The following is a 57,671-nucleotide window of genomic DNA, read 5'->3' as shown; positions in this document are numbered from 1 at the left end:
TTCTGCGTTTAGTAACCCCCAGTTGTCAGTATCTAAGGAGGAATTTTGGAGCTTTTTGTTGAAAAAATATTCATAACTAAGTCCCCCTTCGGTATTCAAATTGCCGAGCGACCACCACTTGCGGGAGGTCAACCCCACTGAACGAACTTTATAGGCCGTAGAATCGGCTGAATACTGAAGCGTCCGCTCAGTACTTCGCTGGTAAAGTCCGACGTGAAAATTATCCGTACTGTCGGTGGCATTTTCATTACGCCGGTAAAGGTTAATCGCAAACAAATTGTTTACTTCTGCAGATTGCCCGCTGGACTGATTAGCTTGTGCCTGGAACCGATCAAAATTAAATGTTCTCAGGTCGCCCATCAGGTATCCAAAAGGGCGTCCTATATCCAGCTTATTATTTACATAGTTAACTTTTAACAGGTGCTGGGGATCCAAATGGTGGCTAACCTTGGCAAATATTTGCCGCCCTATGACTTCTGAATTAGGATACTCCCCTCCGGAACGGCGATCCCAGTAGCTGAGTTCCACATTGGTCTGTTGCGATAGATTATGGCTCACCTCAAATTCGAGATCACGATTCGTGAATTTACTCTCACTATATAAAAGCCTTGAAAGTGGTTTATTTAAATAATACTGCCGTAAATAGTAGGTTGTACGGTACTGAGTTCCCAAGTCCTGCCCAAAAACTCTGTCGATTTTGTGTTGGGGAATAAGCGACCAGTTAAGGTTTCCCGATACGGGATCATTAATATTTATGCCTTCCCAATAGAGTTGCTGGTGGCGTGGCTCATGAGCAAATCGCTGCACTGCATTCGACCGGAGACTTGTCCCCATTCGATAACTTATGATGCCCGGCTCCCTGTTCAGCTTGTAGGTCCAATCAGGCCAGTTTTGCCATCGCAGGGTACTGTCGGAAGCGGTAACATGAGCTCCCAGTGGTGCATGAAACATCCAGGGAACAACAGTAAACGACGGTTTCTCTGATTTTTGATCAGGAGCATCATAATCAATCGTCTGGACGGCACTGGTGTCAGCCAGCACTGTCGTATCAATCCGGACGGAATCTATAGTCGTATTGTCAATTTGCCCTACAGCCAGCATGGGTAGTCCCAAACATATTATGACGCCATATGTAAACAGTAGATATCTCAAGCCAGCTGTTTTTTGAGCCCATAGGGCATTTCGGAGATATCCAATAGAATACGGCGAACCATCTCCAAAGCAGTGGCTGTCGTTCGTTGCTTATTTATCAACCGATCGTTGGTAAATTGGGCACGAATTGCGAAATGCTGGTCCTCGCTCCAAAAGCCAATCCAAACCGTGCCCACCGGTTTTTTATCAGTGCCGCCTTCCGGGCCTGCGATGCCGGTAGTAGAAATACCAATATGTGCATTTAACTGTTGTGCTACCCCTTTAGCCATCTGTAATGCAACCGCTTTACTTACCGCTCCCTGCTGCTGCAGATCGTTTGCATTCACCTTTAGCTGGTTCACTTTTACCTCATTTTCATAAGCTATAATTCCACCCTTAAAATAATTACTACTCCCCGGAATATCCGTCAGTGAGTTGGCTACTGATCCACCGGTGCAACTCTCAGCTACCGCAATTTTCAGGCCAACCTCCTGCAAAGATTCACCAACTTTTTCTGCTAACCGTATTTGTTTGCCCTCTCCAACGATAAACCCATCTGCTTGTTTCTTTATGTGACCGATAAGAGTTTCCATCTGGTCCTTTAATTTTTGTTCTGTTGACGCCTGACCACGGATACGAATACGTGTACCTTCCGGACTGGGCAGATAGGCAAGACTTATATCATTACCATTCAAAAAGGGATTTAAATCCCCAATAATTTCATCACTTAGTGTACTTTCACCAATACCTGCTGTTAACATATAATGGGAAGCCCGATAGGTCTTGTTTCCTATTTTCTTCTTTAACCTTGGCAGGATGTGATGATTCATCAGATGCTTCATTTCATAAGGTACGCCCGGTAAAACAACTAACAGTGCTCCCTCGTGGTCAAACCACATTGCTGGTGCCGTTCCCTGTTCATTAAATAACACTTCGCATCCTTCTATAACCTCCGCCTGGTGATAGTTCGATTTACTAAATGGTATGTTGCGTTCTTTGAATATCTTTTTGATAAAATCGAGCGTGGGTTCATGCACAACAAGTTCAGAATCCAGCAATTCAGCAATGGCCTGTTTGGTCATATCATCGTGGGTAGGTCCTAATCCCCCGGTGGTAAAGACAACATCAGCAGAAGATAATGCCTCATTAACTATTTCCTTAATTCCCGCCAGATCATCTTTAATCGTATAAATTCGGTTTACTTCAACCCCAATTTCAGTAAGCTCCCGGGCCATCCAGCTGGCATTGGTGTTTACCGTATCACCAATCAGCAACTCATCACCAATACTTAAAATCTGACACTGCATACTGTTATTCTAATTCGTATTTTTAAAGAAATTTGAAGCCTAAAATATCAATCTTTGTCAGCTTTTCGAAGCATTATATCGTTTGGCTTCAAGAACAGATGACTTTTTACTAACGACAGGAATCCTAAAAACTTGCGCCGAATACCTAATATACTAAGTACTATCCGAATTATCTTGGCTCCTATCTTTTTGCTATTGTACGTACAGGATGAAGTCGTTTGGCGCGCACTTAGTATGGGGATTTTTGCGGTAGCCGTTGTCACCGATTTTTTTGATGGCTATATTGCCCGCTTGTATGAAGCTCAAACGCCTTATGGAGTCTTTTTAGATCCACTCGCTGATAAATTTTTAACCTTTGCAGGTTTTATCTGTTTACCCTTTATTGATGCCACCCAGTTTCCCTGGTGGGCTATAGCAGTTATTATGCTCCGAGATATTCTTATCACGACTATGCGGGTATTGGCAGATTGGCGGGACATTTCCATGAAAACCCGCCTGACCGCCAAAGTCAAAACCATGAGTCAGATGTTCTTTCTTTATCTCGTGCTTTTTGTAGGGGTCTTTATCAAAACAGATGTTTGGCTTAGCAGCTATTGCAGTGAACTTTTGCAATCAAGTATCCTGGGATGGATGATGATAGCAATTGTAGCACTCACGTTATATTCCGGAATCGAATACATTTACATCAACATAAATATTTTTATTGCTCAACATGATGCAAAAACTTAAACCAATATTAGGAAGTTTTTTCTACGCTGGCTTTTTACCCAATGCTCCGGGAACATGGGGCAGCTTTTTTGCTCTCTTTTTTATCTATTTTATCGGGCTCTACAGTCCATGGTATGGCATTGCCCTGTTCACTTTATTTTGCTCATGGCTAACCGTCTGGGTATCCGAAGAGTGTGAACGCGTATGGGGTGGAGACCCTTCGCCCCTGGTTATGGACGAATTTGCCGGGCAAGGTATGGCCTTTATTGGGATTAACTTAGTAAATCCGGGAATAAATATTTTTCTCCTGTTATTCCTGGGATTTGTCTTTTTCCGCTTTTTCGATATTAAGAAACCATTAGGAGTTAACGAATTACAGCAATTACCGGGCGGATTTGGTATATTAGTAGATGACCTATTGGCTGGCTTCTACGCCTTTTTATGTCTAAAAATCCTATTATATTTTATTTAGAACGGAAACTTAAAACAATCTTTTAATTTGTAGTACCGGTTAAAATACTTGACTGCAGAATAATTCTTCTTTTATATGATCATTGATTCATCCTTTTCAAAAGAAATTGCACTCGATCTACTCAACATCAATGCCGTCATTTTACGGCCCAACAATCCGTTTACCTGGTCTTCTGGATGGAATTCTCCCATCTACTGTGATAATAGGTTGACCCTCCGATATCCGACTATCCGAAAAAAGATTGCGAAACGGATTGTAGATTTTATTAGTGAAGAATATTCTGATATCGATGTCATTACCGGTACAGCTACTGCCGGCATCCCCCATGCTGCCTGGATTTCCGAAAGTCTCGACAAACCCATGTCCTATGTCCGTTCGAAGGCAAAGTCTTACGGGCTGGGCAACCAGATCGAAGGCGGTATCCAAAAGGGAGAATCAACCGTTATCATTGAAGATCTTATCTCAACGGGCGGATCTGCCATTTCTGTTCTTGAAGCCCTTAACTTTATCAGTGCTGATGTGAAGGCTGTTATCAGTATCTTTACTTATGGCTTTGACAAGGCTGTTCAGCGGTTTGAAGAGGAAGGCATTCCGCTTTATACCCTCACTGATTATACTACGCTGATCGAGGTGGCAAGCGAAAATGGATATGTGGATGAGAAAGACCTGCAGGCCCTTGCTGAATGGCGAGAAAGTCCTGAAACCTGGCCCAACTAAGAAGATTTTCAGTCATGATTTCGGGGGTAGACGGAAGCTGACAATCAATTTCTAACCTCCAGGCCCCAACTGATGATTCAACTGAAACGTGCGTACGATACTCCGGATCCGACGGATGGATACCGGATATTGGTTGACCGACTCTGGCCGCGAGGTGTCAGTAAAGAGCAGCTCAAGCTGGATCTGTGGCTCAAAGAAATCGCCCCTTCTGATGAGCTAAGGAGATGGTTTCAGCATGATCCCGAAAAATTCGAGGCTTTTAGCCAACGATACCGGCAGGAATTAGAGCACAATGAGGAGTTGGTACAACATCTATTAACCCATATTAAGGAGCAAGAAAGAACAACCTTTGTTTTTGCTGCCAAAGATCGCCAACATAATAATGCTGTTGTGCTAAAAGCTTTTGTCGAGGAAATAGTTAATTGACCGATCGGGAGCATCGCAAACATGCCCCCTCATCACCGGCATTATCCTCTTTCATAAAAACGGAATCTATTCTTATATTTAGCCGTTCACATTAAGCAAGTAAAAGTCCTATTCCCTTGGATCAACGTAACTTTTATATCGAAACATATGGCTGTCAGATGAACGTCTCTGACACCGAGATTGTCAATTCCATCTTAATGGAAGAAGGCATGGAACCGGTTAATGAGCCTGAAGATGCTGAAATCATTTTTGTCAACACCTGCTCTATTCGCGAAAATGCTGAAGAGCGAGTTTGGAACCGCCTTAAAGAGTTCCGGGCACTGAAAAGAGATAAGGATGGCAACCTGACGGTGGGTGTGCTGGGATGCATGGCCGAACGTATCCGTGACAAAATTATTGAAAAAGAACAACTTGTGGATCTTGTTGTTGGTCCAGATGCTTATCGTGACCTTCCTAAATTGCTTTCGGATGTAGATGACGGCCGCAAAGCTGTGAATACGATCCTGTCGCTGGAAGAAACTTATGCCGACATTAAACCCATTCGCACCAACGATAACGGGGTCAGCGCTTTTGTGACTATTATGCGGGGGTGCGATAACATGTGTGCCTTTTGTGTGGTGCCTTTTACCCGGGGCCGAGAGCGCAGTCGACCGGCAGAAAGCATTCTTGACGAACTTCAGCAGCTTAGTGATCAGGGGTATAGAGAAGTTACCCTGTTGGGACAAAATGTGAACTCTTATGACGATGGCGATCACTCTTTTGCGGATCTCATGTACAAAGCCAGCCAAGTTGATCCTGAAATGCGGATCCGCTTCTCTTCTCCCCATCCCAAAGACTTCCCGGAAGAACTGCTGGAAATTATTAGCGAGCAGCCCAACTTATGCAATTACATCCATATTCCTGCACAGTCAGGGAACAATGCTGTGCTCGAACGCATGCGCCGACCGTACACTCGCGAGCAGTATTTTGATCTCGTTGAGAAGATGCGGGATATTATTCCGGGGCTCACACTCTCTACGGATATCATCACTGGTTTTTGTGGGGAAACGGAGGAAGAACACGAAGATACCCTTACGTTAATGGCTAAAGTCAAGTACGATCTGGCCTACATGTTTGCCTATTCCGAGCGAGGGCGAACACTGGCCCAGCGTAAATATGAGGATGATGTGCCTGAAGATATTAAGAAACGACGCCTCTCTGAGATCATAAAACAGCAGATGGAGATCCAGGAAGAACTCAATAAGCAGGAAATTGGTCGAAGACACCTGGTGCTGGTTGAAGGTACCAGTAAACGATCCGATGAACAGCTCTGTGGTCGTACGGATACCAATAAGATGGTCGTCTTTGACCGCAAAGATTTCCAGAAGGGCGATTATGTGGAAGTTACTATCACCGATTGCACCTCTGCTACCCTGATGGGCGAACCCGTCCAGAAGAGTAGCATACAAGAATTTTCCAGGGAAACGGTAACGGCCTAAACCCAACTTGATTAAGCATTCCGGATCCCGCTTTTTTATGGATTATGCAGACTAAAAAAGACAAATTGAGGTTGTATAAGTAGTACCCAATCCCTTATATTCTGATTCACAAAATTTCCTTGATGCCTGAGTGGCGGAATTGGTAGACGCGCCGGATTCAAAATCCGGTAACCATTTCGGTTGTGGGGGTTCGAGTCCCCCCTCAGGTACTCCTTGCCTCCCAATGACTTACGATGATTACAACCTAACAGATAAGTCGTTCATTTAATCCTTATTTTTAGTTCGGGACAACATAGGGACAACACAGAATGTTTTACCTCCCCTCTAATTTCTCTCTCCAATAATCCGGATTCTGTGCGCATAGGGTAGTTATAGGGTGGCTATTCAAGTCAGTTAGACTATGGCTACCCTTAATCTAAGGAATGGCGGTTGGTTGGAATAAAACGTCCCGTACCTTTCACCGTGCTGGTTTCTGTGTGCGGTTTTGCTATTCTGTTAAATCCTACTAAATTGATGTTAAATTAATCATCATCAAAAGACGGGGTACTATGTATAGGCTTACTATATCAATTTTAATATTGGCTTTTATCTCAATTTCATGCAGTGGACCTAAAACAGTAGCACGTAGTGAAGTGGTCAACGTTACGGGTTATGACTTTTCAGAATATACTGCTCAAGGTTTTCTAATTACACCTGAACAGTATTTAGAAGAGTACCAATCTATTGGATTAATTACAGTTACCCAATGGCCAGCCGTTCGAAAAATGGAAAGGCGCATTCCAGATTCAGATAGTCAAAGCGGATATAGAACTGTAGAGGAATTTTATCCTGAAAGTATTAACGTTGAAAAAGCTATTGATGAAATTTATAAAGTTGCCAAAGATATGGGAGCAGATGCAATAACTCGGTTTGATGTTACTCCTACTTCTCGAATGAATGGAACTTTAAACGTTCAGGGTGTTGAAATTTCGGGGTTTGCTATTGATCGCAAATAAAAAAGCCCTCTTAAATAGACCAGATTCTGTGCGGTGTTTTGGGATTCTGATATATCCTTCTAACTTACTTTTCAATTTATCATCAAAGACGGGGTACTTATGAAAAAATTATGGCTAATATCGTTGATTGTATGTATAGCTATAACGGCTAATGCTCAAGATCAAGAATGGAAAACTATTGAAACATTTGAGGGTTCTGGTATATCAAATACAGCTCCTTTTACAGTTAATTCTGAAGAATGGAAAATTGAATATAGTTCAACAGCATCAAATCCCGTACTCAAAGGTAACGGCCATATCCTTCAAGTTTACTTACTAAAGCCTGGGCAAGAAACATTTGAAGGCGAGATTGTAGCCAACGAAGTAAATAAAGAGAATATAAGTGGCGAATCCTTTATTTATCAATCAGGAAGATTTTACTTAAAATCTAACTCTGCTAATGGAGATTGGGAAATAAAAGTAATGGTTTCAGAATAAGAGTTAGAAATAAAAATAGCCCTGCAAGCTATCAACCTACAAGGCCTACTATTCATCAAGAGAGTACTGGAATATAATTAATTCATTAGCGCATGTCTAAACTTGCTCTGTTTGGCTGGCCGGAGAACAACGCTGAACGTCTCCCCGCCTACCGGCTTTCCCTTCGCCTTATAACTCTCTACCGCTGCTTTAAACGCTTGCCGGGCGGCCTGTATGGGCGTTCTCCCGTGCTCTCGCAATGTGTTATAGCTTGCCACGTAAGGAGTAGGATCGGAAGTGCCCTTATCGTATCCCATCCAAGCGGATTTTCCTATTGGCAGGTTATGTGAGACAGGTTCAAACCGTTCTCCCCGGTGAGAGTCAATCTGCCAGATAACGGGCTGACTGCCGTCGTAGCCAATAATCAGAATGCAGATCCTTAGCGGGTTCTCTCCGTCCAGCTTTGCCAGTGCCTCCGGGGACATTCCGTCTTTGATGTAATCAGACGCTTTATGGGCCAATATTTCGGCGTTCATGGTCGGCCACTCGGTAGGGTTCAAATGTTCTACAAGCTCTTTGTCCGCGCTCTCGGTCGGATACCACCCCAGCCATGCCAGACCGGTGTCCCCGGATACCTTATGAACTTTGGGCTTGTCCATCCGTGTTACCTCTCTGGTAGCCTCGGAAGCTGACCGGCCGTCTGATAAAAGTATAATTTTCTTTCGTGTCGAAGTGATTGCTATACAACTCATTTTAATTCCTGTCCTGGTTAATGTGATAATTACCCGTTGCTAAAATGTAGGTTACTTCAAAGCGGCCGCCGTCCTGGAACTCCCGGTCAACATGGGCGGGTGTTATAACATTGGCCCCAGAAAGACTTGCGTTGCTCTGGTCGCGTACCGTCAAGTCTGTTCCTGAATCGTTGACAAGAGCAAAAGAGAACGACCGATCAGTATTCGGAGACGTGCCTATATCAATTCGGGCCAGTACTGCTCCTGAATTAACAGAGGTAAGCCGCACGATAGGCGCATCAATAGTTAACGAGTCCTCCCCGCTATTAGTCAGCGTGCGCGTCTCATCGCCCTGCTGCTGGAAGCGTTCGAAGTGGTTGTAGCCGTATAGATTATTTTCACCTACAGAACCAACACTGCGAAGGTTTATATTTCCACCCAGAGATCGAAGGGCAAGGTCTCCGCCGGACAAGTCCCGGGCTTCTAATATGATATCGCTCCCGTCTCCCCAGAAAGCACCTCGGGCATTACCAACGGTATAGGCGTTGCGCTCTAAAAAAGAGGCGTTTTCCGTTACGTTGAATCCCTCGTCTGTGATGGAATAGTCTGCTCCGGCGTTGCCGATCTCACCGCCGGTTCCCATCGTTAATTTACCTGCTATGTCTAACATAATGCTGTTATTTGGTTAATTGTAAAAATCGTTGTCTGTGGCCTCTAAACGGCTTCTGAGGATTCGTTCTAAGGCGTTTAAATACCTTCCGGCATACTATACCATTAGCTAAATACTATCATTTTCGGCAAAGTCTATTGGAACACCTCTCCCTAACTCTTCCCGGAAAAAATCATCAGGATGCCTCCTTCTTTCAGGGAATGTTAAGGGAATCCTCGTAAATGTTGTATCTGTTGGTTGCTGTTTCTTTGACTTATTCAAATACTCCTGCAACGCCGGTGAAAGCTCGCTTTGAGAACATGAGAAATTACTATTCACCACAACAAATGCAGTCGCCAGTAAGAACAAAGCTTTATAATTATTCATGATGTTGCCGTTTTTTTGCTTTTAAAGAATATCATTCAAATTGCATCATTGGGATTCTTAGTTCCCCTGTTTGGATTATACAAAGCATCTAAAGCCTTGCTCATTTCAGACTTGGGGTCATCTTCCGTAGCGTATAGATCCCCCAGATTATCCGGAGCATCAGGTCTGGTGTTCATAGTCTTATCTTCCAGCTTTTCTATCCTACGTTCGTGACTTTTCATAATTATTGTACCTCGTATGCTATATCATTACCGTTTTCAAGATGCTGCTGCTTAGTCATACCCTGCGGGTGACTATCATCAACGGGCTTCAATCCCATACCAAAGGGTGTGGGCACCTGTATGTATTTCTGCTTATCGGTCGCTATATCTTCGCGGATAATCGGTTCGTCTGCAATGGTCAACGCATCAAGCGATAAACCATGACAGCTGTTCTCTTCGATTTTGTCCAATCTGCGTTTATAACTCATTTTATCATGTATTGTGTTGTTCTTCCAATTTACTCAACCGCTCCTCGATTTCTTCCAATTCTAAGAGTTTGCGGTGCTTACTTGCCAGCTGGGAATAGGCATGAGCAGCCTTACATTTGAGCTGCATATCATCCCTATCGTAGTCTTTGCCCTCTTCACCTAAAAAAACGGGTTCAATCGCTTTTAAAGCGTCCTGGATACGAAGTTTCAATTTCTGAATATCCCAGCTTTTACGGCTCCTATTTCGTTTGTAACTGCTCATTATAACGGAGTTTAATTTGCTGTATAAGGCATTAAAATTAGTTCTACAGGCTTCAAATGGGTTTTTACTACCCCCTATAGCCTATAAGATATTTCGTTTGTTATGTGTGCTTTCCTGCCGATATTAAAGGGGCGGCCAGCGCACACACTACACCGGCCAGACCGATTTTCGGCCATACCCCTATTTCCGTTCATCAATTAACGTTTTATAATCCTGGTGCGAATGATCTTCCAGATAAGCCAGCTTCTGTTTTCGAGACCAATCGGTTGCTGGATTTCCCTTAGGGATATTGGATTGCTGCTCAACGTCCTGAACAATCTCGTTAAGTGGTTTGCCTTCCATCTTTTCCAAGAGTTTGGCTTCAGGCTCTGAAAAGTAACCGTCCTCAGTTCGTAGGTTGTCTAATTGCTCTTTTGTTACTGTCATATCGTTATACCTTTGTGGTTTTAGATTTCTTAGGTGTTACTGAAAATGCTTTCTTCGGATTCTTAGTTACCGATTTCTGTTTTTTTGGTGATTCCGTGAATTTGAATTTTGACATATTATTCTGATTTGAGATTATTCATTGTAATGAAATTCCGTGCATCTGCTCCCAACTTGCCTTTACTAATAACCGGCATTGAATCGTGGCCTATACCTTCAAAAAATGATCGGCTGGGGTTATGAAAACTATCCGCTTGTAACTCCTTACGGTAACCATTAAGGGTGTCAATCTCGGATTTTACCTGCTGCATCAGATCATGGATATTAGACAAGTGCTTACCGGCCTTATCATGCCATTTCTTACGTGCAGCCTGCTGAAAATCTGATTCTATTTCTGCCTTTTCATCTTCCAGCATCTCGATCGCTTTCTCGGATACTGCTATATCATCACGCACCTTCTCCAGTTCGGATTTCACGTTCGTATATTGCTTATCTGCGGCCTTCGATTTTTTATCCGATCCCCTGCCTACCTTAACCTTTGCACGTTCGTTTACGCGCTGCTCTTCAACCTCTTCGAGTTGTTCAAAGAGATTATCACGCTTCACTTCCAACTCGGATAGTTCGGCCTTATTCTCATTAATTGTTGATCTTATTGACTTCCTTTTTTTTGATAAACTTGTGTAACTCATATCGTTATTTATTGTTTGTTGTGATTAATTTTCATGTTTTAAAAGCCATTTCAGATACGGGCGCATATTCTCGTCAAGATTCCCGTTGCGTTTCTGTTTCCGTAATTCTTCCAATTTCTGTTTGTCTGCTTTCGTTAAGCTCATAGCGTTTGCAAGATTATCAGGATTAAGAGCCACAAAAAGAGCAAGTCAACATCATCAGCGAAAATTTCTTTGAGCTTATCTACCATGGGGTTGTTATTGGTCAAATGTTCATTCTCATTTCGTTCTAACATTAGTACTGGGGTTTGGGGGCTGGTACTGAGACAAGCCCTTTCTACTCTTTAGCTGTAGCAAATATTTAATTGTGTTAGCCTCTTGCAAGAAAAGCTTATCATCCTTATAACGGATACGATCAATTGCCGTAACCTTCTTATCTGCATATCCTAAAAGCTCTACCGGTAAATAATGTAAATCCTGCTTTTTAAGCTCTTTCAAGTCCTCAGGTGTCCAGTTGGTTATCTCGGTTAATGTTGGCTTATTACGGATATAATTGGCTTCATCAGCCATTTTACGTAACTTTTGAGCGTGGCGGGTTGAAACATCTAACACATCCGCTAACACTGATAGGGAAATTGGGCCAACGTCATGTTTGGAGCACCCCTTAACTTGCTCTCCACGTTGGCCCTTTCCCGTTTGGACAAGTGAAGCGCAAACCACACCTGCCATAAACGCTTGAATATTCTGTAAATCCTTACTCCGCATCATAGCAGCTCGGGCGAACTTCCAACCTTCAATTTGATGTACTTGGTCAATGCCTCGGAAGTAGTACCGGCCATAGCTATTCTTACCAAACCAGTTGCGACATATCAGCCATCTGAAATAACGATACACTGATTTGACTGGATAGCCTGTAGCTTCAGCCACAGCATGAACCGGCTTATCGCTACTATGGGCGTTGCCACTGTAGATAAAGTGTGATGCCGTATAACAGCCTACCTGCTTATATTTATGCTCACTACAGGCAAATACAGCCATTTCGCATGGTATTTTGAGGCGGGTTGATTCCTTACTCATCGCTGCCCCCGAACATATCCGTTTGTGGATCGTCAGGGAACAGATCCGGATTGGTGGTAAGGAACTCTGCAGGGTGGCGGGTAATCGGATCGATGCCTTTCCTTACAACGGCAACTTGATTTCGTTTACGAAAGTGTCGGATGTACCAACACACATTCGCGCGCCGTATACCGGTCTTTTGGGCAACTTGTAGTCTCGTCAAGGGTTCATCTCCATGTAGGGCCTGAAAGGTCTTTCTAATTTGATTTCGTTTTGTTTGATCGTCCATAGTGTCGCCTCATAGTTTTGTGCAATTAAGGAGCGCAACACGTATATTGGGGCGTGTCGTCTCCTGCCCTTCCGGTTACTGCCGGAGGGCTTTTTTATTGCACAGTGGGTTCAAGATTGGATTCTCTCTCTGCTTCGGCTTCAGGATCGGCATAGGGTCGGTTATCCAACCATTCTTCGATAGACTTTTCAGTCCAGCCAACGCAACGGCTACTAATTTTTTTTCGGGGTGGCAGCTCATTCCGTTTCTCCATTCTCCAAATGGTGACGGTAGAAACATTTAAAATTTCTGCCAGTTCAGACGGGCGTATAATCTGTAAGTTTTTCATACTGAATTGATTGATTTAATTTTCAAGACAATTCAGAATACTTACTTTGAAATCAGGGAAAAATTAACTTCTTAAATTCCTATAAGTCTTTGGTGGGCAAGGATGAATAATAATTTATTATTTCTTCATTTTTTTCATCGACTACTAAATATCATTCATACATTCGATAATTGTGCGTTCGGGATCTGCGTATGCATCAGAAATTCCAATATCTTCGTCTTTTTCCTCTAATATTTGTCTTGCAATCCAAGCCTGTATAGGATATCCGTCAGCATCCTCATTGTTATTCTCCAGCTGCTCTTTATTTGTCCTATAATATTGTTTTATTTTTTGTTTTACTTCAGCGCTAATGGGTTTTCGACCTCGTTTACCGTCTCCGCTTTTATCCGTAGAACCCTTACCACTTCTATAGATTGCATCTTCAGCTTTATCTATCTCTCTTCCCAATAGCTTAATTTTCCGATCAGCCCAGTTTTGGTCAACCTTACCATTAATTCTATGTCTTTTTAATAAAGAAAGGCCCGCTTGGAGTTTATCAATCCTCCTTTGAGGATCATCAATTTTCAATGCCTTCGCTATCTCAGAATTATATTGCTCCTGCAAAGCTGAGGCTTCTTCTTTTAGCTTTTCCTTTTTGGCCTGCAAGGCTTTATAATCTTTCTCCGTACTGCTTTCAATCTTTACTTTGAAAAATCCTTCTTCTTTACTCATAATACTATCCAATTTTAGTAATTTTGGTTTCCGTTCCTTCAATAATCTGCTGTAATTTGTGGCTCCATCGATTTAAGGCCGTTCGTTTTTCATCAACATACCCATGCCGGTCGTACCTCGCCGTAACCTGGGAATCACCAGCTAAGCCTTTATGATTTAGTACCTTGCCCAATATCGTCCGGTCTGTGCCTAACTCAGCCATGTAGGTAGCCGCTGTGCGCCTGAAATCATGGATACGGATATTATCAATTGATAAATCTTTTTGCAGACGGTTAAAACTACTGTGAACGCTACTTAGTGGCTCGTTATCCTTCATTGGAGACTGGAATACATACGGGCTATCATTCGATAGACTCTCTATAATTTCTAATGCTAAGGGCGGTAACGGCAAGTAGTGCGTCCGTTTAGCCTTTGTCAGCTCTTTGGGAATAGTCCAGATACCATCCTCGATATGCTCCCACTTCATCCGTCGCGTCTCCCCCAATCGCTGGCCTAACAGTAACAACATTCTAAACAAAGATCCGGTTGGCTGTTTTATTGTACCAAAGCCCTCCCATAGCTTCTTTATCTCATCTTCTTCCAGTACCCTGTCCCGTTTCTCTTCCTTGCCCAATGGCTTAATGGTCTTTACCGGATTATACTCTGCTATCTCTCGCTGCACACCGAAAGAGAACATACTTGAAAGAATAGCCCGAACCCTGTTGGATTGGTAGGGACTGCCACGGTCGAGTATATCCTCTAACAGCTCAATGATGACTCCCCTGCTGATATTTTTTACCGCCATACCCTTAAAGGCCGGAATCATCTCACCGTCTATTCGTTCGGTATAGGTTTTCTGTGTCGATTCTTTCAGGGTAGGCAGATGCTTCTTTTTAAACTGGTTAGCCAGGTATTCAAATTTTTTAGGCTGGGGCTTGCTCTTACGAGCCTTTTTTGCTTCCATTGGGTCTATGCCCTCGCTCACCTTCCGTTCAAGTTCTCCGGCACGTTCTCGGGCTTCTGCCAGTGATGTTTTCGGGAACCTTCCGATCGTAAACCGACGTACCTTATCATTAAACCTATAACGATATACAAACGACTTTGTGCCCTTTGCTGTTATTCGTACAGCCAATCCAGAAGTATGTTCATCATAAATTTCAGTCCTCTTATTCGGAGCTGGGTAATGCCTGATAAAAGGGTCTGTTAGCTTTAATTTTTCCATATCTAAATGTTAGCTGATATTTCCTATTTTTTTACTCTCGGGACAACATAGGGACAACAAATATTTTAATGCTATGAAATATCCTTCAATTCAAAGTAATGGTTAAATGTATGATATTCAATAGTTTGGGCAATATTTAGAAGGGATATGAAATACTAAGAAATGTTTACAAAAACGGATTCAAAATCCGGTAACCATTTCGGTTGTGGGGGTTCGAGTCCCCCCTCAGGTACTCCTTGCCTCCCAACGGATTACGGTTATTCGACCTTCCAATCTTGATCGCCTTTCCTGATACCAATATTTACTCTAGTAGCAGAAATAGAACTGTCCCCCCTCTAACTTTTCCTTTTTAGATAGGCTGGATTCTATACATGTATCTTAGGGATTTTTGAAAATCCGATAGAGTTAAAAGATTGTCCCTATTTACTATCATTTTCTAAAGCGACTGATTTCTTTTCTGCTCCCAAATATACTTTCAAGTTAGGGAGAGTTTCTTGTAAATCCTGGGCTCCTTCTTGGGTTACCTGTGTTCTCCAAACAAAAAGTTTGGTAAGATTGTCCAGTTTTTCTAACTGCTGGATGCCCGCATCAGTGACTGCTGTTCCGTAGAGGTTCAGGTATTCAAGATTGGCCAAGCCCGCAAGTTCAGAAAGTCCTTTATCGGTAATCCGCGTATTTTGTAAATGGAGACGGGTCAAATTAGGAAACTCTCTGATAGGTTGAAGGGCCTTATCTGTCGTCGTTGTTTCCCCAAGATCAAGCCAGGTGAGCTGGGGCGATACCTTTTTCAACATGACTAGTAACGAATCAACTGAATGCTCTTTTTTGATATCAGCCTGTAGCCAATGGCCACGATCTGATACTGGACGAAGATCTACCCCATGTTTCTGTAACTCTGTCTGCACCTTGCTTTCTACAGGATCGATATCCGAGGCTAATAACTTCTCAGCCGGGCTCATATTGGCCTGCGGGTCAACCAAAGTGTTTAAGGCTGATTGGATTTCTTTAGATCTTTTTAGCTCCGACACCCTTTTTTCAAAAGGTGCACCACTGTTGACCCACCATTCTAACAATTTTTTATACTCACTGGTCAAAGGACGCTTCCCTTCAGGGGGCATATGATCATCATGGGCCTCAGGAAGGTTGATTCGCTTTATCATTTCACTTTTATCAGCTTCACCTTCTACAATGATAGGCCCGCCCTCCCCTCCTTTCATCAGCAGCTGACGTGTATGCATCTGTAGTTCTCCCTTCTTTTTGTTCTGGTTGTGGCAGGAGGTACAGCGTGTTTCAAAAATGGGATCAATGATGTCGTTATAGACTGCTGCTTCCTCCAGATTGGTAATTTTTTTGAATCCCTTTTCCTCTTTCGGTGGCAAACCCGCGACCGTTCGCAAGCCATTGGGCATATACTGCGTTAGGTAATCACTGCCATGCGTTAACGATCCTCCGTAGTGACCCGCTATTCCCAGTGCTATCACCATGATAGTCAACAGTGACAAATAGGCCCGGTCCATCAGAGCAGAAGATCTATTCCTGTTATACCGCTTCAACAGGTAGGCTCCCGCTGATGCCACAGCCACCCCCACTCCCGACCACTGGTGGATAATTAGTAGCTGCTCGCCATATCCACCGGCCTGCGCCAGCATATATCCAAGCAGAGCCGCTGCTACAGCCGATAGACTCCCCAACAGCAATACCAGTTCCACTGCTTTATTATACTCATCAAATCGTTTAAGACGCGATACTCCTTCCAGAATAGTCGCCATTACCAAAAAACCAATCGGCAGATGCAGGATCAATGGATGAAAACGTCCCAAAAATAATACGAAATCAGAAACTTCTTGCTCCATGTATTACGCTCATATCTTTTTTATCATTATCAACCTACTATCAGCTATATCGTTGCTTCCACAAATCCATCATATGCTTGTTAATCTCCCACTGATTGCCTAAGGGTTGCCCCGTATACGGTACTGAAGGCATGTAGGTTGGCGGACCAAACTCTGGCGTCATCGTGAGGCTCTTTCCCTCATCGATCTTCTGTTTTACAACCCTGTCCCACCAAGCAAAATGAGCCTCTACGGTCTGCTTCCATTCCGGGGCCCGGGGATCCGTTACCTGTGGCCCTTCCGGATGGCCAATCCGGGAATGTATGTGATCCGTTCGCTGCAGAGCCAACTGCACCGCCTCTGGCTGGTTATCCAACAATGACTCATGCACATTACACCAGTGCGATATATCTAACGTAAGCCGCAATCCGGGAATGTCCTCCATAAACTGCTTTGCAATATGAGCGGCAAAAAGAATCCTTGAACGGTGGGTTTCGTGATAAACCTCAATGCCAGCCGAATCACTCACTTGGATAGTGTAGTCAATAATCTGACTGTTTTGTTCAAAAGGGAAAAAGTCTCGACCTGAATGGCAGTTTATAAACAACGGGTCCAACTGAACAGCTCGGTCTAAATCCTTCTTGAAATCAGCAAAATGTTCATCAAAAGTACTACTTCCTGAACCAACCAAAAGGCCTACTTTAAGATCATACTGACCAGTGACATCAAATAATTCTTCCTGACCTCCTTGATTATTGGGCAGCCAGACTTCGATACCATCATAGCCAGCTTCCCTGGAAGCAGCACAGAACTCATCAAGTGTTCCCGGATAACCCCATCGGGTGGCCAGATAAGTAATCGAGAAATTATCAGGAATGGCAAAGGCTGGCTGATTCTGAGTATCCCCATCGGATTGTCCCATCAATACCCCAGCACCACCCAACGCTATATTAGAGATAAATGTTTTCCGGTCAATGGTCATTTTCAGTTCTTAAATGGTTCGAGTTAGAATAATGGAAAAGCCTTTATTTAGGTGATTTACGAAAAGTAAAAAGGCAAGTGCACAGAAGTAAACATCTTTAGTTCCCCTCTGTCGTCTGGCGCTTACTTTTTTATGCTAAAATATCCTCTACAACATGGCCGTGCACATCCGTAAGGCGGAAGTCCCGACCCTGATGGAAATAAGTTAATTCTTCGTGGTTGAGGCCCATTTGGTTAAGTATGGTCGCCTGCAGGTCATGAATATGTACTCGATCTTTGATACCGGTGTATCCTATTTCATCGGTCTCACCATAAGTCATTCCTCCCTTCACGCCTCCACCAGCCATCCAGACACTAAACGCTTCGGTGTGGTGATCTCGGCCCATAAAAGGCATTTCCTGTCCGTCTCGATTTTCTTGCATCGGTGTACGACCGAACTCTCCGCCCCATACCACCAGGGTTTCTTCCAAGAGCCCGCGCTGTTTCAGGTCTTTAACAAGCGCTGTCATCGGTTGATCTACCTGCCTGCATTTATCACGGAATCCGGCTTCTATTGCGGTGCTTTTGTCGGTGCCATGGGAATCCCATCCCCAATCAAATAGTTGCACAAAGCGGACGTCCTTTTCTACTAATCTCCGGGCCAGTAGGCAGTTATTGGCAAAAGAAGTCTTGCCCGGTTCAGTACCGTACATCTCATGAATGTAATTAGGCTCATCTTCAATGTTCATTACATCCGGCACCGACGTCTGCATCCGAAAAGCCATCTCATATTGCGATATGCGGGTCAATATTTCGGCATCACCCACTTCTTCATACTCTTTCTTATTGATATTGTTAATAGCTTCGATTGCTTTTTTTCGCAGATCTCTATCTATCCCATTCGGATTAGATGCATAAAGTATGGGGTCTCCTTTCGAGCGGCACTGCACGCCCTGATAAACCGAAGGCAGAAATCCACTGCCCCACGCACTTTTCCCTGCACTCGGAGTTTTACCCCCCGAAACCAGCACCATAAAGCCGGGCAGATTGTCATTTTCACTGCCCAAACCATAGGTTACCCATGAGCCCATACTGGGACGCCCTAAGCGAGGACCGCCCGTTAACATCATAAGCTGGGCCGGAGCATGGTTAAACTCATCAGTATGCATCGATTTTATAATCGAAACATCATCTACGATGGTCGAAAAGTGAGGCAATAAATCTGATACCATCACGCCCGACTCACCCCGTTTTTTAAAGTTAGCCTGTGGCCCCATCATCTTGGGAACTCCTTCAATAAAGGCAAACTCTTTACCTTCTAATAAGGAAGGTGGGCAATCTTTGCCATGCAACTTCTGCAGTTCAGGCTTATAGTCAAATAGTTCTAACTGGGAAGGAGCTCCGGCCATATGTAAATAGATAACCCGCTTGGCCTTAGGAGCAAAATGAGGCGGCTTAGGCGCCAGCGGATGTCCTTCAGCCGGTGACTTTTGTTGGCCTTTGGAAGAAGGAAAAGGATTGCAGCCTGTCATTGCAGCAAATGCGAGCCCTCCCAAACCCAGGGAACAGTTTTTCAAAAAATGGCGCCGTGTCTGTGCTTCCAGTTTTCTTTGCCGCAATTCATCAAAAATACTCATATTATTTCCCGTTTAAGATTTGGTCATAAATTCATCCAGGTTCATAATTGCACTTGATACAACGGTCAGCGTAGCCAGTTGCACATTATGCTTCTTACCCATTAGTTCTTCCGCTTCTTTGGGGTGCTGCTGAAAGTGCGCTTTGGTATCACTATAAAGATTCTTTAGATCCTTTAACTTTGCAGGATCGATATCCTGCTTCATGGCAAGTCGGTAGCCCGTTTTCAGCTGCTCCTCAGTACTCTTTGGAGCTTTTTTTATCATCCGTTCTGCCAATCCCTGAGCGGCCTCCACAAACACCGGATCATTTAAGGTGACCAAGGCTTGCAGTGGCGTATTGGTATTCACTCTTTGAGCTACACACACCTCCCGGCTGGGAGCATCAAAAGTGACCATTGAAGGATACGGATTAGTCCGGCGCCAATAGGTGTATAGCGCCCGTCTATGCTTGTCTTCTCCCTCACTGGTCTTCCACTCAAGTCCGCTGTAGACTACCTGCCATAAGCCATCGGGCTGCGGCGGCATCACACTGGGCCCGTACATTTTATCACTCAATAGTCCACCTACAGCCAAGGCTTGGTCGCGAAGCTGTTCGGCGGTAAGCCGTATTCTCGGACCTCGAGCTAATAACCGGTTATCAGGATCCAATTCCCGCAGTTCGGGTGATGTATCGGAGGCCTGTTGATAGGTTGCCGACATCACTATTTGCTTCAACAATTCCTTGACGCTCCAATCATGCTTATTCATTAACTGCAGGGCCAGCCAGTCGAGTAGATCTGGATGCGATGGCAAATAGCCCTGAGAACCAAAGTCGGAAACGGTCTCTACAATACCCGTCCCAAAGAGCTTATCCCAAAGCCGGTTCACTGTCACTCGGGCCGTAAGCGGATTTTCCTTGCTTACCAGCCAGCGCGCCAGCCCCAGTCGACTTTCGGGATATTCGTCCGGCATGGGATTTAAAACTTCCGGAACCCCTGGCTTAACCGTATCACCATGAACCATCCAGTTTCCTCGTTCAAAGATGCGGGTCGTTCGCGCCCGGTTACCCTCAAGTTCAACCATCACAGGTGTTTCAATAACTTCATTGGTATTAAGCAGTGAAGCAAACTTCTCACGAGCCTTTTCATAACCCGGTTTGCCCTTACCCGGTAGCGACTGATGAAAGAGTACCCATTCAATATTATTTACATACCCCTTGTTTCCAGGATCCCTGAATACAAAGTAAAGGTCATGCTTCCCTTCTTGTGGGGCTATAGGGATAGAAGTGATATCAAAGCTTCTCGGTCCGTCATCCTTCCCAATATCCCACAATCCAATGCTTTCTCCTTTTAAACTATCTTTTCGTATCTCAACTTCTCCGGTGGTTCTGCCAGCCCGGTAGCTGATAAACATGCGATCCTTGCCGGTCAAATCCACATCAGTAAGCCGGGCATGTCCGCCGTGCTTTACCGCCAGGTAGCTGTTGGTAGAGGTTATGGTTCCCTTTTTGATCTGATCGAAAGAGTGACCGTGGATCTTTGGTTCCGTCAGGCGAACCAGGTTTGTAAAGTCTTGAACTTCTTTTTTTGATTGCTTGGGATTTTCGATCTGTTTGTTAACCCATTGCCTTATCTCATTAAGCCGCTGCTGATCCTCTTCCCGGGTAAATGTTCTAAGATTCGGAGCTTCACTGGGAACATCTTCATCAGCCGAATTATTGAAATAGGCGTAGGATTTATAGAAGTCCTCATGGCGAATCGGGTCATACGGATGCGCATGGCACTGCACGCATTCCATCGTGGTCCCCTGCCATACGTTCCAGGTAGTGTTTACCCGGTCGATAACCGCAGCCACCCGAAACTCTTCGTCATTGGTTCCCCCTTCATCATTATTCATGGTATTGCGGTGAAAGGCCGTGGCAATAAGCTGTTTTTTAGTGGGATTGGGAAGTAAATCTCCCGCCAGCTGCTCGATCGTGAATTCATCAAACGGCTTATCCTCGTTAAAGGCTTTGATCAACCAATCTCTATATTGCCAAATGCTGCGATGCCCATCCTTCTCGTACCCCTTGGAATCAGCATAACGGGCCAAATCCATCCACATAGCTGCCCAGCGCTCCCCGTAACGCGGCGAAGCAAGTAGTCGATCCACTACCTTCTCGTAAGCATCCGCACTGTTGTCATCTAAAAAGGTTTCCAACTCTTGCTGTGTGGGCGGGATCCCGGTCAGATCAAGTGTTACGCGTCGCAGCAGGGTTCGTTTGTCCGCGCGTGGCGATGGGTTGAGTTCTTCCTCGTTCAGTTTTTGAAGTATAAATTGATCGATCCCATTATTGGACCACTCAGCGTCAACCTCCGGTGGCTCTAGATCCTCCAGCTCCTGGTAAGCCCAATGTTCCCCCCACTGCGCTCCCTGTTCGATCCACTCGGTTAGAAGTTCAATCTCGTCTTCTGGAAGTGGATCACCCTCCGGAGGCATACGCACCTCTGGATCATGATGCGTAATACGACGTATCATCTCACTCTCCTCCGGATTACCCGGCACTATCGCCCGTTCCCCTGACTCATTTTTACTATAGGCCTCTTTCTGAAATAGCAGGCTGAATTGTGCCGATTTTTTTACCCCTCCGTGACAGGCAATACAATTCTTGTTAAGAATCGGTTTGATATCTCTATTGTAATCAACTTGTTCTTCATGACCGAAAAATATATAGAGCCCAAAAGATAAGACCGTAAGTCCGACAAAAAGGTAGACAGTATATTTTTGACCTGAGGGAATTCCCATCATAATTTTTTGTGCTACATGCAGCTATAGTTTTTTATCCCCTTATAAAAAACAATCTTAAAAAAAATCTTTAAACTTGCATAAATTATTCTACAATTATTATAGATTTCCCTAACCTTTCTAATCCAGTTACAAATCTTGGGAAGGCAGATCATTTTTTCCAAGTCATTAATTAACAGATGTCAATATTGGAAAGTACTCTTGTTAGTCTGCAGTAGAAAAAATCATCCCGCTTAATATATGAAAAATGCCAATAGCTTAGCTGGAAAATTCGAGAATGCCCCTAACATTTGATGGGTATATGTTCTGTTCACCGATGTTAATAAAGACAAGTGACCGACCCATTCCCCACTTGATCTTTGCTATTAATCAGGATTGAGGAATAATCTATTCACCATGATGGGGAAAGGTAATGTTTGCTCTCTTCAAAGCTGTAAGGTTGCTGTCAGGCTTGAATATTTCCCGCCAGTAGTACCATCCTCGCGGGCCTACTCACAAATAACACCTCACCTGCCCATCACTTTAGCAGCCAGAAATTCAGATTAAGCTGATTACTTATCCTCTTTTGGCAAATACCGTTCTGTAGCTTCCTCGGTATCTCCATACTGTTCCCGCAGATCATCCAATTGCTGCTTCAACTCTACGACGACATCGGCATAGGCAGAATCATCATATACATTATTCAGCTCATTAGGGTCTTCTTTGAGGTCATATAACTCCCACGCATCTATATCGTAATAGAAATGAATTAACTTATAGCGATCGGTACGTATACCATAGTGGCGCTTCACTTGGTGAGGGCCGGGATATTCATAATAATGATAATACATGGACTGGCGCCAATCGTCTGGAGCTTTGTTTTCGAGTACCGGTCTCAGCGATCGCCCTTGCATAGATTCTGTTATGTCAATCCCAGCATAGTCTAAAAAGGTAGGGGCAAAATCAAGATTAAGAGCAAACTGATCTGTTACACTACCCGCGGGGATATGCCCGTCGTATCGCATCAGCAGCGGCATTCGTAACGATTGTTCATACATCCAGCGTTTGTCGAACCAGCCATGCTCTCCCAGGTAAAACCCTTGGTCAGACGTATAAACAATAATCGTATTTTCGGTAAGTCCTTCTTCTTCCAAATAATCCAGAACGCGCCCCACATTATCATCCACCGAGGCTATCGTAAGCAGGTAATCCTTTATATAACGCTGATATTTCCATTCCTCTAACTTCTTTCCTGATAGATCCTGACGGTGAAAAGCATCGTTCCTTGGCTGATAAGCGGCATCCCAAACTTCGCGTTGTTTCGCGTTCATACGTTTGTACGGTTGAGCCCACCAGCGACCTTGACGCACAATTTTTGTACTACCTTCCTCTTCCGATAACTTCAGGTCATATCCCGGTCCCATCACTTCACCTATCTCCATATACTGCTCCTTAGCAGCGGCAGAGCGCGTTTGGTAATCATCATAGAACGTTTCCGGAAGTGGAATCTCTTCGCCATTATAGTCGTTCAGATGATCAGGACCCGGCATCCAGTTCCGGTGCGGAGCCTTATGGCCCAGCACAAGCAAAAACGGTTGGTCGTCTTTCCTCTTTTTCAGCCAATTGAGGCTAACATCCGTAATAAGATCCGTCACATATCCTTCCTGCCGAACCGTATCGCCCATCTCTATAAAGTCGGGATTATAATAGTAGCCTTGTCCCGGCAATACATTCCAATAGTCGAAACCTGTGGGTTGACTTTTCAGATGCCACTTCCCGATCATAGCGGTCTCATATCCATTTTTTTGAAGGATTTTGGGAAAGGTCACCTGGCTGCCATCGAACTCAGTGCTGTTATCAATATGCCCATTCATATGGCTGTACTTTCCGGTTAGCAATACTGCCCGGCTGGGAGCACAAATCGAATTGGTGACAAAGCTATTTTCAAAACGCATCCCCTCTTCCGCAATACGGTCGATGTTGGGGGTTTTATTGATCCTACTGCCATAGCTTCCAATAGCTTGGTAGGCATGGTCATCCGACATGATGAAGATGATGTTGGGCTTTTCTTTTGGGTCTTCGGAACTGTTGCCAGACTTGCCCATACACCCAACAAGTACAACCGCTACCAGAAACATACTCATTGCACATCTCATCCAACGGAATTTTCTATGCTGACTTGTTTTACAAAAAAATATATCCATCATAAAAAATATGTTTTGTGTTCCTTTGTTAACGGAACCCTTTTATAGATTACTTTTCTTTCCTAAAGTAGATGAATTGTTGGCGTTTTATTAATTATAGTAGCTGATGCCAAGATCATTATCCCTCACTTCGGCCAGTTTCTCATCCAGCTTCTGCTGAAACTGATCCACGATCTCCTCATAAAGCGGATTCCCCGCCAGGTTATTAAACTGTTGTGGATCAAGTTGCATATCGTACAGCTCCATCCCCGCTTCGGCCTCTTCGCCATATTGGATGTAGGCCCATTTATCGGTTCGCAACAGATACCCTATCTCCCCACGCCATCGTGTTACAGAAAAAGCGGCATCGCGGACCGAGTGTGTGGGATCGTCGAGGACCCGGACCAGGCTTTTTCCCTGCAGATCTTCCGAATACTCCAGGTTAGCCAACTCTGCTACTGTAGGATACAGATCCAGTAATTCTGCAAATGAGTGACTAACCGCGGGCTCTTTGCCCGGTACTTTGATAATCATGGGAACCCGAACAGATTCTTCATGCAGTCCCAATTTCATCCAAAACCGATGCTCACCCAGGTGGAATCCATGATCGGAGGTAAATATCACAATGGTATTTTTTTCCAGCCCCTCTTCCTTCAGGGTTTGCAACACCTTTCCTACTTGTGCATCCATGTATGAAACGGAAGCGTAATATCCTGCTACGGCCTTCTTTTCCTGCTCTTCCGACATCTGAGCATTCTTGCTGTTCACGTAGTTAATACCCAGCGGAGGAATATCATCCCAGTCATTCTCAACCTTGGGTGGAAGAACCAACTGCTGGTATGGATACGGTTCAAAATAGTTTTCGGGGGCAACGAACGGTACATGTGGACGAACAAATCCCACCGCCAGAAAAAACGGTTCCTCTTTATGTTTGCGAATCAGTTCACTTGCCTTTTGAGCCGTTTTTCCATCGGAGTGAGCGAGATCTCCCCCCTCTCCTTTCACTACGGTCATCACATTCCCGCCCTCTCTTGGTTTGGTTCCATAGGGATTGTTCTGGACCAACTCCGCTTCGCCTTCGGCTTTCCACTCGGGCCCCTGGCTGTTGTAGCGTTCTGTCCAGGATGCCGGGTCGTCCGTTCCGTTCGACCCCTCCTCAATATCAATCGGCACTCCCATGTGATAAATTTTGCTGACCCGGGCGGTATAATAACCATTATTTTTAAAGAGCTGCGTCCACGATTCACGCTCATTGCCTACATTCTCACGGCCGCTCACATATCTATAGGTTTCTGTAGCGGACGGATAGTAGCCAAACATCAGCGAAGCCCTGGAGGGACCACAAACCGGGTATTGCGAATAGGCTCGTGTGAAGCGCGTACCCTCCGACGCCAATCGATCGATGTTGGGTGTTTGGACGACCTCATTTCCGTAAGAAGAGATCGCCGTTGCTGCTAAGTCATCAGAAATAATGAACAGCACATTCGGTTTTTCATTGTCCTGTGCTGATGACGGACAAACAGACAGAATGATTGCCAATATCATTAAAACGAGACTTTTGATTATGTTGCTCATCCTTTGAGATTCAGGCTGATAAACCCTAAAAGCTGTTTTCATATACCTGTTCATTCTTTTTCTATAACGTGAGTTTCGATTAATCACTTTGGTTATGATAGAGAAGGTCGCTGCTGATCGGTTTCTCAGTGATACTTACTGAATATTACTGCTCCTTTTCCGTTTCTGGATCCGGCCCGAGGTTTGCATCAACCTCATCAGCCAGTTCTTGCATTCTATTTTTGATGTTATTGACAATCCCGGGTTTTTCATCAGCCCGGTTATATTCTTCCGAAGGATCTACCTGGAGGTTGAACAGTTGCGGGTAACCTTCAATCACTCTGAGCTTCCAGTCGCCCATGCGCATCGCTTCAAGATTTCCATTCCGGAAATAGGCGTATTCCTTCCGGGGAGAGGTTTCTTCCTCGCCCTTCAAAAAATTCATCACGTTCTGGCCGTCTAAGGTGTGTTCGGGAAGCGTTCCTCCGCCCGTTTCCAAGAGCGTTCGATAGATATCCGGTGCAGCTACTAACTGATCGGTAACTTGGCCTGGCGGAATTTGGCCCGGCCAGCGTATCATGGCGGGCACACGGTTCCCTCCCTCATAACTGGTATGCTTATAACCGCGAAGCAATCCAGAGCTTCCCTGGTGCCACGGCAGGTTTCCTTCCTGGCGCATGCGGTCTGGCAGGTTGAGCCACGGCCCGTTGTCGGATGCGAAAAACACAATCGTATTATCGGAGATGCCCATCTCATCCAGCTTGTCCAGCACCTGGCCAACGCTCCAATCCAATGTCTCGATAACATCACCATACAATCCACCACGAGACTTGCCACGAAACTCATCGGTCGTATGGATTGGCAGGTGTGCCATATTATAAGCCAGATAGAAGAAAAAGGGTTGCTCTCCCTGACCGTTTTGATCAATAAAATTCAGCGCTTCTGCTGTATATCGAACAGTCAACGAATCCTGATTGACAGGATGCTCTACCATTTCATCGCCCCGATACAACCCTAAAGGCTCATCGGTATTTACCCACGGTTTTCGATAATCATTGGAATAGGGCATTCCGAACCAGCTATCAAATCCCTGACCGGTTGGTAAAAATTTCTTTTGCTTATATCCAAGGTGCCATTTCCCGGCCATTCCGGTGTTATAGCCTGCTTCTTTCAATCCTTCGGCCAGAGTAAGCTCGCTGTCCGGTAATCCTCCTTTGCCGCCTGCCCCTGTTCCACCGTTGAAATTCACACGAGGCATATATCGACCGGTTAAAAGCTGAGTTCGCGAGGGCACACACCACATCGCGGTCACAAAAGAAGTAAACCGTACTCCCTGGCTGCCCAACTCATCAATATTGGGAGTTTTAATAACCGGATGTCCATAACTGCTCAAATCTCCATATCCCACATCATCAAGGAAGAGAACAACAATGTTCGGCGATGATACCGTGGCTTCCGTATCTTCCTGAGGCTCTGTGCAGCCATTCATTAAACCCAAAACTACTATTAGGCTAAAAATAAGGCTCAGGTGCCTGCAGTAATCCGTGTTTGCTGTACTCTTGCTGTCAATCTTACTCATCATCTTCTTAATTTATTGCTATACGTTTAATTTTTTGGCCCCTTACTCACCGATATTACGCAAAAGACTATCCATCACAGGATATTGCTCATCAGAGTCACCCACCTGCTCTTTTAATTGCATCATCTGTTTTTTGAGCTTCTTTATCTCATCCTGATATTCACTGCTATTATATACATTTTTAAGCTCTTTGGGATCGTTCTTTAAATCATAAAACTCCCATGTGGGGGCTGTTGGCCCGTCTGCATAACCACCCTCCAGGTTTTGCCCGTAAAAATAGATCAACTTGTAGTGCTTTGTTCGGATACCCAGATGTGCGGGGCGATGCTCTTCGTGCATCCAATAACGGTAGTACATTTGCTGCCGCCAGGCTTCAGGTGTTTGACCGGCAAGGTTGGCCCGAAAACTTCGACCCTGCATATTTTCGGGAATAGGAATACCGGCATAATCCAGCAAGAGCGGAGCAAAATCCGTATTCAGAATGATATCCTCATTTTTGGTGTCCGGTTTAATTTCCTGCGGGTACCGAATAACAAAAGGCATTCGGATCGACTCTTCGTACATCATTCGCTTATCAAATAATCCGTGTTCACCCATAAAATATCCCTGATCAGCGGTGTAGATGACTATGGTATTCTCAGCCAGGCCTTTTTCATCCAGGTAGTCCAGCAAGCGGCCGATATTTTCATCAATGGCGGCACCGGACCGAAGGAAATCTTTCACAAACTTTTGATATGTCTTATGGCGCGCCTCTTTTTTGTTCAATCCTTCAAGAGAAAATTCATCAGCTGAATATCGCTCCGGGTTTGCCTCAAATCGTCGACCTAAAATTTCCAAGACTTGTCCTTCAAAGGTTCGTCCCGTGTCCTCGGGATAAAAATTGTACAGGCTTTCCGGTTCGGGGATTTCCGTGTTAGCATACAAAGTATCGAACCGCTCCGGATAATTAAACGGCTCGTGAGTGGCCTTAAAGTGAGTCAATAGTAAAAAGGGTTTCTTATTTTCACGCTGTTCCAACCATTCAATTGAATGATCTGTAATTACATCGGCCGTAAATCCTTCGTATGCCTTACCCTCGGGCCAGGTTTCGCTGTCGCGTAGAATGGGATCAAAATAGCGCCCCTGCCCCGGCAGTACATTGTAATAATCAAAACCGGAAGGACGCGTTTTTAAATGCCATTTACCAATGAGCCCTGTTTGGTAACCATTCTGCTGAAAGAGCGTCGGGAAGGTTTGTTTTTCTGGATCAATACGATCGGATAAGGTATATACCCTGTTTTTGTGACTATACTGCCCCGTTAAAATAGTGGCTCGGCTCGGCGTACAGATAGAGTTTGTGGCAAATGAATTCATTAGTTGCGCCCCCTCTTCACTCAGCCTGCTAATGTTTGGTGCTCGCACTGTTTCATCCAATATCGACCCATAAATACCCCACGTCTGTGATGTATGATCATCACTCATGATAAATAATATGTTTGGCTGCGCAGGCTCCGGTTGATTGGTACAACCAGCTAAGAGGAAGCAAATGCTAACAGTTAGGGTTAATCCAAAAATCAAAAACTTATTCCGCTCTCCTTTAATTATAGATATAGTGGAGTTCATTTGAACATTATGGTTTATAATTTCCCTGCCCGTTTTAAAACGTGTTGAGACGCGATAATTTTAGTGACTTCTCTAAATATGATTATTTAATAGGTACTACGGTCGGTGTCTTCATATTGCTGCTGCAGCTCGTCCAACTTCTTTTTTAATGTTCGGGTCAGTTCTTCATACCCCTCCTTTCCATACAGGTTATTCATCTCCATAGAGTCCTGTTCTAAGTCATAGAGCTCCCAATCGTCAATGTCGTTATAAAAGTGGATCAGCTTATAGCGATCTGTGCGGATGCCATAGTGGCGTTTCACCATATGTTCATTGGGATACTCGTAATAATGATAATAAAGGGCCTCGCGCCATTCCACATCATCATTCTGCACCAGGGGGAGCAGTGAACGGCCCTGCATATCCTCCGGCACCGGCAGCCCGGCCAGGTCTAACAGTGTTGGTGCCCAGTCAATATTCTGTACCAGCTCATCTACTTTATTTCGGGTTTCTATGTTTTCAGGAAATTTCATCAGCAGGGGCGTTCGCATCGATTGTTCGTACATAAAGCGTTTGTCAAACCAACCGTGCTCACCCATATAAAAGCCTTGGTCGGAGGTGTAAACGATGAGCGTATTTTCATATAAATCGTTTTCTTTCAGATAGTTGATCAGCCGTCCAATATTCTTGTCAACGGACTTTACAGTCTTCAGGTAATCCTGCATATAGCGCTCGTACTTCCAGCGGGCCAGCTGGGTATCGGTCATCTCATCCCGATGCTCCTTAAATTTTTCGATAATGGGATCATAATAAGCATCCCAGGCAGCTTTCTGCTGATCATTGAAGTTCGCATAGCGTCCGTTGGCATACATATTTCTATATTTGGTCTGAATATCTCCTTCCTCATCCAGCATTTTCAAGTCATAAACGAGATCCATATCCTCAATGATACTCAATTTCTGAGCAGCAGCAGCCTGGCGTCCTTCATAGTCATCAAAGTAGTTTTTGGGAACGCCTCTCAGTTTGTTTACATCTGCTGTTACTTCTTCTTCATATTCTTCTGGATAGGTGTTGGGAATCGTAAACTCCTCTTCGGTTGAACTCAGCATGGCCGTATCCGGCATCCAGATGCGGTGGGTCGCCTTGTGATGAATCTGGAGCGAAAACGGGCGGTCCTTGTCCCGGTTTTCCATCCACTGGATGCTTTTATCGGTGATAACATTGGTTACATAGCCCTCGGAGCGCGACGTATCTCCATTGGCAATAAACCTTGAATTATAGTAATCCCCTTGCCCAATTAAACGGTCGTAATAATCATAGCCCGTTGGCGTGCTGCGCAGGTGCCACTTGCCGATAAGAGCCGTTTGGTAACCGTCCTTTTGGAGATACTTGGGGAAAGTTGGCTGATTGCCGTCAAAAGCCACTCGATTATTAATCTGCCCATTCTTATGCGAGTGTTTACCCGTCAGAAGCGTAGCCCGGCTGGGAGCACAAATAGAATTTCCCACAAAGCTGTTAACAAATTTCACCCCTTCATCTGCGATGTGATCGATATTGGGGGTCTCAATGAAACGGTCGTCATAGGCACTGAGCGTTTGATAAGAGTGATCGTCCGTCATAATGAAGATGATGTTGGGACGTTCACTTTCCACCTTCTGTTGATTGCAGGCCGATAGAAACGAAAGCACGATAAGAGAAGCCAACGGTAACAAAATGATCTTATTAGAAGAGTTGAACATATATCACAATTATTTTGCCTGATTATAAAGGACAGAAAGAATAAATACAGTAAGTTAACATCCAACATTCATTTTTCTTTCCCTTACACCTACGTTGAACTTAAATTGTTTTTCTTTCTTTTAAGGACTAATAACTTTGCGGTTCACAATATATACGAATTAACTCTAAATATCTGAAAATATATTTAACTGAAAGCAGAATCTATTATTGGGATAAGCCTCTCCATCATCGCACAAGTATTCATATTTGCTGCCCTATTTTTGTGAGAAAATGATGATTTTAGAATAGCTTGAAAAATAAAAAAGCCCTGCGCCTTTCACAGCACAGAGCTTCCTCTCTCATATCGTTCGTAAAGAACCTCACATCGATCAGAACGTGAAGCTCAATACTAATTGAATCCTACTTGTCTCCTATAAGTAAGTACCTTTTGGAAGGGAATCCTTACAATATAATTTTATCTTTTTAGAAGTTTGTTTTAGCATCTGTAAATCGTTCTCATCCTTCCTTAAAAGCCGCTTTAATCAAATAATCATCCAGCTTACCCTGGGGAATAAGTCGTTCTTCCAGCTCCAGTGTTTGCTGAAGCTGCCAGTTCCTGTGCAGGCACTGTTTGTAAAAGTATTTTAACGATTCACAATCCTTGAGAATCAGTCGCCCGATGTATTCCGTTAACAGGTTGCGGTTGGTAGCAACCTCTACAATCTTTTCTATGAAGACTGTTGACTTACCGGACAAAAAATTTTCCACCTCTTCCTGGAAAGCCGTTGTTATGACCAGCTCATTTCCCAGAGGCAACTCATAAGACAGTGGTGTTAAATTATTAGTCAGTACTGTCGGGAATTGAAAAGGCGTTTGGATATCATGCTCTGCCAGATAAAGCTGCCGTAACAAAGCCCCGGTCCCTTTACGGATGGTACGATGCCCTTTAAAAGCTCCATATGTATAGGATAAGATCGACTTATCCTCTGGATGCTGCATACTCAGCCGGAAAGTCAACTGATTCTCTTCAGGCCTCAGGATTAAGAAATAGTAGGTATCCGGGGATTTCTTAGCACGGTTGAACTCTGGTTTCTTATTTCTGATGAGCCTGTTCTCAGTTAACAGGGCCTCCTCTTCACTTTCACAGTGCTGTAGCTCAATGTGCCTTATCATCTGTACCAGCCGCTTAACCTTTCTGGATGAATGACTACTCTTCACCCGGCGATAGGTAAACAAGCGGTTGCGCAGATTCTTCGCTTTACCCACGTACAGCAACCGTCCCGATTGTCCATACATTTTATAGACCCCGGGCGTCGTCGGAAGGTCCTCAAAGAAGGCCTTGCCCAGCCGTTCTTCCAGGGGATTTTCAGCCGGTTCAAATAGCTGATGCTGTTCGCTGTCACTCATTACCGATTGATTACCTATTTCTTTACCTTGTTTCTTAATCATCTATTCATGGTACAGGCCGCTCAAGATGCAATCCCGGCCTGACAACTTATTGTCACCCTCTTCCCCTTTCGATATTTCTCCAACATCTATTCTACCGATTCAAGAAGCTGAATGCGTTCCTGCTGAAGGGTTTCTTCTTTTAATGCGAACTCCTCAGTATGATGTCGCCTGAATCCCACCATGGAGACTGACAGTATATACGTTCCCCGCTTAATATTTTACAGGTGATACCACCCACTTTTATCGGTGATTCCCCCTCGAACCAAAGATGAATCAGCCGAACTGAGCACGAGCACGATGGCAGAAGGCAGTGGAGAACCTTTTTCATCCGTCACTGTTCCGGAAACGCCTGTCTGGCCCAGGGTTTCCCCAGGGATAACCATGTACAAGAAGGTAATCAGTAGTGCAAGTAACGATACATTTTGTGATTTCATTACGATTCTCCTTTTAGGTAGTGAAGTTTTCCTGGGATCAGTCGGAGGGCACAGAGTAAGTGCCTTCAAAATCATAGTAGCCTCCCGACCCTGTTGCTATATAACTGCGTCCCTCCAGTTCTCCGCTACCCTCGATACCTTCAAAACGACCGGTTCCTTGTATATAGGTAAACGTGCCTTCAAACTGAACGTACGTGCCATCCTTACTTGGCTTGTTGCTTCCCTCCATATGGCTCATAATCGTAGAGCCATCACTGAAGGTCAGCACTTCGTACCCAAGGTATCGGCCACTCCCTTTGGGGCGATGGATGGTTTCGGCACCCATCACTTCGGCAATCTCTCCATTATCCAGGAAGACGAGCCCCTTGAAGTGTGCAAGAATTAAGTTTTGGCCAGATACCCCCGGAACCTTAACCATCCGGGTGTTGCCCGATACGATATGTATTACAGCCCGGCCTTTGAGCGTCTGTGCATGGGTTTGCGAAGGGCTCGTTATTAAAAGAATAAACACAACTGCCAACAAATATGATATCACCTTGTTCATATACCGACTCATCATTAAATGGATCCTGGTGTTTAGTTTTTTAAAACTTAATTTTCCACGAGGGAAGGATTATGCTTTGGCATCGGTGCCATAATGTGTACATAGGGCGTGTTTCTGAACATCACCCATGGGCCGCCCTGACCAGGTGTTACAGGAAGTCCTTGCAAGGCACTCTCATCGGGAACGAGGATCATAAGGTGCGGTATATTCCCTGAAAGCCACTCGTTGTCATCTGTAGGTTCTGTGGCATAGGGATCAATATTACTACCCGGGGAGCCGCCCTGAAGCATATACCCGAACCCCATTTTATCGGTTTTAAATTCCTCTTCATTCATCCAGGCTTCCATCCATTTCATCCACGGTTCATCCAGACACATCGGATCGTTGCCGGAGGTCGCGGGCATGCCCGGCAGGCAGGTGAATCCGTTTGTACCTTTACGCAGCACAACCATCTCTCCACCCTCTTCGGCCGGCCAGTCCATGATCGTGGCCGATTCAGTAATGGAAGCCGGTGCGGAGCTCATGGCACTTTTGATTTTTGCCTGCTTAGATCCAGTTTGGGCGCTAAGGCTACCGATTGCAAAAAAACATATTACTATTGTGGTGCTAAGTGATTTCATATCGTTCTCCTTATCCTCTTTTGTTAGGTTTTATGTGATGCCATATTTATTGGAAGATCTGACAGTTATTTCACTTTGATGAGTATTAACAGGAGACAGCTCTAAGAAGACCCATCCCCTGTTGTCTCTCTCTGCATGACCCAATACAATATGGGTGACTAATGGACTTATGGTTTATGGACCGCAAACTGTATATCTTCGCAGGTATTGGGCCCGTAGGTTCCCAGCTCCTCAGGCACTGGTGGCAGCCCTTCCACAAAGTTTGGGCCACAGCCGGCATTAAACGAATGCAGCATTTCATTCACCAGCTCAGGTATCTTGGGTCCGTGGGTATGCACTACAAAATGAATCTCAGCTTTTTCAGCATTCACCAGACCCGGATTGGGGAGTCCCAGCCAGGCCGGAAATATTGAACCGCTGTTGTCACCTTCATTGCGATGACCAGCATAGGTTGCCTTGCCTGACTCTCCAATTATCCTGCCTGAGGCATATACTACATCTATGTTAGCTTCAAGGTTGGCCAAATCATCATTACCACAATCTTCTGAACAGTTTTCGGGATTGTTAAAAATTACCATCCAAAGCGTAACCACCGTCCCGGGCTCCAGCTCGCTGGTTTGGAGGTTGTAGGAAACTCCGTTTGCCTTACGAACAAGATTGGAGGTGCCAACTTCAGTCATGTCCGCAAATGTGTATACATTGGAAGATGAGCGATCGGCCGGATTATGGGCCTTGGTAGCGATTTCAGACAAACTTTGCTCAGAATTTGAGCCGGGTGCTATTGGTGTTTCAGATTCACATCCCAACACCATTACGAACATAAGTAGCAAAGGTATTACTCTTTTTGTTTTCATTGTTTGGTCACCTGTTATTAGTTGTTCTTAGTTTACTCTCTTTCTGATTGATCTTTTCTCTTGACCCGTTAGTAAACGGCTTAATATTTTGATTGACACTGAAAAAATTATCCGGATCATACTTGGCTTTTATTTTAGCCAACCGTTCGTAATTGTCCCTGTAGGTCGCTCTCACCCGATCCTCTCCTTCATCCATCATGAAATTTACATAGGCTCCACCAGTAGTGAAGGGATGCACAGCCTCTTCCCAGTACTCCCTGGCCCAGGTTGTAATCTTCTTATTATTGGCCGGATCGGGATCAAATCCCACGATATTCTCTACCCAGTTGGCATCGCGGTAGCTCCACGCGGTTTCATCATTTCCTACTTCATGAGCCGCACCATTCACAGGATAGAGATGCATGCCTGATAACGGCGTCGGTATCCTGGATCCATACTCAATATTCTTCTTGATTGCTTCATCGCTCCATTGGGTCAGGTAATCGGCCTTCCAATACGAGTATAGTCCCGCGGGATATAGCTCATCAAACATACTTTGCAAGGCCGGATATGGCAGTGGTCCAACCATGTCGAGTGCAATATTGCCCACCTTTCGAATCGGTTCGAACACTTCCTCCGCTTTATCCAGCGATCCGGGATAGCACCACAGTACCCCACACATTGTTTTGTTGTGAAGATGTTCCGGGAAAGGTGGGACGGGCGGAATAATCTGGATCGCAAAAAAACCGTTGATTTCATTCGGAGCATCCAGGATAAATTCACGATACCAGTGCATAATCTCTTCGGCTTCATCCATCTCCCAAAACGTGGGGCCTGCATAGACAGTGCTTACTTCGTGAAGCCGAAATTTAAATGAAGTGACTACCCCAAAATTGCCGCCTCCACCCCGGATGGCCCAAAAAAGGTCCGGGTTTTGATCCTTGTTAGCGGTTACAAAACTGCCGTCAGCCAGCACCAGGTCGGCCTCCAGTAGGTTGTCAATGGTCAAACCGTAGGTTCGCGTCAGGTGGCCAAGTCCTCCACCCAGTGTAAGCCCGCCGACGCCGGTCGTGGAAACAATTCCGCTGGGTGTGGCCAGCCCAAAGGCGTGAGTGGCATGATCCACATCCCCCCAGGTGGCACCTCCGCCAACTCGCACTGTTTTTTCCTGAGGTTCCACATGCGTAAAGTTGATAGTCGACAAATCGATTACCAGTCCGTCATCACAAACACCCAATCCAGCCGCGTTGTGGCCGCCTCCACGGATAGCAGGCCGGAAATTCTCCTTTCGCGCAAAACGGACAGCGGTAATCACATCGGCAACATTGTGGCAGTATGCGATGCATTTGGGCTTACGGTCTATCATCCCGTTATAGACACTGCGTGATTCATCATATTCCTTATCCCCGGGTCGGACGAGTCTGCCTCTAAGGTTATTGCTGAATTCGTCATATACTGATTGTTCCACCATGTCATACCTCACTTTTTATTTTTCTGGACAGAATATACTCTCTGGTACTGAATTATATTTGAATTACTTCATGTCCCTCGGATATATGCTACCGAATCGAAAGACGAATGGATAACAGATATCGTTCAATTCTTGACAATATTCATTCAAAGGGGAGGAAAGAGGAATAGAAAAGCTGATCTGAAAGGAAGAACTCGAATACTAGAAAATAGAACGTAATTTATCCAGGGAATAGGTCTCTCCTTGTTTCCATTGCTCCCTGTATGCCTGATCAGGTATTATTTTCTTACACAGGTCGAGCGTTTTGTTACAGGAGTCTACTGATCGGGGCGGTCGGGGGGCATGAATTTTATTTCGCAACTGCGTGGCCGAAGCCAGATAGATTACAGCTTTTTGACAATTTTCTTGCCTGGCAAAAAGTCTTGCACACGCTTCCAGCGATTCGCAGATGTACACTTTTTCCTCCTGTTTTATTCGTCGCGATAGTATGTCCAGGTGTTGGTCAAGTGCTGCACTTATGTTACCAATATGGGCATTATATTCTGCCAGGCAATAGAGAGGAAAAGCGGAGAGCCATTGATTTAAATGTTGATCTTTATATTTCTGTTCATAGTAGTCATGCGCCCAATCGAAACATTTTTTTGACAATCCGGGCTTGTCCAAGGGTAAGTACGATAACCCGAGCAGATCATGCGCCCAAATCAAGCCAAATGGATTGCCTACCTCTTTCCAGCCATCAATGGCTGATTTAAGGGTACGTTCCGCTTTTTGGAATTCTTCCGTATCGTAAAAAATATAACCCTGTGAGGTGTTCACCATACTTATCAATTGCAGATCTTCCAACTCTTCAAGGACCTCCCGGGCCTGCCTGAGCCTGTCTAATCCAACATCATATTTTCCCAGGCACCGATCAACGAGGGCAAGATAAGAGGAAACAAAAGCACTGCCCCTGTAATCTCCGATATCTTCCCTTAAAGAAATACTCTCAGTAAAACGGGATTCCGCTTTTGATAAGTTTCCGTGAATATACTCCATCCAGCCGAAGTTGTTGTGCGATACCGCAATGCCCCGAATATCATTCAACCTTTTATGTAGCTCCAGCGCCTCACGGGTGTACATGGTTCCTTCCCGGTACTCTCCCGCTGTAAGTTTTATCCATCCGTAATGGTTTAAGCTTTCAGCCAGTTCTTTTTTGTGATCGATTTTTCTGAAAGTCCGGATACACTGCCTGAAATTATCCTCATTCTTTTTGTAGTCTTTGGAAACCATCATCCCCATAATTCCCATGGCACTCAGGGCCCGGCCTTTTAAAAGTTCGGTCTTCCGCGATCCTTCATTAAGCTTTAGATGATCTGCAAGCCTCACCAGTTTTTTTAGTTGCTCATATCCTTCATCCATTAAATTCTGCGAAACCCAGTAGCGCCATAAAGCGGTACCCAACTGTAGTCCCAGTTCCACTTCGCGATGCTGTTCCAGCAGTGATAAAACACCCCTTATGTTATCCAACTCCATCCCGAGACGCCCGATCCAATATTTCTGCCTGCCGCCCTTTATTCTTGTGGCAGCTTTTTGGGCGATCTGCAGAAAGTGATCTGCCATTTTTCGTATAATCACACGTTCTTTTCGGCTCTCCCGTAGGGCTTCCCGACCGTAACTTTTCAATGTCTCAAGCATTTTAAATCTGGTCTCTCCCATCAATTCTGTGGTTTGCAGAAAATTCTTGTCCAGAAGAGAACGCAGACCGTCCAGAGTGCCAAGAGTTGCAGACTCTTCCCCAATTGCTTCGGCTGCTTTCAAATTGAAGCTCCCATTGAAAAGGGAAAGACTTTGAAATAGATTTTGTTCATTGTCGCTCAACAATGTATAACTCCAGGAAATTGCACCCCAAAGTGTTTGGTGTCGCTCCGGACGATCGTGATCAAGAGACTTTAGCATTGAAAGGTTTTTGTCCAATTCTTTTGAAAGCTCTGACGGTGAAAATATTTTTATTTGGGATGCCGCAAGTTCTATTGCCAAAGGTAATCCGTCCAGGTACCCGCAAATGGTTACAATATCTACAGCATTCTCGTTGTTTATCTGAAATCCCGAAGAGACCATTGCTGCCCGTTCAAGAAATAGTTGAACCGATGTATATTCTTTGAGATGACCAAGCGTGTTGTGAGTTACTTCATCCGGAATTTTGGGCACGGGCAGCGGAGAGATGGGGTATTGGTACTCTCCTGAGAGATGCAGAATTTCGCGACTGGTAATCAGGATCGTCAGCTTTGGGCACTGTTGCAGCAGGATGTTAATTTTGGTTGCCGCACTCGTTACGTGTTCAAAATTATCCATAACCAGCAGCAGTTCCCTATCCTGTAAATGATCTGCCAGGACTTCAATCGGCGTTTGGTTCGGACGCTCTGATAGGTTGAATGTTCTCAAAATAGTGGAAGGTACCAGCTTGGGATCAGCGATAGAAGCAAGACGTACCACTTTGGCACCATCCCTGAAATTATCCTTTACCTCGTCGGCCACCTCCATGGCGATACGTGTTTTACCCGCTCCCCCGGGACCCCTCAGGGTTACCAGACGATGCCGGTTGAGGATATCTTTTATCTCAGATAGTTCTTCTTGGCGGCCGACAAAACTGGTCGTTCTTACATCAAATCTGTTTTTTGGCTTTTTCTTTTTGAGATATTCACCCGGTGTAACGCCATATACTTCTTTAAAACATTTGGCAAAATAGGAGAGATTATTGAAGCCTACTTCATAAGCCACTTCCGAAACATTTCCAAAGTTGGCTAATAACAATTTTGCTGCCTTCTGAAGCTGGAACTTTTTGATGTATTCTGTAGGTGAGCAGTCGGTGTACTTTTTAACTTTCCGGTAAAATGTTGAGCTACTGACACTCAATTCCCCGCTTATCTTTTTCGTAGATAAGTTGCCAGAGCCCAATTCCTTTTCTAAAATATGGAATAATTGCTCTAGAAAACGATCCCTTTCTGATGTGATTCCATCCCTGTTTGACTTTGATACCATTTTAAATTCCTCCCTAAAGGAAAGAGTATTATAAGTATAGCAATAAAATTACAATTCTACACTATACGACCGCATTATACCTTATATGCTATTTATAAATGGTGCTTCCCTCCTTTTCATCTCCCCAACCGATGTACCTCATGATAACTGAAACTCATTTATTCCAATGATGACGAAGCATAAACATCCAATACACAACAATCATTTTTTTATTCTCTCCGGCGGTCCCGGTGTCGGCAAAACGACCGTGCTTACTGCTTTACAAAAGGATGGGCGGACCTGTATCCGGGAAGCAGCCCGCGAAATTATCCGGTACCAGCAGTCTCAGAGCGGTGACGCCTTGCCATGGAAAGACAAAGAGCAATATAAAAAACGGATGCTCTATAAGTCTGTTAAAGATTATGAAGAAGCATCTGACCAAAAACAGCGCATCTCCTTTTTTGATCGCGGTATCCCCGATACCCTAGCCTATGCCCGCCTTGAAGGCTTAGCGATTTCTGACGATCTGCGCTTTTACAGTCAACATTATCGCTCTAATTCCACGGTTTTTATTTTCCCTCCCTGGCAAAAAATTTATCGAAAAGATTCCGAACGCAAACAGTCATTTGGGGAAGTTATCGCAACCCATAAAATGATGAAACAAGTATATAGGGCATGTGGATACCAGCCGGTTCTGGTGCCTAAGACAACCACCGTCAAACGCTGTAATTTTATCCTGAATTATATCGCCAAGTTAGATATCAGCTACTCTACATAGCCACCCAAAAATAAAAAACCTGACAGGTTTTGAACACCTGTCAGGTTTATAAAAGCTAATGTTAATTTACGGAATAACTACGAGCAGCCGGTGGTTGATCCACAGGTAATGCACTTCTGGCACGTACCGTTACGGACCATCGTCATGCTGCCGCATTCCGGACAAGAGTCGCCGGTATAGCCCAGTTCCTTGGCTTTTTCGTAGTCACTCTCGTAACTGTCACCACTTTCCCGGACCTGCGTTTGCGCTCCACCTTCCGAATCTCCAGGCTCCGTAACCGTTTCTGGCTCCGGTTGGTGTTGGCCACTTGGATCCAGCTTATTCGCCTTTTCCCGGGCCTGCTTTGCTTCTTCAGATGGACGCATCTTGCGCGACATGATATCATCAGAGGGAACGTGTGCAAGGTCTTCACGACCCAGATACGTCACCGCCAGCTCACGGAAGATGTAGTCGATAACGGAAGTCGTCATCTTAACATGGGGACTTCCACTCACGGGTCCACTTGGCTCGAACTTAGTGAATGTAAAGGCATCCACAAACTCTTCGAGCGGTACGCCGTGTTGCAGACCAAGCGAAATAGCGATCGCAAAGCAGTTCGTCAGGCTGCGGAAAGCCGCCCCTTCACGATGCATATCAAGAAAAATTTCGCCCAGCTGTCCGTTTTCATATTCACCGGTTCGCAGGTACACGCTCTGGCCACCAATTTTCACCTTCTGTGTGTAACCATTGCGTCGATTGGGAAGCCGCTGACGGTTAGCCACGTATTTGTGGATAATCTTTTCAGCCGACTTAACAACCTTATCCTGCGCTGCAGAAGTCTCTTCATCCAGATCTTCTTCGTCCAGATCTTCGAAGACATCGCTGAGGCTGTTCAATGGCTGACTCAATTTAGAACCATCGCGGTACAAGGCATTCGCTTTCAGCATCAGCTCCCAGGAATCCATGTAGGCATCCTTGAAGTCTTCAACCGTGGCTTCATTCGGCAGGTTAATCGTCTTGGAGATTGCTCCCGAAACAAACGGCTGTGCCGCCGCCATCATGCGGATGTGTCCGCCGGGCTTAATGTAGCGCGTTCCGATACGTCCACAACGATTGGCGCAGTCAAAGACCGGCAGGTGCTCGTCTTTCAGATGAGGCGCTCCTTCCACAGTCATCGTACCACACACATAATCATTAGCCTCCTGGATCTCCTGCTGGCTAAAGCCGAGATGCCTGAGGATGTTAAACTGTGGATTAGAAAGTTGCTCTTCGGTCAGCCCCAGCTCTTCCTGGCAGAACTCTTCGCCAAGGGTCCACTGATTGAAAGCAAACTTCACTTCAAAACTGCTGGGCAGTGCTTCTTCAATAGCTTCGAACTGTTCCTCACCAAAGCCATGCTCGCGCAGGCTTTCTTTATTAATATGAGGACAACCTTCCAGCGTGCCGTGCCCTTTGGCATAGTCAATAATCGCTTGTCGCTCTTCAGGGCTGTAACCAAGATTTTCGAGTGCCCGGGGTACCGCCTGGTTGATAATTTTGAAATATCCGCCACCGGCCAGCTTCTTGAATTTCACCAGCGCAAAGTCGGGCTCAATTCCCGTGGTGTCGCAGTCCATCACCAGGCCAATCGTTCCGGTTGGAGCGATGACCGTCACCTGCGCATTGCGGTAACCGTGCTCTTTACCCATTTCAACCGCTCGATCAGAGTCTTCACGAGCTGCCTTTAGCAGGTTATCGGGACATTCGTTAGCATCAATGCCCATTGGCTTAACCGTAAGGCCTTCATACTCTTCCGGATCCACGTTATAAGCTGCTCGCTTGTGGTTACGAACCACGCGTAACATATGCTCTTTGTTGGCTTCATACCGTTCAAATGCACCCAGCTCATCAGCCATTTCAGCACTGGTGGCATAGGCGTTCATGTGGATAATACTCATCAAAGAACCGGCGATAGCACATCCTTCAGGGCTGTCGTACGGCACGCCCTGAACCATCAGCGCAGCGCCGATATTAGCAAAGCCAAGTCCCAGGGTACGATACTTATAAGAAAGGTCAGCAATTTCTTTGGAGGGGAATTGTGCCATCAATACAGAAATTTCCAGCACCGTCGTCCAGATGCGAGACGCATTACGTAAAGATTCAACATCAAATTCCTTGCACTCCTCCGTCTTAAAATACTTCATCAGGTTGAGGGACGCCAGGTTACACGCCGTGTTGTCCAGAAACATGTACTCGGAGCACGGATTACTGCCGTTAATCGGTCCGTCTTCCGGGCAGGTATGCCATTCGTTAATCGTATCGTGATACTGCGCCCCCGGATCGGCACACGACCAGGCGGCATCGGAAATTTGCTCCCACAAGTCGCGGGCTCTCATCGTTTCACAAGGCTCGGGCTCCCGGCCTTCTTCAGCGGCCTTCCGCTTCTCGGTTCTCCAGTACAGGTTCCATTCGCCATCATTTTTGACGGCCTTCATAAACTTATTGGGAATACGTACGGAGTTGTTCGAATTCTGACCACTTACCGTTCGGTATGCTTCCGAATCCCAGTCGGTGTCATAAGTTTCAAACTCTAGATCCGTATAACCCTGAGACGCCAGCTGAACAACGCGTTCAATATAATTCAGCGGCACCTGGTCTTGCTTGGCCTGTTTAATCGCTACACCAAGCTCCTCATTCTTCAGCGGATCGCGACTCACGGCCCCGTTAAAGGTACGCCCGTCAATCTCAACCGGCTTGTTACACAGCTTGATAATTTTTTTGAGATGCTTTTCTAAGATCTTTGATCCTGTCACCATGGAGGCCACTTTTCGCTCTTCGCGGACCTTCCAGTTAACATACTCTTCAATATCCGGATGATCCAGATCCAGTGTTACCATCTTGGCAGCCCGTCGGGTCGTCCCCCCGGATTTGATGGCACCGGCTGCTTTGTCCCCAATTTTCAGGAAGCTCATGAGGCCCGACGATTTTCCTCCACCACTCAGCGGCTCGCCTTCACCGCGAACTTTGGAAAAGTTACTGCCCGTACCCGATCCATATTTAAAGAGCCGCGCTTCACGGACCCACAGATCCATGATACCGCCTTCATTCACCAGGTTATCATCAATGCTCTGGATAAAGCAGGCATGGGGTTGCGGGTGGCTGTATGCATCGTCAGACTTGGTCAACTCTCCGGTCTTGCCATCTACATAATAGTGTCCTTGTGACGGCCCATTAATGCCATAAGCCCAGTGCAGGCCGGTATTAAACCACTGTGGACTGTTGGGAGCGGCCATCTGGTTGGCCAGCATATAGCTCAGTTCTTCATAAAATACCTTGGCGTCCTTTTCAGAATCAAAATAGTCGTGCTTCCATCCCCAGTAGGTCCAGCAGCCGGCCAGTCGGTGAAACACTTGGTGACTGTCGCTCTCCCCACCATAGCGTTCCTCTTCATCGAGATCTTTCATAGCCTCTTCATCGGCTTCGGAACGCTGCAACCACTCCGGAACTCCCTTCTCTTTAACCTTTTTGGTCTTCTTTGGCACCCCGGCTTTGCGGAAGTATTTCTGTGCAATAACGTCTGTTGATACCTGCGACCATGATTCGGGTACAACAACATTATCCTTCGAAAAAACCAAAGAACCATCCGGATTTTTAATCTCCGATTTGCGGCTCTCGAATTTCATATCTCCAAAAGGAGTGTCCCACTTTTCCTGGGTATAAAAGCGTGTAAATTTCATATAATATCTCCGGTCCTTGACTAATATTTTGACTTGATAGGGCGAGCGGAAACTCTAATAATATTTATGCATTTCCGCTTCTATAAAATATAAAGGACTGCCGTTCAGGGACAAGTAAAAACTCAAATACTTTTCCACAAAACGGCCAAGTTATCCACAATTGATTCGCTCATAAAAATCATTTAACAATAAAATAACAGATTTGCCCAAAGAGCAGTGTGGATAACTTTGCTGATTGGCTTTTTTGCTATCACCATATTTACTTTTTCCGTCAAATCTTAAGGACTTATTATGTACCTAACGGCACATCATTTTTTATTCTATCCTTTTTCCAGCTACCCAGCTTTCGTCCCTACCGGGACTACAAGCATATATCCAATAGATAATATTAGAAATCATCATAGTCTCTATATCTTCTCTTGGAACATGTGTTAAGCCACCCAGTCCCCTTGTATTTAGTTGGAAAATTATTAAAATTGGAATTGCCTTGAAGAAACTTTTTGTCTTCCTGTAAATATGAATCTGTCATCGTTCCGAGAATTGAGAACGAATAAATTTCTATTTAAAGGCTTAAAAAAACACCATTCCGATAGTTTATCGCGATAAGCACTGGGGGGGATGCTCTTTAAAATAAAAGTCCCGTTAGGGACAGAAAATAGGTAGCAAAAAATGACCGGTAACCAACCCGTGCCGTCAGGTACGGAATATCAAGAGTTTAACTATGGCCAATACCTATACCCAAATACACATTCAGGCTGTTTTTGCCGTTAAAAACAGGCAATCGCTAATTCTCAATACCTGGAACCAAGATCTGTACAAATATATTTCTGGGATTGTACAAAACCACGGCCACAAATTATTGCAGATTAATGGAATGCCGGATCATATCCATCTGCTTTTTGGGATGCGGCCCAGCCAATCATTGTCAAATTTGATGAAACAGATAAAGCAGGATTCCTCACGATGGATTAATAAAAATAAGCTTAGCAAAAACCGATTTTCTTGGCAGGCTGGCTATGGAGCTTTTTCATATTCAAAATCACAGCTACCTCGTGTCATCAACTACATAAAGAATCAAGAAGAACACCAATAGAGAAAAAACGTTTATGGAGGAATATACTGAACTTCTGGATTATTCGGGTATTGATTATGATGACCGATACATTTTTGACTCGGTATGCTAATTAGCATATCTCGTGCCTATGGCACTTCGATATTTTATTGCTAATCTTTTTCCTTTCTACCTATTTTCCGCCCCTATCGGGACTTTTAAATTATGTAACGTACAATTTATCTCGCGTAAATGAATTAAGACACATTGCGAGCTACCTACAAAAATATAAGCTCTACTGATTCGATCATCTCGTTTGGACCAGTCCAGCCTCATGGTCCGGCCTTTTTTGATCATTTACTTTTCAAATCCAAATAGAAATACGTGGGATGAGGATTGTTATTCCCTGATTGTTGAAAGGAATGCGTATCATCATCTTGCTGCTCGTAAGTCTTCGCAACCACTTCTCCCCTTTGGAATGATACCGGTGTGTCAAAAATAGGTCCGTCATACACAAAAGTGTGGAACTCACCATACTCCCCACAGGGATCAACCTCGGCCGGCAAATCGGCCAAAAATTGAGAATCATATTCACGCCCCACGAATGATCGATCCAGCTTACTTCCGTTTATTGATACGACCACAGCTTTAAATCCCACATCAATAAACTGCCGGGCTAACTGCTCTGTGGATTGCTGCCACAGCGGAAATATAGCTTCCATATCAACTTTTTGGAGCTGCTGCTCGCGATAGGCTCTCAAATCTTCCAAGAATATATCTCCAAAAATATAGCTGCGTACTCCCTTCTTTTTATGCTTCTCCAACGCCTGTTGCATAAACGCATCATACTCTTCCATCCCAACCTGCTCCGGCAGCATCAGCGGATGTAATTCGAGTCCTATATTCCGGGCTTGTTCTTCGACAAGATTCTTCCGGGTGCCATGCATGGATACGCGACTGTTAGCACCATTAAAGCTCGTTAACAAGCCGGTCACGATATAGCGCTCTCCCTGCAATGCATGGTATAACGCCAGGGAAGAATCTTTACCGCCACTCCAATTGAATAACACTTTTTTCATCGATTGATATAATGGATGATGTTGCGATTCTGCTGACCAGAAACCTTAGTCACACTACCGTAGTCAATAGACAGTCGAAAACTATTTTTCAATGGGACTTCTAAAATATGGCTAATTATACAGCGAATAACGCCACTGTGGCTTATGACCAATACCTGCTTATGCTCCAATTGGATTACCTCCTGCCACCAGTCCACGGCGCGATCATATAACTGCCGGTAAGATTCGCCGCCCGGGCAAGCTACCTCTACAAAATTCTGCATCCATGGTTGTAACTGCTCTGGGTCGATATCATCCCAGGCACGGCCTTCCCAAGCCCCAAAATCCAGTTCCTTCAGACGGGAATCAGTAGTAACCTGTTGTTTAGCTAACTGTTGGGCCAACTCACGACATCGTTTTAATGGACTACTATGGATTGGGAAGTCAGGATAGTTCTCCGGCAGTTTTGCCCCAAGCTTCTTAAGTTCATCCGGAAATGAATCGGCTAAGTCTATATCCTTTTGTCCATAGCAAATGCCCTCTTCAATATCGGGTGTAGTATGTCGGATTAGAAAAAGGTCCATATCACCACAGCCCCAAGGTAAAAGGTAACTTCAGTCAACTGCTGGGTTGCTCCGCTGCAATCGCCGGTGTGTCCGCCAATCCACTTGTTAAAAAACTGACCCAGATATAACAGTACGGCGATCATAGGAATAAGGGCCAGCCATATACCGCTGTGAGGAACTAACAATAATGGAAGCAACCCAAAAATACCACTGACAATGACGGAAGTTGGCGTCATCTGCTTGGCCACCGGCTTGGCTTTGGACGGTTCGCCCCGCACATAATCGTGGGTGATGATCAGCGTAGTTGCTAAAAACCGACTGGTGGCATGTCCAGCGATAAGCAGCCATGGAACAACTCCGGCTGGCAGCTCATTCAGGCTGACAAACTTCAACGCCAGGATGCCAGTGAGTCCCGTTACCCCAAAGGTGCCAATGCGGGAGTCCTTCATGATCCCCAGGATCTGCTCTTTCGTCCAGCCTCCGCCAAAGCCGTCAAACATATCGGCCAGTCCATCTTCATGAAAAGCCCCGGTCAGCCAGATCGTTGCCAGCATGCTTAACAACACCGCAATGGATTGCGGAAAAATATACATACTTCCCCAAAAGATTATCGCTCCAATGATTCCCACTATGATGCCTACCAGCGAAAAATAGCGGGCGCTTTCGTTTAGATACTCCGGCGAATGGTCCACCCACTTAGGGCACGGAATCTTGGTAAAAAACATGACGGCTGTTAAAAAGACCTGCAGCTCTCTTCTCATGATGGACCTCCCTCTGATACTCCTGCATCCTCGAAAGAGGCCATATCATTTAAAAAATTTACCGCTGACTGAACGACAGGATAGGCCATGGCGGCGCCCGTCCCCTCGCCCAGTCGCATATCCAACTGCAGTAGTGGTTTGGCCTTCAGGTATTCCAGTTGAATCTGATGGCCGCGCACCTCCGATTGATGGGCAAAAATTCCGTACTCCCGGATATCCGGATACCATTCGCAAGCCAGCATAAAAGCGGCGGTGGCAATAAAACCATCCACCAAAATGACCATGCGATGCTCAGCGGCCTGCAGCATGCCTCCCACCATCATGGCAATTTCAAAACCACCGAAGGTTTGAAGGATAGTTACAGGATCTTCCTGATCCCCATGGGCGCGGATGGCTTTCGTCAATATCCGAACTTTTTCAGAAATGCCGGTCTCATCCAGCCCGGTTCCTTTGCCTGTACATGCTTCTATAGATGCACCGGTGATTAAGCTGGTGATAATAGCGGCGGATGACGTATTACCGATCCCCATCTCTCCAAAGCCGATAATATTCGTACCCTCTTCGGCCCATTGATCAACTAACATCGCCCCTGTTTCTATGGCTTCCCAGCACTGCGCTGCGCTCATGGCTGGCTGCTCTAAATAGTTTTCGGTTCCAAAAGCAATTTTATTGTTCAGTAACTGCTCTCTGGCTGGAAGTTCAGCAGCCACCCCAGCGTCAATGATTTTTGCCGAGAGGTTATGTGAATTACAAAAGACGTTTATGGCCGCACCCCCGGAAACCATATTTAATACCATCTGGGCGGTTACTTCTTGTGGATACGCATTCACAATACCTTGGGCAGCAATACCGTGGTCGCCGGCAAATACGGCTAACAACGGATTTTTCAATTCTGGATCCAACCGCTGCTGGATCAGTCCCACACGCAATGCAATGTCTTCCAGTCGGCCCAACGCACCGACGGGCTTTGTTTTGGAATCTATTTTCTGTTGTAAGGCTTCTTTGAGACCCTCGTTAACCACGGTTATGTTGAATTCTTTCATAGAAAACATCATTATTGGGAGCTTCTGCAAAAGCTCTATTAAATCGTTATAGAATGACTTTTATCTTTCAATCCTCCTGTCCTCTTTCTCCAAGGAGGAACTCATTTTTCAATATTGGGAACAGCTCACAATATTTAGTGCTACAACCACAAAGTCCCTCTTGGAGAAGAGGGATTAAGGGAGATTGATTGTTAGTTTTATTCTAATACCTAAATCTATTGGGTTCCCATTTTAAAACCCCTTATGGATCACTCCTTCACTTTAACAGGCAGTCCTGATACCATAAGCGTCACCTCATCGGCTTGTTCTGCTATAAACTGATTCATCCAGCCCTGCATATCGGCAAACTTTCTACCGCTTTCTGTTGGAGCATGCGTGCCCATCCCGATTTCGTTTGTTATTAGAATCAGGGTATTATCTGTGGCAAACAGCTTTTGTAATTCTTTCTTGGCCAATTCCATAGAACGGCCGATATCATGGTCGGTATCCACGAAAAAGTTGGTAAGCCATAAGGTGATACAGTCAACTACGAGTACTTCTCCTTCAAGATCAATGTTCCCTATTGCTTTCTCAATTTCAAGCGTAGTCCATCGCTCGTCACGATCTTCCTGATGCCGCTCTACCCGAGCTTCGAAATCGTCATCCCATACGCGGGCTGTCGCTATATACACAGGTGCATCGGTCAATGACAGGGCTAACTGTTGGCCGTAACTGCTTTTGCCGGATCGCTGTCCGCCAGTAATGAGATAGATCATAAGAATACATCTTTTATTAAAAAAATAACCCCAAGCAGATTCTCACTGCTCAGGATTATTCATTCAGGGAAATATACGCCCTGGCAGCGTTCTCTCTTATATTCTTAGTTGGTTACAAACTCAAATTCAATGGGCGACTTTCCGACCTCAAACGAATCAACGGCTGTTCCATCCAGCGTATACATGATCGTTTTACCATTTTGAGCCAACCCATTACTTACACCGCCCAGGATCATTTGCTCAGAAGCAGTAAATCCAATAGCGTTAAACGAACGGCTGATAAATGACTCATCAACAATCTGCTGGGTATTCATATCGATGGTTACAACATCGCTGGAGGTGTAGCTCACATAGGCCAGATCTGAGTTGTTATTGATGGCGATTCCCGTTGGCCGGCCACCGGTTTGGATATTAGTGACCACGGCTTGCTGTGCCGGATCGATAATATAAATACCACCGGGGACATCATTTTCCGGATCACGATTGCCGTTATCATCATAAGCTGCATACCCTTCACACACGACCCAGATCAGGCCGGAAGGTCCCTCTATAATCTGATTAGGTCCGGGACCGACAGGAATATTTTTTCCCAGCTCCACTGAGCCAACATCAATCATGGATACCGTACTGTTTCCGTTTGATACATAAACCTTACCGTCTGCATTGAGCGTATAGTTGGGATAAGGACCGACCATTATTTTTGGATCCGTAATCTCCATTGTTTCCAAATCTAATGCAACGACAGAGCTGTCATACAGGCTGGATACAAGAGCCTTACCCTGCCCCGCCGGAGAAATAGCTCGGGGATCAAAGGAGAGCTCGGCTGTGTCCTGCAAATCTAAGGTCTTTAAATCATACACTTTGATTTGACTGGGGGCATTCGTTACCACGAATAGCTGATCCTCAATGATGGTGGATCCCTGAATGTATCCCACAAATGGACTCCCGGTCTTATCAGCGATGACATCCACAGATGATTCCCCCGTCTCAAAATTATAGGATGAAATAGCGCCATTTGACTGGCTAAAGTTCCCTTCGTTGATAACATAGACTGAGGCTTGTTCAAGTTGGCCCGGATCACTGTTGGTATTATTATCACAGCTGCTTACTAAAAGAAAAGCAGCAAGTACAAATAGTATCGATCGGTTCTTCATTGTTAAGTTCTTAGAATTCATAAGTTGCAGTTAAAGAAAGGTGATAATTTCGTTGTGGCATGGCATACCACTGAATGATCTCGTAATCGGTATTAAGTAAATTTCGAACTCCAGTTTGTGCTTGGAAATTAACCCCAAAATATTGTTGCTGAAGTTGTAGGGTGGCATGCAAGAGGTGATATGGCTTAAGCGAGCTGGCAAATTCCTGTGTATCAGTAGTATAGCGGCGGTTGGTCCATTTATATTGAATAAAAGCACTCAGAAAGGTTCTTTGGGCACGAAGCGACGCCTGATAATTCCATTTGGGAATATATCGAAGCTGATTTCCAAGGGCTTCATCTCCATCAAACCGAGGCTCTGTAATCTGAGCGTGCACATAATTTGCAGATTGTTCTAACACCAGGTTCCATTGCCTGCCTACTGTGAATCGGTTGGTCAGGCTTGTCTCTAATCCTTTTGAAGTAACCTGATCTACATTCTCAGGTACATAATTTCCGGTTTCATTAGGAGTCCACCGGAGCCCTTCATTGACCCGATTATAGAAACTGGTTAAAGTCACCGTCGAAAAGCTCAACCATCGTGGATAATAAACCAATCCGGCCTCTGCATTATTACTTCGCTCCGGTTTCAAATTGGGATCTCCGCCGGGCAACCAGTACAGAGCATTAAAGGTCGGTGGATTGAAATCACGGCTTAGCTGTCCGCGCAAAAATAGTTTATCCTTTCGCAGAGCATAATTTACCCCAAGTGTAGGACTCAATACGGTTCCAAAATCATTGTATGAATCAAGCCGTAATGCCGGATAAATATGGACCCGACTTTGTAAGGTTTCAAATTCAGGATTTAGTAAGGCACTGAACTGCTGGCGTGTTTTCAAACCCGTATAATTGTTGGTCTCTACGCCCGAAAGGCTACCGCTGAGCTCCCCCTTCAGCAAAACATTATTATTGATTTTATAGTCAAAGGCACTGCTGATCAACCATCTGCGGGTTGTACTTATGCTTCTCGTGTCGGCTTTAGAGTCAAAATAGTTAAGCTCGGAACGGTCAACATAGTTTTTGAACGTAAATTCGGCTTCACCCCAATAGGTCTGATAACGACTCAACCAGCGCATGGACTGGTCATCCTGTCGGGACTGGCTATTTGATGTTAGAATGGTCCCGGGGATTTCATTTTTGCTATCGGCAAACCAAAATTTAGATTCGAACTGCTTATTTCCCTGGCTATATCCAATGCCAGCAATGATGTTTTCCTGTTCCTGTCGGTTGTGGGTCCGGTACTCTTCCTGATCAAAAGCACGGTTATAATATTCAAAGTCATTTTCATCCCTGCTCACCGCACTTTTCAAATGGACCCTCCAGTTACCTGACTGAATCTGTCCGTTTAATGACGATTGCCACTGACCAAAGGATCCCACACTTTGTCCAATAGAAACGCCTTGATATTCCGCTCTATCAGATGACAGGTAGATGGCTCCCGAAAGGCTGCCGCCTCCAAAAGCTGAGCTGGGATTTCCAGAGCTTATCTGTACAGTCGAAAAGAGTGATGCCGGTAATAATGAATAATCGGTTTGTCCGGCCATAACGCTATTAATAGGTATCCCCTCCCAAAGCACTTGAACCTGACTGGCAGAGAGCCCTCGTTGAGAAGCAGTTGCAATCCCTCCAGGACCATTGTCTTTAATGAATAGCATAGAGGACGAGTTTAATACTTCACCAATATTTTGGACCGACTGCATCGATAGCGATACCGAGTCAATAACTTCCACATGGGTAGGCTGATACTTTAATGGCTGCTGTATACGAGTGGCTACCACTTCAATTTCTTCTAACTGAAGCGTATCACTAATTACCTGACTATAAGCTAAATGATGTATAAAAAAGAGAACACAACTACATAAAGCTGTGCTATAACGTATCCATAATTTTGACATAAAATCCTCGTAGAAACTTTAACTCCCGAAAGTTCCTCAAGAAATAGAATTGTTTGGCAGGTCTTCTGGCTTATCCGGCTGTCCGGCCTTCCCATCCCGAAGTATCGGGACAGTGGCAAAAGGTTGGGGACAACACCTGAAATGGATTCACAGTTGCGGGTACAGCTTCCGATTACACGGCAATAAAGTCAGTGCCGGGGCACGGAATTCCCTTTTCATCGCTGGTTGATTGCTATCAATCAGCGAAACCAATACACTATTTCAAAGAGCGTTGGTAAGGTATGAGCTTTATTGATAAAATGAAACTTTTTTAGCTTAGTTTGAAGAAACAAACCTCGAACTAAGTCCCCGACACTTGAATATACTGCCCCCTTCCTTGAGAAGAGAAATGCGTAATACCCCGACCCCGCTCCTGTCCACTGTGCTATGAAGTTGCACTCCCGAAGAAAGGACGCGGCAAATGGGAGTTAAACTCCCTCAAAGCTTAAAGGAGTTACATCAGCGAAAGATAGGATAAACATCCCTCCCCGCCTTCAGCGGTACTCCCTTCGAAGGGATATTTTATGACCTCTGATCCGAACTAACATTCCCCGCCCTCTTTTCTCAGACGGTGACTTTTTTGCGTTTCGTTTTTTGGTCATCCAAAAAATAGAACAGATAATTTGTTCCGCCTTTTGGCATGATCCAAAAGGCTCGTAAAAGATCTAGGCTGAAAATTTCTTGGCCGCGCTCATTCGTCTCGGTACTGCATAAATTCAATGGTCCTTCTGCTCTTTAGACCTTAAGGCAAGACCCGACCGGTGTGAATTTCTGCGGTCGCACCTCGCCTCACTCGCTTATTCCCGCCAACAAATTTAAGGCCGATAGGACCTTGAACTTGTTCGACTTATCTTATGTAATCCCCACTCCACATCCCGGCCTAACATAAATTCTGCTGGGAAAGTGACCGTAGCCGAAGCGTAAAAAAATCATTCCTGTCTGAGAATTGGTATTTTTCAACTCCCGTTAAATGATTTTGGCTACGGGAGAGTCGAAGCTTTCTCAGCCGGTCATTTTTTCCGCCTTTTGTCTTGGCACAAAAGGCCAAGAGAAATTTAAACTCCTCAGGGCGGACAACAGCCAAAAGCGCTGACCACGGCTTCGGGCCGCCCTTCGTCAAACAGAAATTTCCCAAGTGGGTGTTGTCGCCTTTAAAAGAAAATGTTCACCAAAAAGTCTCGGACACTTCGCAAGTGCCAAGGACTTAAAACAACAATACCGCTATAACTTCTGTAATATCGACAGCAGCCCCTGAACGGTATCACTATTATGCTCCTTATCCTGATAGGTAATGCTCCACTCAAAGTGCTGTTCCAATGCACGAACCTCAACCTGCAGTTCCGTTCCATTCGACTCCCTGACCTCGTAACCGGAGCGCTCCAGCGCACGTCGTGTCCAGAATACGCCTACGGGATTGCCCTGCAAATAGATCGGTTCTTTGGATGGTTCGTGGAGCCTAAAAGAGCCGGTAGTCCGATCAAATTCGAAACTATTCCGCTCAAAAACGGATTCAAAGGTGCCATCCAGTACGAGGTCTTCGGGCGTACCTGTGATAATTTTCCCCTCCCTGTTAATCAACCATAACGCATCCGCTGCCTTGAGCGCCAAATCTAATTCATGGGTAGAAAATAAGACAGCCTTTTGGGTGTTGTGAGCAAGCCTCCGCAACAAGCGGATAATCGCAACCCTATTCGGCAGATCGAGATGAGCGGTAGGTTCATCCAGCAGTATAGCGGGCGTATCCTGTGCCAGGGCCCGCGCAATCATCACCTTTTGGCGCTCCCCATCACTAAGGTGAAGTACATCCCGATCAATGAGCGGACCACTTCCAGTAGATTCTATAGCCCAGGCTACTTTCTGCTTATCTTTCTGATCCAGCGAGCCAAACCAACCGGTATAAGGCGATCGGCCAAAGCTTACCAGTTCATGCACGCTCAGATTTCCAATGGTCAGTCGGTCGGTAAGCACCGTGCTCACTTCACGGGAAGCCTGCTTGTTACTTAGGTGGTTCATGGAACTACCCGAAAGTTTTATCCCTCCACTCAGCGGTGCATGGAGCCCTGAAAGGGTACGAATCAGTGTTGACTTCCCTGACCCATTCGGCCCCAGCAGGCAAACCACCTGGCCACGGTGTAGCGATACATTAATATCGCTGGCCACCGTTTTAGATTTCCGGCGGCGACCGCGTGCAGGAAACCCTATTTCCAGATCTTCTGTCGATATGATACTTTGGAACTGACTCATCAAAAAGAAGCCTGTAGGTTTTTTCGCTGGATAATGACCCAAATAACGACCGGCGAGCCCACCAATGATGTTACGGCACTGATAGGTAAAGTTGCAGTGGAGCCAGGCATTTGGGCTACGATATCACAGGCCAAAAGAAGAAGCGCTCCCATCAATAAAGTGCCCGGAATGAGCACGCGATGATCATTGGTGCCCAGCAATGAACGTGTCAGATGGGGAACGGCAATCCCGACGAAACCGATGGGTCCACAAAAAGCGGTAATACCCCCCGCCAACAGACTTGTACTTACAATAATCCAGATACGTGCACTGGCAACGGACAGGCCCATACTACGAGCATAGTTATCTCCCAGAAGCAACCCATTTAGGGGCTTGGACATTAGCAGGGCCATGCCTCCACCCATTACGGCTACGATAGCCACAATCCAGAGCTGATCCAGCGGCACGCCGCCCAGACTTCCAAACGTCCAGATCAGGTAGTCCTGTATCTGTTCGGGACTGCTAAAATATTGCCATATGCTGACCATCGCTATTGTAATATTGCCGACCATCAGCCCGATAATAAGCAGAGTAACATTATCCCGAATACGTATGGATATGAGCAGGATAAGCAACAACACGGCGGCCGAACCCAGGCTGGCTGCCAAAATGATAAGCCAGCTGCCTGCCGCCGAAAGCTGTTGAATGGCAAAGATACTGGTGATGGTCCCGCCTGCCAGCATCACGACAGCAACACCCAGGCTTGCACCGGCGGTGATACCCAGTACCGAGGGGCCCGCCAGGGGGTTACGAAAAAGCGTCTGCATCAGGAGCCCGCCCACTGAAAGGGCACTGCCCGCCAAGATCGCTGTCACAGCCCTGGGAATACGTATATTTATCAGGATTTTACGCCAGGCAGAATGTTCGGTTTCTCCTCCTGCTAAGATATGAACAATATCCGCAAGGGGTATATTTACTGAGCCAAGCCCGATATTTAGCAGAAAAAAAAGAAGTACTCCTCCCACTAAAAGGAAAAAGTAAAGCGGGCGAATACCGGTTTGGTACTGCACGTCATTATGTTGAGAAGGGGTTGGCATCACTGCACCTTCTGATAATAATACAGCTCATGTTCTGGCACAATTTCGGGATGGAATATCTTAATCAAATCAGCTAATAAAATATCCGGATGCACCACACCGGACTCCCAATAGTCGTTGCCCCCGGACGGCCGCTTGCGACGATTGTTATTATAAATTTGTCCCGTTTCAAATGCTTTAAAAGCTTTAAACCGGCTGTCTTTTGCCAAAAGGTCTTCCCTGCTTTCTGCCGTACCGGGATTAATCCAAATATCTGCTTTCAATCCCTGTTCATAGACCACTTCAAAGCTTTTCCTTAGTCCACCCGTGTCCTCCGTCTCTAACCAAGGGTAGTTAGCCCCGGCATCCTCCAAGAACTGAGCGGCAAAGCTATTGCCGCCTGAAACAAACCAAGCCCCTTTATACGGCACGCTATTGATAATCAGCGGTTTATGAGTGACCGTATCAGTAGCGGCTCTCAATTTCTGGTACCGGTCGGCCACTGCTTCAAATTTTTTGTTAGCCAACTGCTCTTTGTTCAGTAAAGCGGCCATCACTTTTACCCACTCTGCCTTGCCCAGTGGAGTTGTTTCCAGCCATTCGGCATTCACAAATACATTGATGCCCGAATCAATCAATACCCGATAATTATCAAATTGGGATGACTGTCCTCCTGAAATCATGAGCAGATCCGGGTCCATAGCCAATATCTTCTCTTTATTTAGTTCCCCCTGTGGAAGGCTTGTCGTTGTCCCAGATTCAATCTGGCTTTTTACTTCTGAACTATACACAAACTCTGCACCCACCATACCTGTTAGCACGCTGTTGGCATCCAGCATCCCAAGCAAGCCAATGTGCGTGGTAGAAGTGGCAATCATACGACGAACAGGAATAGGAATCTCTCGGGCACCGGAAACGTCAACCTCTTCAACCAACTCACGGGGGACCAGCGCATACCTTAACGTATCCACCTTATCCTGGAAAGGTTTTAAGATCTCCAGCAACTTATGGTTTTCATGATAGCTGATATGGAAACCACTTGCATACTCGGCCTGTACCTTGTGCGGAAATGTGACGGTATTGTCAGATACAAGATGTGCGGTATTCTTTTGCTTCTCCGGCGAGTTACAAGCCGAAAATATGAGGACGATACTCCCCAAAATTATACTAACAGAACAGTAAATAAATCTTTTCAAAGTCATAGGTTCAGCTTTTCTCCCGAAAGCTTTTCTATCATCATTATGGCAGGTCTTCTGGCTTACTCCACTTCTGGCAACCTTCCCATCCCTTGTATTGGGGATAGTGGTCATACAGACCAAAAGCTTGGTGGAGCTTACAGCAGCGGGGACTGCTCCGGACTGTCTTTCGAATAAAGATCACCGGATTCCCTTTTTAATGCTTTACCTGTAGCAGTAAGCAACCGCTAATGAATCAGTAAGTTAAAATGAACGAATAAAATAACGGTATTGCCTGTCAGAAGCTAATAAAGATATCGTTGATAAATCTAATCCAAAAAATCTGTCGTACATATGGTTGAACACATACTAAAATAGTAGTTATGAAATTTTATTCCTTAATACTTATTCCTGTCCTTGCTCTGATTATGTCCTCTCCATCCTCCGGACAAAATACAGATACCATTCGGTTAGCCGTTCAAGACTATAACCCAACAGACTCTAAAAATGATACGACATGGGCAAAGATGGAAGTAAAATCAGATAACCTTACTGATTATTCTCTAGTTGAGGATCAAAATGGTAAAAATGTTATCAAAGCCAGCAGTGCTAATGCCGCTGGTGGATTGATCTATAAAATACGAATTGATCCTCATGAATATCCGATTATTGAATGGCGCTGGAAAGTGGATGGAGTACTTAAAAAGGGCAACCTCCAGAAAAAAGATAGTGACGATTATCCGGCCCGTATTTACGTCACGTTCGATTATGATAAATCAAACCTTGGCTTTGGTGACCGTATAAAGTATTCTGCTCTTAAGGCCTTCACCTCTTATAATATTCCATTACGATCAATCAATTACATCTGGGCCAATAAGGCTAAAAGGGGAACCATTGCGCCCAATCCATTTACGGACTGGGTTTATATGGTTGCCGTACAATCCGGCAACGAACAATCGGGCTCCTGGATGGTTGAGACACAAAACATTCTCCAAGACTATAAAGCTGCTTTTGGTGAAGCCCCTCCCGCCATCACAGGAGTGGCCATTATGACGGACTCTGACAATACCGCGGGCAATGCTACCGCCTACTATGGCGATATCATTTTCAAAAAGTCTGACTCAGCGACACAATCAAAATGATACGTTATTCCTCCCGATATTACTTATAATGCTAAATCGGTGCTTCTCAAAAGGTTTAACGTTTAAAAACTAATAAGCAGTCCGAGGCGGGTGATATTGTCGGTGGCCGTGGGCCCCTGCGGGATCGCCAGGCTCGCATTCACCTGCAGCGCCCCGTAGCGCAGCGAGCCGCCCCCCGTCACAAACTCCCGGCCGCCATTGGAGGCTCCCTCCCGGTAGTAGC

The 57,671-nt window shown here is 45.2% G+C and carries 51 protein-coding genes, 1 tRNA gene, 1 pseudogene and 2 riboswitches (1 of these 55 running past the window's edge); of the genes and pseudogenes, 11 read left to right on the top strand and 42 right to left on the bottom strand.

What is annotated here, in order from left to right:
- Together J6I44_RS14610 and J6I44_RS14605 are read right to left on the bottom strand one after the other, a co-directional pair.
- A protein-coding gene (locus tag J6I44_RS14610) for a putative porin (protein WP_265766891.1) crosses the window boundary here: on the bottom strand, positions 1-1,152 show its 5' portion. It extends 900 nt beyond the left edge of the window; only the first 1,152 of its 2,052 coding nucleotides appear in the window; it begins with the start codon at positions 1,150-1,152; its stop codon lies off the left edge, out of view.
- Positions 1,149-2,438, bottom strand: a complete 1,290-nt coding sequence (locus tag J6I44_RS14605; RefSeq protein WP_265766890.1) for a competence/damage-inducible protein A — start codon at positions 2,436-2,438, stop codon at positions 1,149-1,151. Before J6I44_RS14605 ends, J6I44_RS14610 begins: the two co-directional genes overlap by 4 nt.
- Positions 2,439-2,570: 132 nt before the next feature.
- Between J6I44_RS14605 and J6I44_RS14600 the strand changes: the two genes are divergently transcribed.
- The 8 genes from J6I44_RS14600 (at position 2,571) to J6I44_RS14565 (ending at position 7,711) form a co-directional block, all read left to right on the top strand.
- Positions 2,571-3,167 (top strand): CDP-alcohol phosphatidyltransferase family protein, encoded by a 597-nt coding sequence (locus J6I44_RS14600; RefSeq protein WP_265766889.1) that lies wholly within the window; start codon positions 2,571-2,573, stop codon positions 3,165-3,167.
- On the top strand, positions 3,151-3,618 hold the full coding sequence (locus J6I44_RS14595; RefSeq protein WP_265766888.1) for a phosphatidylglycerophosphatase A family protein: 468 nt from the start codon (positions 3,151-3,153) through the stop codon (positions 3,616-3,618). The genes J6I44_RS14600 and J6I44_RS14595 overlap by 17 nt, the downstream gene beginning before the upstream one ends.
- A gap of 75 nt (positions 3,619-3,693) precedes the next feature.
- Complete coding sequence (pyrE, locus tag J6I44_RS14590; protein WP_265766887.1) at positions 3,694-4,335, top strand: orotate phosphoribosyltransferase; 642 nt, start codon at positions 3,694-3,696, stop codon at positions 4,333-4,335.
- Positions 4,336-4,407: 72 nt separating this feature from the next.
- A complete protein-coding gene (locus J6I44_RS14585; RefSeq protein ID WP_265766886.1) occupies positions 4,408-4,761 on the top strand; it encodes a DUF488 domain-containing protein in 354 nt (117 codons plus the stop codon).
- A 116-nt stretch (positions 4,762-4,877) separates the two neighbouring features.
- A complete protein-coding gene (miaB, locus tag J6I44_RS14580; RefSeq protein ID WP_265766885.1) occupies positions 4,878-6,239 on the top strand; it encodes a tRNA (N6-isopentenyl adenosine(37)-C2)-methylthiotransferase MiaB in 1,362 nt (453 codons plus the stop codon).
- A gap of 124 nt (positions 6,240-6,363) precedes the next feature.
- Positions 6,364-6,448: transfer RNA gene (locus tag J6I44_RS14575), tRNA-Leu, on the top strand.
- Positions 6,449-6,787: 339 nt separating this feature from the next.
- Positions 6,788-7,234, top strand: a complete 447-nt coding sequence (locus J6I44_RS14570) for a hypothetical protein (protein WP_265766884.1) — start codon at positions 6,788-6,790, stop codon at positions 7,232-7,234.
- Between the two features lie 99 nt (positions 7,235-7,333).
- Positions 7,334-7,711 (top strand): hypothetical protein, encoded by a 378-nt coding sequence (locus J6I44_RS14565; RefSeq protein ID WP_265766883.1) that lies wholly within the window; start codon positions 7,334-7,336, stop codon positions 7,709-7,711.
- Between the two features lie 77 nt (positions 7,712-7,788).
- On the opposite strand, the gene J6I44_RS14560 is transcribed toward J6I44_RS14565, so the two are convergent.
- The 29 genes from J6I44_RS14560 to J6I44_RS14420 all read right to left on the bottom strand — a co-directional run bounded on the left by J6I44_RS14560 (position 7,789) and on the right by J6I44_RS14420 (position 38,894).
- Entirely contained in the window at positions 7,789-8,442 is a 654-nt protein-coding gene (locus J6I44_RS14560; RefSeq protein WP_265766882.1) for a hypothetical protein, read from the bottom strand.
- Between the two features lies 1 nt (position 8,443).
- The gene (locus tag J6I44_RS14555) at positions 8,444-9,091 is read right to left on the bottom strand and encodes a hypothetical protein (protein ID WP_265766881.1); all 648 of its coding nucleotides are present in this window, start codon (positions 9,089-9,091) and stop codon (positions 8,444-8,446) included.
- A 108-nt stretch (positions 9,092-9,199) separates the two neighbouring features.
- Positions 9,200-9,457, bottom strand: a complete 258-nt coding sequence (locus tag J6I44_RS14550) for a hypothetical protein (RefSeq protein WP_265766880.1) — start codon at positions 9,455-9,457, stop codon at positions 9,200-9,202.
- Between the two features lie 35 nt (positions 9,458-9,492).
- Positions 9,493-9,678: a hypothetical protein gene (locus tag J6I44_RS14545; RefSeq protein ID WP_265766879.1), complete on the bottom strand. Its 186-nt coding sequence runs from the start codon at positions 9,676-9,678 to the stop codon at positions 9,493-9,495.
- A gap of 2 nt (positions 9,679-9,680) precedes the next feature.
- On the bottom strand, positions 9,681-9,926 hold the full coding sequence (locus J6I44_RS14540) for a hypothetical protein (protein ID WP_265766878.1): 246 nt from the start codon (positions 9,924-9,926) through the stop codon (positions 9,681-9,683).
- Positions 9,927-9,930: 4 nt separating this feature from the next.
- Positions 9,931-10,188 carry a hypothetical protein gene (locus J6I44_RS14535; protein ID WP_265766877.1) on the bottom strand — a complete coding sequence of 86 codons (258 nt, stop codon included), beginning with the start codon at positions 10,186-10,188 and terminating at the stop codon, positions 9,931-9,933.
- 180 nt (positions 10,189-10,368) lie between these two features.
- Positions 10,369-10,614 (bottom strand): hypothetical protein, encoded by a 246-nt coding sequence (locus tag J6I44_RS14530; protein WP_265766876.1) that lies wholly within the window; start codon positions 10,612-10,614, stop codon positions 10,369-10,371.
- Between the two features lie 116 nt (positions 10,615-10,730).
- Positions 10,731-11,300, bottom strand: a complete 570-nt coding sequence (locus J6I44_RS14525; protein WP_265766875.1) for a coiled-coil domain-containing protein — start codon at positions 11,298-11,300, stop codon at positions 10,731-10,733.
- A 258-nt stretch (positions 11,301-11,558) separates the two neighbouring features.
- Positions 11,559-12,356, bottom strand: coding sequence for a hypothetical protein (locus tag J6I44_RS14520; protein ID WP_265766874.1), 798 nt, complete (start codon positions 12,354-12,356; stop codon positions 11,559-11,561).
- Entirely contained in the window at positions 12,349-12,624 is a 276-nt protein-coding gene (locus tag J6I44_RS14515) for a helix-turn-helix domain-containing protein (RefSeq protein ID WP_265766873.1), read from the bottom strand. The genes J6I44_RS14520 and J6I44_RS14515 overlap by 8 nt, the downstream gene beginning before the upstream one ends.
- A gap of 94 nt (positions 12,625-12,718) precedes the next feature.
- Positions 12,719-12,952, bottom strand: coding sequence for a helix-turn-helix transcriptional regulator (locus J6I44_RS14510; RefSeq protein WP_265766872.1), 234 nt, complete (start codon positions 12,950-12,952; stop codon positions 12,719-12,721).
- Positions 12,953-13,096: 144 nt separating this feature from the next.
- Positions 13,097-13,663, bottom strand: a complete 567-nt coding sequence (locus J6I44_RS14505; RefSeq protein ID WP_265766871.1) for a hypothetical protein — start codon at positions 13,661-13,663, stop codon at positions 13,097-13,099.
- A gap of 4 nt (positions 13,664-13,667) precedes the next feature.
- Entirely contained in the window at positions 13,668-14,864 is a 1,197-nt protein-coding gene (locus J6I44_RS14500) for a tyrosine-type recombinase/integrase (protein WP_265766870.1), read from the bottom strand.
- Positions 14,865-15,283: 419 nt separating this feature from the next.
- On the bottom strand, positions 15,284-16,717 hold the full coding sequence (locus J6I44_RS14495) for a c-type cytochrome domain-containing protein (protein ID WP_265766869.1): 1,434 nt from the start codon (positions 16,715-16,717) through the stop codon (positions 15,284-15,286).
- 40 nt (positions 16,718-16,757) lie between these two features.
- The gene (locus tag J6I44_RS14490; protein ID WP_265766868.1) at positions 16,758-17,678 is read right to left on the bottom strand and encodes a sugar phosphate isomerase/epimerase family protein; all 921 of its coding nucleotides are present in this window, start codon (positions 17,676-17,678) and stop codon (positions 16,758-16,760) included.
- Between the two features lie 130 nt (positions 17,679-17,808).
- On the bottom strand, positions 17,809-19,293 hold the full coding sequence (locus J6I44_RS14485) for a DUF1501 domain-containing protein (protein ID WP_265766867.1): 1,485 nt from the start codon (positions 19,291-19,293) through the stop codon (positions 17,809-17,811).
- A 12-nt stretch (positions 19,294-19,305) separates the two neighbouring features.
- Positions 19,306-22,059: a DUF1553 domain-containing protein gene (locus tag J6I44_RS14480; RefSeq protein WP_265766866.1), complete on the bottom strand. Its 2,754-nt coding sequence runs from the start codon at positions 22,057-22,059 to the stop codon at positions 19,306-19,308.
- Positions 22,060-22,607: 548 nt separating this feature from the next.
- Positions 22,608-24,179 carry a sulfatase family protein gene (locus J6I44_RS14475; protein WP_265766865.1) on the bottom strand — a complete coding sequence of 524 codons (1,572 nt, stop codon included), beginning with the start codon at positions 24,177-24,179 and terminating at the stop codon, positions 22,608-22,610.
- Between the two features lie 150 nt (positions 24,180-24,329).
- The gene (locus tag J6I44_RS14470) at positions 24,330-25,763 is read right to left on the bottom strand and encodes a sulfatase (protein ID WP_265766864.1); all 1,434 of its coding nucleotides are present in this window, start codon (positions 25,761-25,763) and stop codon (positions 24,330-24,332) included.
- Positions 25,764-25,938: 175 nt separating this feature from the next.
- Positions 25,939-27,354: a sulfatase family protein gene (locus J6I44_RS14465; protein WP_265766863.1), complete on the bottom strand. Its 1,416-nt coding sequence runs from the start codon at positions 27,352-27,354 to the stop codon at positions 25,939-25,941.
- Between the two features lie 39 nt (positions 27,355-27,393).
- Entirely contained in the window at positions 27,394-28,953 is a 1,560-nt protein-coding gene (locus J6I44_RS14460) for a sulfatase family protein (protein ID WP_265766862.1), read from the bottom strand.
- A gap of 86 nt (positions 28,954-29,039) precedes the next feature.
- Entirely contained in the window at positions 29,040-30,671 is a 1,632-nt protein-coding gene (locus J6I44_RS14455; RefSeq protein ID WP_265766861.1) for a sulfatase family protein, read from the bottom strand.
- A gap of 496 nt (positions 30,672-31,167) precedes the next feature.
- Positions 31,168-32,100: a nucleotide excision repair endonuclease gene (locus tag J6I44_RS14450; protein WP_265766860.1), complete on the bottom strand. Its 933-nt coding sequence runs from the start codon at positions 32,098-32,100 to the stop codon at positions 31,168-31,170.
- A gap of 218 nt (positions 32,101-32,318) precedes the next feature.
- Positions 32,319-32,483 carry a carboxypeptidase-like regulatory domain-containing protein gene (locus J6I44_RS14445; protein WP_265766859.1) on the bottom strand — a complete coding sequence of 55 codons (165 nt, stop codon included), beginning with the start codon at positions 32,481-32,483 and terminating at the stop codon, positions 32,319-32,321.
- An 88-nt stretch (positions 32,484-32,571) separates the two neighbouring features.
- The gene (locus J6I44_RS14440) at positions 32,572-33,078 is read right to left on the bottom strand and encodes a hypothetical protein (RefSeq protein ID WP_265766858.1); all 507 of its coding nucleotides are present in this window, start codon (positions 33,076-33,078) and stop codon (positions 32,572-32,574) included.
- A gap of 47 nt (positions 33,079-33,125) precedes the next feature.
- Positions 33,126-33,698: a hypothetical protein gene (locus J6I44_RS14435; protein ID WP_265766857.1), complete on the bottom strand. Its 573-nt coding sequence runs from the start codon at positions 33,696-33,698 to the stop codon at positions 33,126-33,128.
- 167 nt (positions 33,699-33,865) lie between these two features.
- Positions 33,866-34,552 carry a hypothetical protein gene (locus tag J6I44_RS14430; RefSeq protein WP_265766856.1) on the bottom strand — a complete coding sequence of 229 codons (687 nt, stop codon included), beginning with the start codon at positions 34,550-34,552 and terminating at the stop codon, positions 33,866-33,868.
- A 7-nt stretch (positions 34,553-34,559) separates the two neighbouring features.
- Entirely contained in the window at positions 34,560-36,002 is a 1,443-nt protein-coding gene (locus J6I44_RS14425; RefSeq protein WP_265766855.1) for an FAD-binding oxidoreductase, read from the bottom strand.
- Between the two features lie 201 nt (positions 36,003-36,203).
- Positions 36,204-38,894 carry a helix-turn-helix domain-containing protein gene (locus J6I44_RS14420; RefSeq protein WP_434084234.1) on the bottom strand — a complete coding sequence of 897 codons (2,691 nt, stop codon included), beginning with the start codon at positions 38,892-38,894 and terminating at the stop codon, positions 36,204-36,206.
- Positions 38,895-39,186: 292 nt separating this feature from the next.
- On the opposite strand from J6I44_RS14420, the gene J6I44_RS14415 reads away from it, so the two are divergent.
- Entirely contained in the window at positions 39,187-39,777 is a 591-nt protein-coding gene (locus J6I44_RS14415) for an AAA family ATPase (protein WP_265766853.1), read from the top strand.
- Positions 39,778-39,854: 77 nt separating this feature from the next.
- Here J6I44_RS14415 and J6I44_RS14410 read toward each other — a convergent pair whose 3' ends face one another.
- Positions 39,855-43,472: a vitamin B12-dependent ribonucleotide reductase gene (locus J6I44_RS14410; RefSeq protein ID WP_265766852.1), complete on the bottom strand. Its 3,618-nt coding sequence runs from the start codon at positions 43,470-43,472 to the stop codon at positions 39,855-39,857.
- A gap of 721 nt (positions 43,473-44,193) precedes the next feature.
- Between J6I44_RS14410 and tnpA the strand changes: the two are divergent.
- Positions 44,194-44,656, top strand: a pseudogene (tnpA, locus tag J6I44_RS14405) (IS200/IS605 family transposase).
- A 220-nt stretch (positions 44,657-44,876) separates the two neighbouring features.
- Here tnpA and J6I44_RS14400 read toward each other — a convergent pair.
- The 10 genes from J6I44_RS14400 to J6I44_RS14355 form a co-directional block, all read right to left on the bottom strand.
- Positions 44,877-45,602, bottom strand: coding sequence for a Dph6-related ATP pyrophosphatase (locus J6I44_RS14400; protein ID WP_286670553.1), 726 nt, complete (start codon positions 45,600-45,602; stop codon positions 44,877-44,879).
- A complete protein-coding gene (cobC, locus tag J6I44_RS14395) occupies positions 45,599-46,165 on the bottom strand; it encodes an alpha-ribazole phosphatase (protein ID WP_265766849.1) in 567 nt (188 codons plus the stop codon). Before cobC ends, J6I44_RS14400 begins: the two co-directional genes overlap by 4 nt.
- Entirely contained in the window at positions 46,150-46,908 is a 759-nt protein-coding gene (locus J6I44_RS14390) for an adenosylcobinamide-GDP ribazoletransferase (protein ID WP_265766848.1), read from the bottom strand. Before J6I44_RS14390 ends, cobC begins: the two co-directional genes overlap by 16 nt.
- Positions 46,905-47,951: a nicotinate-nucleotide--dimethylbenzimidazole phosphoribosyltransferase gene (cobT, locus tag J6I44_RS14385; RefSeq protein ID WP_265766847.1), complete on the bottom strand. Its 1,047-nt coding sequence runs from the start codon at positions 47,949-47,951 to the stop codon at positions 46,905-46,907. The genes J6I44_RS14390 and cobT overlap by 4 nt, the downstream gene beginning before the upstream one ends.
- Before the next feature lie 248 nt (positions 47,952-48,199).
- Positions 48,200-48,706 (bottom strand): bifunctional adenosylcobinamide kinase/adenosylcobinamide-phosphate guanylyltransferase, encoded by a 507-nt coding sequence (locus J6I44_RS14380; RefSeq protein ID WP_265766846.1) that lies wholly within the window; start codon positions 48,704-48,706, stop codon positions 48,200-48,202.
- 104 nt (positions 48,707-48,810) lie between these two features.
- Positions 48,811-49,881, bottom strand: coding sequence for a YncE family protein (locus J6I44_RS14375; protein ID WP_265766845.1), 1,071 nt, complete (start codon positions 49,879-49,881; stop codon positions 48,811-48,813).
- Positions 49,871-51,793: a TonB-dependent receptor plug domain-containing protein gene (locus J6I44_RS14370; RefSeq protein ID WP_265766844.1), complete on the bottom strand. Its 1,923-nt coding sequence runs from the start codon at positions 51,791-51,793 to the stop codon at positions 49,871-49,873. The genes J6I44_RS14375 and J6I44_RS14370 overlap by 11 nt, the downstream gene beginning before the upstream one ends.
- Positions 51,794-51,831: 38 nt before the next feature.
- Positions 51,832-52,061, bottom strand: a riboswitch (cobalamin riboswitch).
- Between the two features lie 992 nt (positions 52,062-53,053).
- Complete coding sequence (locus J6I44_RS14365; protein ID WP_265766843.1) at positions 53,054-54,076, bottom strand: ABC transporter ATP-binding protein; 1,023 nt, start codon at positions 54,074-54,076, stop codon at positions 53,054-53,056.
- Positions 54,076-55,152, bottom strand: a complete 1,077-nt coding sequence (locus tag J6I44_RS14360; protein WP_265766842.1) for an iron ABC transporter permease — start codon at positions 55,150-55,152, stop codon at positions 54,076-54,078. The genes J6I44_RS14365 and J6I44_RS14360 overlap by 1 nt, the downstream gene beginning before the upstream one ends.
- The gene (locus J6I44_RS14355; protein WP_265766841.1) at positions 55,152-56,333 is read right to left on the bottom strand and encodes an ABC transporter substrate-binding protein; all 1,182 of its coding nucleotides are present in this window, start codon (positions 56,331-56,333) and stop codon (positions 55,152-55,154) included. Before J6I44_RS14355 ends, J6I44_RS14360 begins: the two co-directional genes overlap by 1 nt.
- 24 nt (positions 56,334-56,357) lie before the next feature.
- A riboswitch (cobalamin riboswitch) is annotated at positions 56,358-56,569 on the bottom strand.
- A 120-nt stretch (positions 56,570-56,689) separates the two neighbouring features.
- Between J6I44_RS14355 and J6I44_RS14350 the strand changes: the two genes are divergently transcribed.
- Positions 56,690-57,448 carry a DUF3047 domain-containing protein gene (locus tag J6I44_RS14350; RefSeq protein WP_265766840.1) on the top strand — a complete coding sequence of 253 codons (759 nt, stop codon included), beginning with the start codon at positions 56,690-56,692 and terminating at the stop codon, positions 57,446-57,448.
- Positions 57,449-57,671: the final 223 nt, after the last annotated feature.

This window comes from Fodinibius salsisoli, from assembly GCF_026229185.1.
Taxonomy (GTDB): Bacteria; Bacteroidota; Rhodothermia; order Balneolales; family Balneolaceae; genus Fodinibius; species Fodinibius salsisoli.
The sequence above is the reverse complement of the archived record's forward strand: the minus strand, read 5'-3'. Positions and strand labels throughout refer to the sequence as shown.

Excerpts from the sequence above, each read along its gene's own strand:
- pyrE (WP_265766887.1), top strand. The coding sequence starts at position 3,694 with ATGATCATTGATTCATCCTTTTCAAAAGAAATTGCACTCGATCTACTC.
- J6I44_RS14430 (WP_265766856.1), bottom strand. The coding sequence starts at position 34,552 with ATGAAAACAAAAAGAGTAATACCTTTGCTACTTATGTTCGTAATGGTG.
- J6I44_RS14350 (WP_265766840.1), top strand. The coding sequence starts at position 56,690 with ATGAAATTTTATTCCTTAATACTTATTCCTGTCCTTGCTCTGATTATG.
- J6I44_RS14545 (WP_265766879.1), bottom strand. The coding sequence starts at position 9,678 with ATGAAAAGTCACGAACGTAGGATAGAAAAGCTGGAAGATAAGACTATG.
- J6I44_RS14485 (WP_265766867.1), bottom strand. The coding sequence starts at position 19,293 with ATGAGTATTTTTGATGAATTGCGGCAAAGAAAACTGGAAGCACAGACA.
- J6I44_RS14370 (WP_265766844.1), bottom strand. The coding sequence starts at position 51,793 with ATGTCAAAATTATGGATACGTTATAGCACAGCTTTATGTAGTTGTGTT.
- J6I44_RS14535 (WP_265766877.1), bottom strand. The coding sequence starts at position 10,188 with ATGAGCAGTTACAAACGAAATAGGAGCCGTAAAAGCTGGGATATTCAG.
- J6I44_RS14530 (WP_265766876.1), bottom strand. The coding sequence starts at position 10,614 with ATGACAGTAACAAAAGAGCAATTAGACAACCTACGAACTGAGGACGGT.
- J6I44_RS14355 (WP_265766841.1), bottom strand. The coding sequence starts at position 56,333 with ATGACTTTGAAAAGATTTATTTACTGTTCTGTTAGTATAATTTTGGGG.
- cobT (WP_265766847.1), bottom strand. The coding sequence starts at position 47,951 with ATGAAAGAATTCAACATAACCGTGGTTAACGAGGGTCTCAAAGAAGCC.
- J6I44_RS14500 (WP_265766870.1), bottom strand. The coding sequence starts at position 14,864 with ATGGAAAAATTAAAGCTAACAGACCCTTTTATCAGGCATTACCCAGCT.
- J6I44_RS14375 (WP_265766845.1), bottom strand. The coding sequence starts at position 49,881 with ATGAATTCTAAGAACTTAACAATGAAGAACCGATCGATACTATTTGTA.
- J6I44_RS14400 (WP_286670553.1), bottom strand. The coding sequence starts at position 45,602 with ATGAAAAAAGTGTTATTCAATTGGAGTGGCGGTAAAGATTCTTCCCTG.
- J6I44_RS14525 (WP_265766875.1), bottom strand. The coding sequence starts at position 11,300 with ATGAGTTACACAAGTTTATCAAAAAAAAGGAAGTCAATAAGATCAACA.
- J6I44_RS14390 (WP_265766848.1), bottom strand. The coding sequence starts at position 46,908 with ATGAGAAGAGAGCTGCAGGTCTTTTTAACAGCCGTCATGTTTTTTACC.
- J6I44_RS14570 (WP_265766884.1), top strand. The coding sequence starts at position 6,788 with ATGTATAGGCTTACTATATCAATTTTAATATTGGCTTTTATCTCAATT.
- J6I44_RS14470 (WP_265766864.1), bottom strand. The coding sequence starts at position 25,763 with ATGATATTGGCAATCATTCTGTCTGTTTGTCCGTCATCAGCACAGGAC.
- J6I44_RS14460 (WP_265766862.1), bottom strand. The coding sequence starts at position 28,953 with ATGAACTCCACTATATCTATAATTAAAGGAGAGCGGAATAAGTTTTTG.
- cobC (WP_265766849.1), bottom strand. The coding sequence starts at position 46,165 with ATGGACCTTTTTCTAATCCGACATACTACACCCGATATTGAAGAGGGC.
- J6I44_RS14495 (WP_265766869.1), bottom strand. The coding sequence starts at position 16,717 with ATGGAGCAAGAAGTTTCTGATTTCGTATTATTTTTGGGACGTTTTCAT.
- J6I44_RS14440 (WP_265766858.1), bottom strand. The coding sequence starts at position 33,078 with ATGAACAAGGTGATATCATATTTGTTGGCAGTTGTGTTTATTCTTTTA.
- J6I44_RS14520 (WP_265766874.1), bottom strand. The coding sequence starts at position 12,356 with ATGAGTAAGGAATCAACCCGCCTCAAAATACCATGCGAAATGGCTGTA.
- J6I44_RS14585 (WP_265766886.1), top strand. The coding sequence starts at position 4,408 with ATGATTCAACTGAAACGTGCGTACGATACTCCGGATCCGACGGATGGA.
- J6I44_RS14380 (WP_265766846.1), bottom strand. The coding sequence starts at position 48,706 with ATGATCTATCTCATTACTGGCGGACAGCGATCCGGCAAAAGCAGTTAC.
- J6I44_RS14605 (WP_265766890.1), bottom strand. The coding sequence starts at position 2,438 with ATGCAGTGTCAGATTTTAAGTATTGGTGATGAGTTGCTGATTGGTGAT.
- J6I44_RS14550 (WP_265766880.1), bottom strand. The coding sequence starts at position 9,457 with ATGAATAATTATAAAGCTTTGTTCTTACTGGCGACTGCATTTGTTGTG.
- J6I44_RS14475 (WP_265766865.1), bottom strand. The coding sequence starts at position 24,179 with ATGAGTATGTTTCTGGTAGCGGTTGTACTTGTTGGGTGTATGGGCAAG.
- J6I44_RS14565 (WP_265766883.1), top strand. The coding sequence starts at position 7,334 with ATGAAAAAATTATGGCTAATATCGTTGATTGTATGTATAGCTATAACG.
- J6I44_RS14425 (WP_265766855.1), bottom strand. The coding sequence starts at position 36,002 with ATGGTGGAACAATCAGTATATGACGAATTCAGCAATAACCTTAGAGGC.
- J6I44_RS14360 (WP_265766842.1), bottom strand. The coding sequence starts at position 55,152 with ATGCCAACCCCTTCTCAACATAATGACGTGCAGTACCAAACCGGTATT.
- J6I44_RS14415 (WP_265766853.1), top strand. The coding sequence starts at position 39,187 with ATGATGACGAAGCATAAACATCCAATACACAACAATCATTTTTTTATT.
- J6I44_RS14515 (WP_265766873.1), bottom strand. The coding sequence starts at position 12,624 with ATGGACGATCAAACAAAACGAAATCAAATTAGAAAGACCTTTCAGGCC.
- J6I44_RS14410 (WP_265766852.1), bottom strand. The coding sequence starts at position 43,472 with ATGAAATTTACACGCTTTTATACCCAGGAAAAGTGGGACACTCCTTTT.
- J6I44_RS14510 (WP_265766872.1), bottom strand. The coding sequence starts at position 12,952 with ATGAAAAACTTACAGATTATACGCCCGTCTGAACTGGCAGAAATTTTA.
- J6I44_RS14450 (WP_265766860.1), bottom strand. The coding sequence starts at position 32,100 with ATGATTAAGAAACAAGGTAAAGAAATAGGTAATCAATCGGTAATGAGT.
- J6I44_RS14480 (WP_265766866.1), bottom strand. The coding sequence starts at position 22,059 with ATGATGGGAATTCCCTCAGGTCAAAAATATACTGTCTACCTTTTTGTC.
- J6I44_RS14540 (WP_265766878.1), bottom strand. The coding sequence starts at position 9,926 with ATGAGTTATAAACGCAGATTGGACAAAATCGAAGAGAACAGCTGTCAT.
- J6I44_RS14445 (WP_265766859.1), bottom strand. The coding sequence starts at position 32,483 with ATGGTTATCCCTGGGGAAACCCTGGGCCAGACAGGCGTTTCCGGAACA.
- J6I44_RS14365 (WP_265766843.1), bottom strand. The coding sequence starts at position 54,076 with ATGAGTCAGTTCCAAAGTATCATATCGACAGAAGATCTGGAAATAGGG.
- J6I44_RS14505 (WP_265766871.1), bottom strand. The coding sequence starts at position 13,663 with ATGAGTAAAGAAGAAGGATTTTTCAAAGTAAAGATTGAAAGCAGTACG.
- J6I44_RS14465 (WP_265766863.1), bottom strand. The coding sequence starts at position 27,354 with ATGATGAGTAAGATTGACAGCAAGAGTACAGCAAACACGGATTACTGC.
- J6I44_RS14595 (WP_265766888.1), top strand. The coding sequence starts at position 3,151 with ATGATGCAAAAACTTAAACCAATATTAGGAAGTTTTTTCTACGCTGGC.
- J6I44_RS14490 (WP_265766868.1), bottom strand. The coding sequence starts at position 17,678 with ATGACCATTGACCGGAAAACATTTATCTCTAATATAGCGTTGGGTGGT.
- J6I44_RS14455 (WP_265766861.1), bottom strand. The coding sequence starts at position 30,671 with ATGTTCAACTCTTCTAATAAGATCATTTTGTTACCGTTGGCTTCTCTT.
- J6I44_RS14560 (WP_265766882.1), bottom strand. The coding sequence starts at position 8,442 with ATGAGTTGTATAGCAATCACTTCGACACGAAAGAAAATTATACTTTTA.
- J6I44_RS14555 (WP_265766881.1), bottom strand. The coding sequence starts at position 9,091 with ATGTTAGACATAGCAGGTAAATTAACGATGGGAACCGGCGGTGAGATC.
- J6I44_RS14435 (WP_265766857.1), bottom strand. The coding sequence starts at position 33,698 with ATGAAATCACTTAGCACCACAATAGTAATATGTTTTTTTGCAATCGGT.